This is a genomic window from Legionella sp. PC1000, from assembly GCF_014109805.1.
Classification (GTDB): Bacteria; Pseudomonadota; Gammaproteobacteria; order Legionellales; family Legionellaceae; genus Legionella; species Legionella resiliens.
Window position 1 is genome coordinate 2,586,855 of record NZ_CP059400.1, and the last position, 57,671, is coordinate 2,644,525.

Consider the following 57,671-nt stretch of genomic DNA (forward strand, 5'->3'; position numbering starts at 1 on the left):
AATCATTAGAAAACAAAGCGTACTCAGACATTGATAGTGCGCCCCATGGCGTTAAATTACGCCCTCCCTTCGAGAAACAACTTTATGTTAATGTAGAAAAAGGGGGCAAAATTATTGTTTTTGATGTGGATACCAAAACCATTGTCAAAAAAATTGAAGTGAGTCCCCATACACATAACTTGATTTTCTCCAAAGATGGAAAAACCTTATGGCTAATGGCCGGGAAAGACGGCGTCATTCGAATCGATCCTGATTCAGGAGTGATTACAGGAAGTTTAACATTACCCTCAGCGGTACGGGGTCTAAAATATACTCCAGATAATCGTTCTCTTATGGTGTCGGCTGTGAATCAGATCGTCTTTATTGATCCAGAGACACTCGCCATTAAAAAACAATGGAACAATTTAAATCTGGGTCCAATTCTTTACTCGGATATTACGCCAGACCAAAAATATGTATTAGCGCCAGCCCCCTTTGATCATCAAGTTGCAGTGATTGATGTTGGTTCGGGTCACGTTATAAAGCGATTAGTCACTGGCTTGAATCCCATTAATGTTCTGGTTAACCCAGATGGGCAATATGCTTATGTATCCAATGCAACAGACAAGCATCTGTCTAAAATAGATTTGCATACGTTTGAATTCACTTCTATTCCAACCCATGCTGGCCCTAATGGTTTAGCGTTTATTCCTGAATTTACTTCAAGCATACATAAAAAACTGCGCATGGGCGTCGCTTTACCATTGACTGGAAAAGAGGGTTCCAAAGGTCGTGAAATGCTTAGAGGCTATGAATATTGGAAAAGTACCGTCATCAAAGGCGGCGGTCTTTTGATTGGCAATCAAGTTTATGATCCCGACATTGTTTATCTGGACACTGAATCCAATCAGGATAAACTCAAAAGGTTGACGCATGAATTACTTACACAATATCGAGTGCAAGTACTGCTATCCACTTATGGCATGGATACTTACAACCTTGAAAAGGAAATTGCAGATGCCCAACATATCATTCTCACCCCCTCTCCCGGCGAGGAAATGGTTTGGAATCCTGATCATACCGCACGAGGTTATGATTATTTTGTGACCACAAACCTTTATGAAAAAGGCTATGTCTCCCAGTACAACTTCAAACCGTCTTCCTTGTCCGCTCTGGCTTCTGCCATTGGATTGAAATTCCAAAACGCGTGCCAAATAGCGAATACTTTGGATTATCAAACAATAACAACGTTGTTAAACGAGGGAGATTTTCACTTATTTTATCCCTAAATTTATAAATTGAACCGCTTAAATCAAGGAATTAAAAATTATGTTTTGTTACCCCAAAATACTCTTTATGTTATTGGCTTTATTCATAGTATGTACCAACGTACTGGCACAAGATACAGATTATGTCTTTAATCCCAATGATCCGCATCACAGTCTTTATATTCCTGATGCACCCACCAAATCTCCTGCTATTTTATTGTTACATGCCAGCACAGGTATTGAACAAGTTAATTACGATTGGGCTACTCGATTAAAAGAACATGGGTATGTGGTATTTATAATTGATAGCTTTAAACCCCGGGGTTGGGAAGATCGTCGTTCCGTAGGCTGGGAAAAAGCCACACAAGCACAACTTGATGATATCGTTCCAGCCTATGAATATCTTAGCCACCTTCAATTTGTTGATTCTGGACGCATAGGAATTTTAGGATTTTCCATGGGAGGTTTCGATGTACTGAAAGTCATGGAGTCAGTGCAACACGATCCCAAGCCTTATCAACAAATTCCCTTTAAGGCAGCAGCTTCTTTTTACGGTGTATGTCATAGGCTCGCGGAAGGAGCGCAACTCAGAGCGAACACAAAAATATTTATTGGCGACAATGATGATCGATCTACAACGCAAGATTGCATTCATTTAGTCAATCGAAGCACTGATAACAATCAAAATGTTTCCATCCAAATTTATTCAGACGCCTTGCATGGATTTGATAACTTTGAGTTTCCTGCTTCAAAAGAAGTGATTGATGAAAAAGGAGAACATTATCATATTGGTTTTAATGAGACAGCAAGAGTACAAGCATTAGAAGACTTACCGGAGTTTTTTGACCGCTATCTCAAGCCACATGCCTAAATGGATAAACTCCCAAATCGCAACGTTCATCTAAATCTCCTACTTCGGATACTGAAGTAGGAATAACCAACAAAGACCTATAAAAAAGCGATGGAGTAGATAACTTCATCAATCCAAACTCCTCCTTAAACTTTGCATGTTAGAGAACTTGGCTGATATGACTACTGGACAGCTCATCATTTTCGATAACCTCTCCTATTACGTTATCCACCTCATCATTTTCCACTTGCATAACTTTTTTAGGCATTGTCTTCAGTGTTGCCTCATATGCTAAAAGTTCATCAAAACTTTCAAAACGTCGCATCATAATGCTACTTTTGCCTTTTTCTTCAAGGATCATTTTATCCAAATAATCGATTTGTGGATTGAGCAATTCAATGGCTTGTGCCAGCCCTTCTCGGTGTTCGCTTAATTGATCACGCAAGGAAGTGATTTCCACAATTAATTGTTCTTTAAATGTCGATCTAGCCTGCTCATCTAATCGATCTATTTCTGTCTGCTGTAGTAGACCTAAATTTACTTTATATCGAGCAGCCTCCAACTCTTTCGCATTTTGTTTAATTTTAACCTTGACTTTTTCGGGGTCATCACTAGCCAAAGTGGAAAGAAAATTTATAATCCCCCCCTTTTCTTTTTTTCCTTTCGCTGTTTCAGCTTCTTCAAGTTGTATCCGTAATGCTGCTTCCGCCTGTTCTAACTTCTTTACTGCTTTTGTATTCTCATTGAAATTTTTGAAATATTCTGCAAAAACCCGCTTGGTTGTTTCGTCAGTACAGTTTTGTAAAGCTCCAGGGTAATTGTGTGCGGTCAAACCACTAACCAATGTACGATTACTAATATGTCTTCTTGCTTCAGCAGAAAACGATTCATCATCATTTAAAACACCCTCGCTATTTAATAAATTGATATGGGTATTAATTTTTGTTACGGTCTCATTAAATTGCACTGGCAATCCTTCCCCAACTGGAAGTACAGGTTGTTCCCCAGTAATGGGCCTCGAAATTTTTGTTTCAATGTAGTTGTGGAGTTGGGTATGTTTTTCTCGCAGGAGACGTGCTTCTTCTGTTTTGCTTTGATGCTGCGCTATAAAATTACCTAACTGAGTATTATAGTGAGTAAAACCTGTAAATACCGCTTCCTTACCCGCCCCCTCTACGACTAAGTCGAAGTATTCACTAAAGCCAGTATGTCCATGCTTAATTGAAACCTGTTTTACACTGTCAACATCTTGGAGTCCGGTTAAAGTTTTTTGCACTTGTTCCGCTTTATTTGATAGATAGCGACTGTTATCCATTAACTCAGGATATTGCTCACTCACCTCTTCTGATTTGGGAAGTAGCTTATAAATTAATTCTTGTAAGAATTTAAGAAGGGGTGAGCCATTATGTTGTAATATCCTTTTATGGCGAGCAAGACACTGATCGATCTCGGAAAATGCATACAAACTTTTATTATTCTGACGAATATCTTCTATTTCTACTTTAATTGCATTCCATTCCGCTCTCGCTTCTTTAGCTGTTTCCGTTTGGTCTTTTTCAGGATATTTCTGCTGTATTTTTTTGTCCGTTTCAGCAATAAGCGATGAATACTTCTCAAAATGTACGTCAAATAAAGCTTGTTCACGGCATTCAGCTCTAAACGTTGGAGGTAAATCCGCAACACGTGCCAAGTCATCAAAAGTCCTTAAGGTATTTTTAATGAGATCACGTGTATTTTTATGGCCGAAAGAAGGAATCCACAAATCCTCCAATTTGGCTTGGTGCTTTTGTAATAATCGATAGAGTTCTTTTATTCTTTCCTGTTTTTCCTCTGAGCCGGCATTAGTAAGTGCATTAGTAGCCTCCAGGACTTCTGCCACTGCTTTTTTAACAGCAGTCCGTTCTATAAAGTAGAAGAATCCTGTCTTCTCTTTCGCCCAAGAAAACATGTGATCCAAATCATTCGCAAGTTGATTCGCCACAGTATCAATATAATCAGTTTGCAATTGGTTCATTATTCTAGGTAGTGATTGTTCCTCAGCATCCTCTCTAGGTCCATCCACTTCATGATCCACTTCATGAGAAAAAAGACCCTTAACCTGATTATAAACAGCAAGAAACTCGACCACTACCGGCTGCATGCGATTTCGTTCACTTAAGGACCCTTGTGCTTTAAGATCCTGAAAAGCTGTAGCAAATTGAGTAAATATCTCTTCTAAGCGCTCATTACTTTCGGCTTTCTCCCCTTCCAATAAAGGAAGTCTGATTGTATCCTTTAAAGAGGTTCGTTCAGCCACATCATTGAAATTACTTGCAATTAACTTTAACTGCGTCCAAGCTGAACGTTGTTTCATCTCCTCGGGCACACCATCGGTTCCACCAAAGCGCAATACAGCAGCATCCGGATCCAAACCGGACTCTATACGTCTTAAGGCAAGTTCCTGTTCTTTGGCAGTGGCTTTTCTTTCCTCACGTGCATTAAATTTACTTAACTTTAATTGCTCAGAAAAATCAATCTGAAGCATATATTCTGCACGCAATTGTTCAACAGGTACATTGAGCTTATTCTCCGTTTTTCCGCTTAATTTAACTCGAGTCTCAGCCCAAATCCTTGCCGCATCCACTTCAAAACTTTTTAATGCTGCATTAAGATCTTGAGTGATCAATTTTCCTTTAGGATCTCGACGAATATAAGGATTAGGATATTCTTTCTTTGGATCAGACTCTTCAAGTCTCAACCTCCATTGTTCAGTGAGCTCTGTGATCAATCCCTCACGCATCAATAAGAGTGATTTTTTAAGCTCTTTACGCTCTGGTTCACTATGTAAATGATTCAGAAATCCTTGCCACTCATCAAATTGCTTCATGGCAACCTGTTGAATCATAGCAACTTCCTGGATAAAGTGTCGTTCAACAGCCGCTTCTTGATTCATTATTTTTTGAATTTTTTTCAGCGTTTTTGCCCGTTCAGCAGAAGACATTTTCATCAGCGAACCAAATTGTTGCCTATGGGGTATATCATTTTCATCATAGATAGCAACATATTGACCCACTTTTCCATTACGTGCTGCTCGACCAATGATTTGGCGCGTATTACGCTCTGTATCAAGATAAGCCTGGATAACAAATAAGCCATCGTCATGTTTTGGATCGATATCCGTCCCTCTACCAAGTAACGACGTGGAAATCGTAAAGACATTAGGTTGACCTGCTTTTTCAATCATCCGTTGACGTTCTTCTTCAGATTCCTCACCAGTAATTATTTGCAGTTCTTTTCCCTCAATTTGCCCTGCAGGAGAACCTAATTTGTTATATAAGTCACGAGCCTGGTTAATGTCTTTACAAATCATTAATACAGGTTGTGTTTGTTCACTATTTGTTTTTATAAGCGAATTATAGTGTTTCTTAATTTCATCTACTTGAGCCGTTCTTGATTTGGTGACACGGGTTTTTAATTCTTCGCGAAGATTTTTTTCATGAGGAGGAATACTGATCGCCTTTAAGCCATATTTAACCTGTTGCTCCATTAATTCATGAGGCACACCTACAGTACCTGAAATACCTATAATCCTGCCTCGCTCACGATGAGCATCAATGAAATCCTTGGCTGATTCACTAGCAACAAATAACATTTCTGGATCAATCGGGAATAGACGCCCTTTTGTATCTTCTTTTTGTAAACGAGCCTGGAGGAATTGTTGTTCACTATTAGAAAAAATAGCGCCAATCTGTGGTACTGTATTAATTAAGGGAACAACGGTATATACCTTTTTTTCTTCTCCATTTATATTTCGTTTTTCCTCTTGAATAATATAATGGGTACCAGGGATTCGGCGCTTAGCGACACAGGCTGCACTCAACCAGTTATCAAATTTTTTATCTTCTAAACTGGCTAATAACTTTTTGTTTTCCACAGTTCCTGCACGTTCATCCAAAAAGGTTTTAAGCTCTTTAATATCACGTAGCCTCGTCCATACATCTCCTTTATCTGGATTAAGATTTTGGAATTTTTCCTGATCGATAAATTCATTAATTAATGGATACACCCAGGCAAAAGGATTATCTTCTGTGTCACCACCACCCTCTACTCCCATTGCCAAATTAAAGAGTGTCTTATCTTCCAACGTGACATAATCTGACTCATCAAGAATTAAATGAGTTGCAATTTCGCGGCCATCAACCGTTGCAGTGAGTGATTCACCCTCCAGTTTGGCTCGTGAACGATATAAAGATAGATTAGCAACGTTCGAATAGTTAATACCGCCAACTTTATAAGTTCCAGCAGGTGAGTCAGAACGCACAATAGCCGAAGGAATCCCCATACAATCGAAAAAGTTTACCGCACCTTTTTGAGTGTAGTCTTGGTCAACCAAGCCCATATTGGCGGTACATACATTAACTGTATCACCTTTTGCTTTTGCCCATTGTAAGGCAGCAAGTAATGCTGTAGTGATGCTCTTTCCTTCACCGGTATTGATTTCCATTAATAAATTATCAGGATTATCCAGGGAGAGCAGCAAAGTAATCATTTGCGTTGTTCGCGGAAATTTTCCAGTACTGCGGAAATGCATTTCACGCATAACTGCCAGCAATTTTAAATTTATTGCGCGTTCTTCTTCTGGAGTATGGCCTGGAGTCCTTAATTGTTTGATTAACTCATCTGAAAGTTCACGCAGTTGTTCACGGCTTGCCTCGATTAATTTGGGGTAAGTTTTCTCCCCAACCTTAAGTTGGAAATCTTTTCCTATGGCGTTGATGTAAACAATTTGTTGAGTCAAATCATATTGTTGTTGCGGGGAGAGATTTTTATTTTCGAGAATACCTTTAATCCCCGTTATTACTGATTGAATACGGTTTGTCTCGAATTGATCATGAATGATTTCCTCAGTGGTTTTAACTTTACCTGTTTTTGGATCTACGGTAGGAGCACGGCCAGATTTCGGATCTTTATCAAAATTTGTTATAAATTGATCAAGTGCCTGTTCATTATCTGCTAGTGCAGTCAATAATTTATCTAATTTTGGGTAAGGTTGATAAGAAAATAAATTGGCAATTTTATCTAAAGAGAAAGTATGTTTTACTAAACCTGCTTGGAGTGACTTAATCTGCTCGAGTGTTATATCGTTTGCAGTAGCTGAACGAGTAATAATTTTAATCCATTTCGCTTGTGCTTGCGGATCTTCGGGTAAACTGTCAAGCAATTCTATATAGGTTTGCAATTCCAACTCATTGCAATGAGTACATTTTTTTAATAAAAGTGTGGTCAAAGGGACTATGGTCGGCGTGCTTACTACCTTACTCTCAATCGCCTTCGTTGTCGCGCTTATAAATTGGCTAATAACCACATCTGGCACTTGTGGAGGAATGCGTTCGATGACACTCACAAGGCGGTTAAATAATTCCTCGGATTGCTCTTCATCAATATTAGGAATGGACTTGAGCGCTATCATTTGTCGGAGTGGAAAAAGTTCTGGTTTCGTTAAATTGTGATTTAAAGAAGCTTTTAACAACGCTTTATAAGCTTCCACACCCAGTGATTCACTTGACTTCACTAGAAGTTTGACTTGTTCCAAAGATTTTTTAATTGTTTCTATGCTGGGTTTATGTGTCTCTAAAGCATTTAAAATAATATTGAGTTGCGATTCGATAGACACATTAGGTTGTTCCAACAAATAACTCATGATTTGAGTCATTTGTAACATCTTAGGTATTTGGAAATGAGGCAGATTAGCAGGAGAGTTAATTAATGCCAGTACTCTTCGATAGTCCGCTTCATTACGATTTCTAATCCGAATGAGTACATTGGTAAATCCATTAACTATGTCAAAACGATCACTGTATTCTTTTAATGCATTATCAATTGGTTTTCTATCATCGATCCCACCTAAGGCATCTGTTAGAAACTTATTAAATGGTTCATTAGCGGTTTGCAATACTTTGATTGAGCTATTTAGATTTTGCTTAAAACGCGCTTCAAGATTTTCTTTGAGTAAAACCATTAACGTTTTTCTCTCAAAGAACGCAGCCAGTTTATCTTGATGCTCTTCCCCAGCCAGGTTTAGAATTTTTCCTCGTACAAAAGGTAAGACTGGAATTTTGGCAAACTTATAATTAACAAGTTTCGCTGTTTCGTCGTCCAAATTTTTTAATTTTTGTAATGCCACTCCAAGGTCAACTGGTTCTATTGCTAAAGAATCTTTAAATTGATCGACTGCAGAACGAAATGCTTCAGTATCCTTTCTTAAGGTCTTTGTTGCTCTTTCTTGAAGTAACCCTGGAAGATTTGGTACTATATCTTCAACAATAGCCTTCTCAATAAGCTCATTGAAGTTCATGCCTTTAAAGAAATCTTGAAAAACACCAACTAATCCAACCAATGATTCATTAATTGGCTCTTTACCAATTTTGGTATCAGGAAGAACTTCTTGAACTAACTTTAAAATAGCCTCTCGATTATTATACTCTTGGGGATACTCTTTTATTGCGAGCAGGATCTCCGACAAATTATCACGAGAAGGTAAAGAAGTAGATCTGGAAATGTCTATATCATCTATTACAGAGAAGAATAGATCGCGTTGGCTTCTTGGTAAAAACCGTACCATTCCTGCTAAACCAAGTGCTTCAGTACTAAAATCTCCATCTGTAAGGTCATCACTAAGCAATGAAAGCATCGCTACAAAGCGTTGCATATCTTCTATGCCTTCAGGATTTGAATCAAATATACCTTTTATTTGCCTGGAATCATTCCCTATAAGTTTCTCTTCGAACTGTGGATGGGCTATAACATTGACCAAACGATGAAAAGACATGTGTGTTATCTGATTATTGCCTTGTACCTCCATGCTCTTTCGTTGCTTGATATTATCAAATATAAGATAAACTTTATCTCCATAAGTTTTTAGTAGGCTTAATGTTCCATTTAGCCTACTATTAAAATCAACTTCTAAATCCTCTCCGGATAAGAAATCTATAATTTTTTCTAATTCAGCGGGGGTTGGAGTAAATTTAGGATCAGAATTTTTTAAGCTGCCTAAATAACCCACCAACTGAACACGAGCACGAGGAGTACCTTTCAAACTTTCTTGATAACGTGCGATCCGATTAATAAGAGAATTTACTTCAGCAACAGGATCATTTATTTTCTTTAATGCATTAGGTCCCGTCGTCATAAATGCAATAAGGCTCAGCAATATCGCTTTATTTCCTTCTGGTGATTCTGATTCTTGAAAAAACTCCGTGTTCTCATTAACAAGTTGTACCATTTCTTTGTAAGTATCTAATGAAAATGCCCAATCTTGCTGACCAATAAAGCGATAAAAAAATTCTTCCGATATTTTATAATCAAATTCTTCATTATTATGAGTAAAATTTATTTTTGAAAAAAAATCTGCACGAGATCTAAATGAATAGCTTAACGGAGCACGTTCACTCTCTATTTTAATTCCCATTTCCTTGGAAACCAATTTGTAGCCATCATATTGGCTAGCATGATACGCACCATAAGGGCTATAATCCAAGCCTTCCAAGCAAGCTAATTGTTCCTCTCTGTCACTTGCATTACGAAGAATAGTTAATGCTCTATCTAACGCTGGCTTCATATGCCCAAAGTTCTTGATAGGACACGCAAGTGGGAGTTGTTTCAGTCCTAATTTCCCCATCTCCTCGAGAAAAAAACTGTATGCTTCGAACAATTCATTAAAATCGGTAGGAGCTCCTGCTTTTTGATGTTCGGTTACAAGGGATTCCCACCATGTCAATTGTGGTCCAGTGAGTTTGGCCATATTTTCCAGATTTTTCAGGCCACGCTCAGTCAGTAAGGTGTCATAATTAAAGTTGTTTTGCAGAAAAACTTTATCAAAAGTTGTAAATAACTCTTTATCTTGGAGAACAGACATTTGCTCGAAAAACTTTAATATCCCTCGATCACCATTATTTATTAGTACCCTGGCAAGTCCCTGGTACTGTTTATCGCTAAAGTTAAATGAACTCAGACGGCTTTTAATCATTTCCAAGCGTTGCGGATCATTGCCTACTAACTCAGCTAAGAAAAAGTTGAATGACCCCTTTATTTTTGATGGAGTATTGCCAGTTAATTCTGCGAAACGTTTTTTATAATCCTTCGCATTTGGGTATGCCTTATTAAACTCTTGATTTTTGCCATTTAATGCAGAATTTATGTACTCTGGTGAACGATCTTTTCCAGCAAGAAGTTGCAGAATGAACTGCTGATGTGAACCAATTGATTCAACAGGTTCAGCCAGTTTCAGCGTGAGGGGATTAGTAACATTTTGATATTGAGGTGCTGGGCTGTATCTTAATATTGTATTTTCGTCCTCTTTTTCTAGATAAAAGCCTGAAGGTAAATTGTCAAAGACCAACCCATATCTAAACTCATTATAATTGCGAATAATCGCTTCCATCGCTTCTTTTTCGACAGCTGCAATACGTTGTTTTTTATCAACTTTATAAGCATCTTTCCCTACTAGGTTATGCCATATTTCTCCCAAATCGATATTTTTACCGGGATGAATCTGATTAGCAAAATCTCTTAATTGCGCCTCAATGTTAAGTTCTGTTATCAATTCACCATGAGGATTTTCTTCACTTTGAGCTTTAACAACAAGCTCGAGATTCACGCGTTCTCTTTTTTCCCGCGCCTTCCGATTCGTAGTTTGTTGAACTGTTTGTTGTTGCTGTTGCTGCTGCTGTTGCTGTTGTTGTTGAATTTGTATGCCGCTCTCTTTTACCCCCCTGACTAAATCTATCTTGGCTTTACGAAGGCTTTTTTCAGCAGGCTCTTTCCCTTTTACTTGATCTTTTGGATCGGGGTGTTTTTGGCTGAATATCTTTCTTTTGGCAACTATATAGGCATCGGTAAGAAGTTTGTTTTGCTCAATCATTTGCGGAGTCAAAGCCTCATGCTCTTCTTTTTGCACGTTTATTTGAAAAGCAACTTTTTGTTTTTTAATAATAAATGCCAGTAACTGGGCAAATTCATCTTCTTTTAGCGCTTCAGTACAACGAACAGTTAAAGAGAGTAAGGGTTCTGATTCATCTTTATTTTCATACTCGTCTAAATACTCAAATACAGAATTTAAATTTTCAAATGAAGCATCATTTACAAAAATTGTCATACTTTCTACTCCATCATTCATTGATACTGGATAATATGGAAAATAATTGCCATTTGGTTTTTTATTTGCCCTATTGGCTATAATTATAGCAATCAATATATTAAGGAAAGCTGAACAAACTCAAAAAAGAAAATTTTGGGAAGAGAATCATAGACTTGGAAAAATGAAGTACAGATAATTCTGCATCTCGAATTTAAAGAGTAAAGTAATCTATACTTAAAGATGTAATCAACCGACATTGAGATGGATAACATGAAGCAAACAGGGATGGTGCTGCAAGGAGGCGGTGCGCTAGGAGCTTACGAGTTCGGCGCCTTAAAACGTCTTTATGAAAATCCTCAATTTTCACTCGATATTGTTTCAGGAGTTTCTATAGGGGCTATTAATGCTGTAGCCCTTGTCGGATCTAAAGATGATCCCATCGCGACTCTTGAAGCAATGTGGGAAGAGTTTACGATTTTTTCATCTCCTTTTCTAAATGATAAATTGAGTTCTTATTTGGCTTTATTTGGTAATCCATCCTTTTTTTATCCACGGACTGACTATTGGAATTTAACAGATTGGACTAGTTTTTATTTCACTAAACCGTTACAACAGTTATTAGAAAAGTATATTGACTTTAAAAAAGTAAATAATACCTCTACGCGTTTAATTCTTACTGCAACAGATATTGCAACGGGTAAGGTAAAAACGTTTACAAATCAAGGTAATAATCGAACAGAAATTACTCCTTTGCATGTTTTGGCAAGCGGCAGTTTGCCTCCTGGTTTTCCTATGACCCTGATAAAAAAAACCTATTATTGGGATGGAGGGTTATTTGAAAATACACCACTCTCCCCTGTTTTAGAATGTCTGGATCCTGATCCGGCGGTAGAAAAGCAAATTATTGTCATCAATCTTTTCCCCAGCCAAGGTAAAATCCCTGCTAATATGGCTGACGTTTTTGACAGAGTTTTTGAAATTCAGTTTTCCAATAAGATCCGATTTAATAAAGAATTAACGGAAAAAATTAATGAATACATCGAAGTAATCAATGAAATTGACAAAATTATACCTTCTAATAGCCCTATCAAACAGCTACCAGGATATCAACGGCTAATCAATTACAAATACATAGAAAATATCCTTTATATTGAAAGCAAGGATCCAGAAAATGTAAGCGCACCCTTTGATTTTTCCTCTAATACAATCAAAAAAAGAATCGCTGCGGGTTATCGAGACGCAAAGAAAATTTTAATAGCCCTTAATTCGTAAACAAGTTAGTTCGAAGCACCAGCCAAAGATTGCTGCTGAATCCTGAAAACAAATAACTAAAAAGATCAGACTTAGCCATTTCAAGTTAATTCAGCCTTTTCTCTAGTTGGTTATAGAAAATACAGTCAGTAAACCTGTATAATAATCAATCTATGACTATTTAAGTTTGTTTTTTGCGCCATAACACAAGTTCTGGAGCACTAAGCCCTTTTAGAAAAATTAAATTGTTCACCTTAGTGAGGTTTATGTAATGAAAATTTCCAAATTGAGCAGGTCAAGTGTTTTACTACTCGGGTTTACTGCTTTGTTCACTATGAGTGAGTCTGCTTTCTCACAGAATCAATGTCAGGGTGGCGGAATGTCGGTCAGCTTTGACCTATCAAAAACAAACAACACACATATTGAAAATAGAAACACATACATTGTAGTGTTAGGTATTGATCCAGCCACCAAAAAACATGCTTATGTAAAGTTTAATAATGGAAACCGTGTTGGTACCCTTGTTGATATTACTAATATAAATATGAATGGAAAAGACTATGGCATTTCATTGTCCGAGTTAATTCCTAATTCAGGAGGAATGGCACAAGCCTGCATACCTCATCTTACTTCTGGCAGAATTTATATTTCTTTTGGAAATACCCTGGATATGCCTACAGACAAGGATTCCCTAACCCCAAAACAACCCGATGTAAACAACCCTCAGACAACCACAAATGGAACACTTTTTGATAAGGTCGAGTTTAATTACAGTACCAGTGGCGAAACCGTTATTAACCCGACAGGAGTAGATTTTATTGCCATCCCTTATACAATCAAACAAGCAGGCCAGGAGTATGGGCATTTTGGCGGACTTGATGGTGTCATTAAAAATATGAAAACAATCATTTGCCGTGCCGCGGGTGAAACAATAGATTCTCCTGAATGTACTCAGCGGTGGAAGCATTCGGAATGGTCCAGTCTAGTTGTTTACAATTCAGCAAATGCCTTAATGCGAGTCGATGCCCCAGGCAGATTTGGCAATCGATTTAGTGGATATTTTACCAACTATATCAATGAACTGAGTAGGTACTATTCTTCTTCTGTAAATCGTTCCATTAAAATTGATTTAAATGAATTAAATAAAGGTATTTGGTCAGGAGCTTTTGAGCCCAACAGCCAAACATTAGTTTTTTCACGTGATGGCGAGCCAGGTTCTGCAACCTTTTCTTATAATCTGGGTTTACCACAAGCCAGTAATTCAATTTTAATGGGAGCACAAGTACCATTTAATAATAAAAATGCAGTGGATGCGACTATTGCACGAGATCTGACTTCTGCCATTGTTTCAGGTATGTTAATGCGTAAAGAATCAGCTTTTATTGGTAAAGATTTCTTTGATTCACAAGGTAATCCAGTTTTCAGAAATAAACAGCAAATGCAAGAGCTGTTAAAATACTACTTCAACAATGTTGACTATTCTGTAGACTATGTTGTAAATCAATGCGGCACTACTAGAGATGCCCCCTGTGTGAATGTTTACTCCGAGGCCATGCATGCATTGAGTTTTGATAAAAATATAGATCATCCACAAAACAGCTATTTAAATTCATACGCTTTTTCCTATGATGATTTTCTAGGTATGGATGGTACAAATACACAGACAGATGCACAACCTGCAACGGTAGTGATCGGCGATATGAAAAATCGAAAAATTCCACACGTAGATCCCTAAAAGTTAGTTAATTTTAATTTCATAGAAAGCAGCCCAAAGGAAGTAGCTGAAGGTTTCTAACAGGAACCCTTTGGGTAGTAGCAAAATGGCATGAGTCATTAGATACCCACTCCTTGTAATACGCCTCTAATACCCAAGCGGAATATTGAGGCGTAAATTCCAATTTACCGAAATTGAGCAGATCAAAATCAAGGTGGGCTGCAAATATTGCGACACTCATATACAATATAGTTTCATAATCTTAATAAAATCATAGTTAAATTTACCATATTGTTTTATTTTTGTTTGATGGAAGATGCAGAAATGGTTTTCCCGAGTGCAGCCAAGCCTGATAGCCAAAAACTAGCATTCTGAAGTTCCACAGATATAATGAATAACAAATATCGTATCTATAAAAAGAACGACTACTTTAATTAAGGGAGATGCTTGAATGGCAGATAAGGACAACAAACAAAAGTTCACAACAACAGATGCTGGGATACCAATACCAAGTGATGAGTACTCTCTAACTATTGGACCAAACGGACCTATACTTCTCCATGATCATTACTTGATCGAGCAAATGGCAAACTTCAATCGTGAAAAAATCCCAGAGCGCCAACCCCATGCAAAAGGTGGTGGGGCATTCGGACATTTTGAAGTAACCGAAGATGTAAGCAAATACACCAAAGCGGCTGTTTTTCAGCCAGGAACAAAAACTGATTTAGTTCTCCGCTTCTCAACTGTTGCAGGCGAGCGAGGAAGTCCTGATACCTGGCGCGATCCCCGTGGATTCGCTGTAAAATTCTATACCAGTGAAGGTAATTTCGATATGGTTGGGAACAACACTCCTGTTTTCTTTGTGCGTGATCCAATGAAATTCCAGCATTTTATACGCTCTCAAAAACGCCGTGCCAATAACAACCTGCGTGACCATGACATGCAGTGGGATTTTTGGACTCTTTCACCTGAATCTGCCCATCAAGTGACATGGCTGATGGGTGATCGCGGGATCCCAAAAAGCTGGCGCCACATGGACGGCTTTTCAAGCCATACTTACATGTGGGTAAATACCCAGGGTGACAAGTTCTGGGTAAAGTATCACTTCAAGACCGATCAGGGAATTGAATTTCTGACTCAGCAGGAAGCTGATCGCTTGGCAGGTACAGATGGCGATTACCATACCCGAGATCTGTATGAAGCTATAGAACGAGGTGAGTTTCCGAGTTGGACACTTCACATGCAGATTATGCCGTTCAAAGAAGCTGAAACCTATCGTTTTAACCCGTTTGATCTCACAAAGGTATGGCCACACGCAGACTATCCTCTTATCAAGGTCGGCAAATTGACCCTCAACCGCAACCCCATTGATTACCACACGGAAATCGAGCAAGCTGCCTTTGAGCCTAACAATATGGTGGCAGGAACAGGGATCAGCCCGGATAAAATGCTTCTTGCAAGGGTATTCTCCTATGCTGATGCGCACCGAGCAAGATTGGGCGTGAACTACAAGCAGATACCTGTTAATAAACCCCAGTGCCCTATTCACTCCTACAGCAAAGATGGTGCAATGCGTATTGAGAATGTCTTGGATCCTGTTTATGCACCAAACTCCAAAGGAGGCCCAAAGGCAGATAGCTCGAAAAATCCTGAGGTAGCGACATGGGAAGCACATGGAGAATTCGTACACGCAGCATATACCCTCCGCAAAGATGACAATAACTTCGGCCAGGCAAATACTCTCGTACGTAAAGTAATGGATGATGAAGCACGTAACAGGCTGGTGAGCAACGTCGTTGGTCACCTCAAAAATGGTGTCACTGAACCTGTGTTAAAAAGAGCATTTGAATACTGGAAAAACATCGATCAACAAATTGGTGAACGCATTGAACAAGGTGTGAGGAAAACTGAAAATTAACAAATAACCAAAATCAGGTGCTGCCCCTCGTGTAGTACCTGGTCCATTTGAAAAGATCGCGTTAATATGCTTACACTTAACTAGCTTCAAGAAACAATCAGTGTTACATTAAAAAGCAAAATCTTTACCTATTTAGCTATGCAAAAAATCCCTGGAATCCTCGCATTTTTGAATCCCTATTTGCGACAAAATAAACGCTACCTCTGGGTTTTTTTCATTACAGTGGTTGTTGCTGGATTTGAAAGCAGCTTTCAGGCTTATTTGATGAAGTGGGTAATCGATGTGGTCAGCTATACACCCAAAGAAACGCTTTTACCTCATATCCTCCTTCCCGCATGTCTTTATGTCAGTATGGATCTATACCATAATCTTACCATGCGTGCCTATTTATACGCCGCGATGAAAATGTATCCTGCTGTTAAAGCAAAAATCGTTGATGATCTCTTCCATTACATCAGCAAACACAGCATCCATTTTTTCCAAAGTAATTTGGCTGGTGATATTGCCAGTAAAATACAGGATGTAAGTAGTGGTACGGAGCCCTTAATTCGTAATTTTTTTGAAGGATTTATAGCAAGACTGGCGACACCAGTCATTGTAACCTTTTTCTTAGCCACTATATCTTGGAGCTTTTCCCTAATCTTTATTTTTTGGACGGTGTTATTTGTTTTTATTACATTAAGGCTCTCTCAATCCGTGGGAAAATCGGCTGAACTTTTCGCTCGCAATAAAAATCAGATGAGCGGAAGATTGATTGATGTGATTAGCAATATCATTACTGCAAAAATCTTTGGCCAAACCCAGTTTGAAAAAGAACACTTGGGCCTAAGCTTGGATTCATTACAAATTTCGGAACAACACGTTCAATGGGCTTTACTCAAACTTCATTTTTTCCAAGGGCTGATGACATTCACTTTACTGACAAGTTTTATGAGCCTTCTGATTTATGGACGTATTTATGCTGATGTCACACCAGGGGATTTTGCTTTTGTTCTTACTTTACTTATCACAAGCCTAAGTCATATTTATGTACTGGGACAAACCATTGGCGACAGCATTAAAGGTATTGGCGAATTTCGGCAAGCAATGAATGTATTGATGTTGCCCCATGATGTGGTCGATCTTCCTGATGCCAAACCCTTGGCACTCACAAGAGGGGTAATCGAGATGCAGCATATAGATTTTGGATACAATCCCGAAATTCTTTTGTTTAAGGATTTTAACCTACGTATTGAATCAGAAGAAAAAGTCGGGATTGTGGGAAGTTCAGGGGCTGGGAAGTCCACCTTAATTCATTTGCTCTTGCGTCTTTTCGAACCTTTTCGGGGTGAAATAACCATCGATGGACAAAACATAGAAACGATCACCATCCACAGTTTGCGACGTGCTATTACATTAGTCCCCCAACAAGTTGACTTATTTCACCGCTCCATATTGGATAATATCCGTTACGGCTATCTGGAAGCATCTGAAGAAGAGATCTATCATGCAGCACAATTGGCTGAATGCAATGCATTTATCCAACAACTACCCCAAGGGTACCACACTCTGGTGGGTGAGCGAGGAATGAAACTCTCTGGCGGCCAAAAACAGCGCATCGCTATTGCACGAGCTTATTTAAAACCAGCCAAAATTCTGATCATGGATGAGGCTACCTCAGCGCTTGATTCGATCACCGAAAGCTATATTCAAAGCGCCTTGACGCACATCATGCAAGGTAAAACCACGATCATTGTAGCTCATCGACTTGCCACATTAAAACAAATGGATAGAATCCTGGTATTGGAGAAAGGACAACTTGTAGAACAAGGTCAATTCCAAGATTTAATCCAAAGAGATGGGCCATTTAGTTGTATGTGGAAACAACAGGCATTTATATGATTGTAAACCCAACCATAAAATCAAATTGTTCTTTACTTAGCCTAAAAATATAATTTGTTTTCTAAGAATATTATAAAGGATTTAATATTTTTTCGTTTGTTAAATCAATGAGCTAGTTTATACTAATTTGAATTAAAGTCCCCCTGGCGTAGTCCAATATAAAAATAATTATCTTTAACTAAATTGGTTTTTAACAATGAAGCATTTTTTACTTAAGTTCGGGTTATTTGGTTCAGGAATAGGTGGTTCCGTGGGATTAGGTTTGGGGGCCTATTACGGTGGTGTTCTAGGTGCTACAGCAGGTGCTGCATGTGGTCTTGCTCTTGGCCCTGCCGCTTTATTGATCACATCTATGGCAATTGGTTTAGCTTGTTTAACTGCCGCAGCTGTCGTAGCAGTACCTTGCTTTCTTGGTTATCTATTAATGAGGGAAATTCTTTTGACATGCGCTGTGGGTACCCGAGAAACCCTAAGTTGCTGTCTTGGTTAAACAAATCTGAACTGTGCGAAATGATTAAGCTTTTTTTTCTTGATAATCTCCTAAAATGACACAGATCAACCCTATAGTTAGCATGGCAAGAGAGAGCAAAACACTGGGGGTTGGTTTTTCTCCAAGTAATAGTAACGAACAAACGACACCAATAATTGGCACACCAGTTAAAGATAAAGATGTGGTAACCGCAGGAAAACGTTTGCTCATTTCAACAGCCCCCCAAAAAGCCAAACCCGTAGCAATCGTTCCAATATAAAGATTCAATAATATCGAGAACGCAGTCCAGTGGATCACTGGATGTGGTTCAAAAATAAGAGCACTTATTGCAAGGATTATTGTACCCACTAATAAGTGCCACGGCATAAGTTGCAATATGGTCGATTGTGAGGGAACAAAGCGAACATGAAGAATAGCAATCGCCCATAAAAGCGCTGATAAGAATAATGCGGCGCTGCCGATTAGCGCATCGTGATTAGACCAATTAAAGTCAAATGGATTAAAAAGTACTATGATTCCTAAAATACCAACCACTAAACCAATAGCTTTGAGTAAATTCAAACACTCGTTGAAAAATATAATCGCTATGGGAGCCACCCAAAGTGGAGTGGAATAGACTAAAATAACCGCATGCCCTACCCCATTGTAAAAAAGACCAAAATTAACCAATACGGTGAAAAGACCAACTTGCAATACACCGACAGAAAACAAATGAGGAATATCCCCGCGTTTTGGAAACGTATATTTTTTCTGGATGATAACCAATAAAAAAAGAAATAGACTGCCTATGAGCATTCGTGTAAAACCAAACCATTGGGGAGGTATAAAGTTCATCGCCAATTTCATCAAGGGCCAATTCATCCCCCAAACTAATAAAACAAAAGCTAATAATAAAATATTCATAGTTATGCTCTACGCCCCAATTCTCCTTTGAACTATCCATCTTCTTGACATAAAAGATAGAGGTCCTGGCCTATGGAGTTGATACGTTAAAAAATATTGGTTTTTGATCTCTGCATTATGAATAAAATGAGTATAACTCACTTACAATCTAATTAGATGAGAAAAATGTACTTCTGAAGAGATAAAATTTATTAAATCTTTTCAAATAAATTATTTTACTCAACTATTTCCATGCTTCTTTTGTTATAATTGACCATTTATTTTGTATGCAGGAGCATTTTATGCCTTCGAATAATGAAAAAGCCCATCAGTTAATCAAGGAAATGCGTAAAGCGCACCAGATACCAGAAAGCTCAATTGACGAACCACAAGATTTTACTGATGTAAGGAATCATGTTTCTAAAACTATTCTAGAATACTTAAAGACATTAGAAGAAAACTTAGACCAAGATGATGAAGAAACCCTTTCTCAGAAATTAGGATCACTCAGAGTTTTAAGCCTGACTATCGCTGGTTATGAACTTCTCAATGGTGGATTGAAATTGATGCATAAGATCAATGAATTCTTTACTGGGAATGACAGGGCAGATTATAAATTGTTGGCAGATTTAGGTAAGGATGTAATAGAAACAGCAAAAAACTTTAATGCACTTCTAGATAATTCATCAAAAAATTTAGGGGAGAAGGTTTGGCTCACGATGAAAGCTTATGGAAAAGCGGTACTAAGTGGCGTTTTAGGATTGCTCGAGGGTATACCCCACGGATTTAATAAAGGAGAAGGACTAATCGATACGGTAAGCAGCATGGGCCAAACTTCAGTAGCCGAAGGTTGGGCTGGTTTTTATAAACGATTTTCAGAAGAGTTAGCTAAGGCAAGCACGAATTCAATGAAAGAATCTGTGAGTACTCTGAGAAATTCCTCATCCATGAAAACTTCAATCTCTGATGAACTGGTCACAAAGCAAGAACCTTTATTTCAATAACTCTATCTGCGGTAAATTAAGTATTTACTGCTGGGTGAAATAATATTGCCTTATCTCCAGCAGCTTTTAGACATCCAACTTACTTCATCCCATTTAAGGTATAAAATTAAAACTATACCTTTAAAGGGATAAAATTGAAATTATCCACTTTAGGGTATATAATTAGAAATATCCCCAATAAGGTATCAATTTTATTCAGGAACATTTATGCTGATTCACTCTTCTCTGGAGCTGGCGTTGTTGATAAAAAATCAACGAAAAAAACTGAAATTAAGCCAGGCAGAAGTTGCTGCTTTGGTAGGTTTAAAACAAAAAACCATTTCCGCAATCGAAAATAATCCAGAAAACATGAGATTAAGCACTTTATTTCGCATATTATCCGCGCTTGGTTTGGATTTAAAAATATCAGCAAAAAGTCAGTCTAATAGAGCAACTAATCAATGGAACGATGAATGGTAAAGAAAAATCAAATTCTTTATGTCCTAATGAATGGAATTTTGGTGGGAATGCTTGAGAAAACATCTCAGGGAGGATTGAGGTTTACTTATCATCAAGACTGGTTAAATCAAACAGGAGCCCGCCCCATTTCCTTATCATTACCGCTCGTTGAACAAACCTATGCTGGCGATGTAGTATATAATTTTTTTGATAATCTGCTCCCTGATAATCAACAAATCCGCGCACGAATACAAGCACGATTTCAAATAGCAACCAGCCAACCTTTTGATCTGCTGGCGGGTATCGGCAGGGATTGTGTAGGAGCCATTCAGCTCATTACAGGTCCATTGGCTGAATTTGAGAAAAAAATTAAATATAAGCCATTAACAGAGCAAAAAATCGCTTCAATTTTACGAAATTATCAAATAAATCCCCTAGGGATGAGTCTAGAAGAAAAGGACTTCCGAATTTCTATTGCGGGGGCTCAAGAAAAAACTGCTTTTTTATATCATGAAAACCAATGGTGCGAGCCGCTTCAAGAAACGCCAACCACACATATTTTTAAATTACCCATTGGCATTATCGCTCACCAACAGATGGATTTACGAGACAGTTGTGAGAACGAATGGCTGTGCTCTCTTCTTGCAAAAAGCTATGGATTACCGGCAGCCGACTGTGAGATTCTGCATTTTGAAGAGATAAAGGTTTTATCAGTAAAACGCTTTGATCGCAGGTTATCTCGGGATAAAAGTTGGATCATGCGTTTACCTCAAGAGGACCTATGTCAAGCATTAGGCGTTTCTTACAACATCAAATATCAATCGGATGGTGGCCCTGGTATTAAAGAAATTATGCAAGTATTGCTCGGTTCAGCACACCCGCTTTTAGACCGCGATATGTTTTATCGTGCTCAGGTTTTTTTCTGGCTCATTGCTGGGATTGATGGCCATGCTAAAAATTTCAGTCTTTTTATTGAGCCTGAAGGAAAGTACAGACTAACACCTCTATACGACATCATGTCTGCATATCCGCTGATAAAGAAAAGGCAACTACAAATTCAGAAAATTAAAATGGCAATGGCCTTAAAAGGTAAAAACAATCATTATCACTGGCATACCCTCCAACGACGGCATTTTATAGACACCGCAAAAGAAACAAGTTACTCTCCAGAAAGAGCTGAAATCATCCTTAATGAAATGCTGGAACAAACAGATTCTGTTATCCAGGAAGTCTCAAAAAAACTCCCTTCCTCCTTCCCTAACAGTATTTCTGAACCTATATTCGAAGGATTACGAAAAACAAAACAAAAATTAGAACAATAACAGTTTTCAATCCTATGTATTTCGAATAAAAAATCAATCAGTTTATCATTAAAAATATTCATAATAAATAAGAAATTATAAAAAAATTATACTTTTTTGAAAAATGTCTACTATAGTTATTTTTAAATAATAAAAATAAATTAGGGGATATCATGTTACTTCGATGGGCCGGTGTAACGTTTTTGTTTTGTCTACTTAATTCTCCATGTTTTGCTGAAGAAAAAGAAATTGCGATTACCATTGATGATTTACCCTTTGTTGGTTCTGGTTCCAGCACACCCGCAAGCCTGAAAAGAACTCAAGCTCGATTTATGGCCATAGTTAATGCTCTTGTTAATAATCAAGTCCCAGCTACTGGATTCGTCATTGGTGAAGCTGTTGCGAAAAATGAATGGGATCTTTTAGAAACATTCCGTAATCAAGGCTTTGCTCTAGGTAATCACACTTATACTCATAAAAGCTTGAATAACATGAGTGCCGATAAGTACATCGCGGACATCGATCGTGCTGATACTGCCTTAGCGCCTGTACTGACAGAACCTAAATATTTTCGTTATCCCTACCTGGCCGAAGGTACTGGTCAAAAAAAACAAAAAGTGTATGACTACCTGGCCGCACATCAATACACTATTGCCCCAGTAACGATCGACAGTAAAGATTATGAGTTTAACGCACGTTTCTACAGGATACCTTATAGAAAAAGAGCTCAAAATCTACCCGCATTTAAAAAACGTTATTTGGCTTATATTTGGCAACAAACATTAAGAGCTGAGAAAAATGCTAAAGGAAAAAATGTCAAACAAATTCTATTAATCCATGCAAATCTTCTTAACAGTTTATGTTTAGAAGACATCATTGAAATGTATCGAAAAAATGGATATAGATTTATTAGCTTAGCCGATGCTTTGAAAGACAATACAGCTCAATCATTGAATAATAATACAGAAGCATTAAATAGTGTGATTCCACCACTAAAAGAGTCAGGGCAAAAGCCCTATGTAAGTAAAACAAATGCTCATCAAATTTAATTAGACAGTCTTTCCCTATATCTCACTCGCTTGCGTGCTGTGCGCGGGATCCAGAAAATCACATAAAATCAATGGATCCCCCGCGAGTAAATTATCCAGAAATCAATTTATTTTTCTCAAGGCGAGATATTGCATGTTTAGGCAGAAGAATCCAGTAATGCCCCTGATTCTTCATATGACCTGCAATTAACGTGGCTCTTTCACCACCGCCCCAAAAAACATCTCCACGAACTTTGCCACGTATTGCACCACCAGTATCTTGAGCAATCATCAAACGCTGCATAGGTTTATTTTTATCAGGATTCTTGCTATCAGGACGCGTAGTACTGAGCCAAAGAGGAGCGCCCATAGGCACCCATTGCTTATCAATAGCCAGCGAATAACCAGGTGTTAAAGCAACACCTTGTGAACCTAAGGCGACTCCATCCGACATTTTACGGAAGAAAACAAAAGATTTATTTTGATTGATCACTTTATCCATCTGTTTGGGATGTGCTTCCAAATAACGTTTTATTGCCTGCATGGACGCATTATCTTTAGTCATAACCCCTTTTTTGATCAATACCCCTGCAATCGCAGTATAAGGTTTGCCATTTTGGGCATCATAACCAACATAAAGGTTATTACCATCTTCAAGTTCAATTACTCCTGAACCTTGAATTTCCAAAAACAAACGATCTATAGGACTATTAATCCATACTAAAACGCGAGCCTTACCCTTAAGTGCACCATGATTAATTTGTTCACGAGTGTAATAAGGGACGAATTTTTTTCCTTCTACCCGACCTACAATGCCACGACTTTTAAAATCATTAAAAAACATACCTAAATCAGCAGTTATAAGATCATCTGGAGTTTCATAAAGAGGAACATGGAACTCTTTGGATTTAGTATAGCTTCCTTTAATTGAAGGCACATAATAACCTGTAAATAAGCCAGGTTTTGCACCGGTGTCAGTAAACTCTACCGGAATAAACCATTTTTCAAAAAACTGTTTTGCTTCATTTTCAGCTTCGGGAGAAATTTTTAAAGCCGCTTTACACGCCGGTTGCCAATCTTTTACTTGTAAATTAATCTGATCCGTCCCGACAATCTGATCCGGGTTTTGCTTGATAAAAGCACGGCAGGAAGTCTGAAAAGTCAGTAAAGACTTTTTTAGATCCGCTGATTTCCAACCAGGTAACCGGTCAAAATCAGCTTGCCTGAACATGGTTGATGGTTGCTTTACTGGCCAAAACCACCACACGAAACTACTCAAGGCAATTAAGGCTAAAAAAATTGTAATAGAGATTATTTTCGTTTTCATAGGCGGACAATTTTTACACGTTATGGAATGTTTTGCAACAAACAAAGGCAAAATTTAAACATTAATCTCTTGTCAAAAACTATTAATGTGTAAAAGCTGCATTTAATAATAATCTGATTTTAATGAATTTTTTTGGAACGTACAAATAAAAGAACTGCAACAAGATGCCCTACAAAAAAAATTTAGTGAATGTGTAAAACCAATTGATTTAAAGCGTTTAGATAGGCTAAAAATCCTCTTAAATCGTCATCGGAAATTTGGAAAAATATTATTTTTTTATCCATTTCTGATAACAAATCTTGTAACTGATGGCTTAATTTCAGTCCATGTGCCGCATCGTGTTCTTCAAAAGCATTCCAAATCGCTTTTTCATAAGAAGATAATTCATATCCTAATAATTGGGCTGTTTTTTCAACTTTTTCTCGATCAATAGCTAATAAAATGTGGCTTATAGTTGCTTGTATTATTACTAAAGATTCAAAACGTTTTGTCAGCTCTGTTAGCAGATTCTGTTTTTTGGTGCTTAGCGGCTCATCAGCAAGCGACTCAAGCAATCCCCGGGAAGACCAAAACAAATTTGCCAAATCATGCAGTTTTATTTGGTTTGCTGAGGATAGGAGAATTTGCTTTAAATTTTGCCCCATATAAATATAGAGTTTATTAAGGTAACGATTTAGCATAGTCCAAACATCGGAGCGCCAAATAAGATTTGCCACAATAAAACTCGCAACAATTCCAATGATTATTCCACCCAAGCGCTGTAATGGAGGCGTTAAATAAACAGGAGGTCCTCCTTCTTGGGCAAGAGAAATAATCAAAGCGATATTGGCCTGTAACCCAACATAAGAATATTGGGGTAACTTGAACATAAAATAAGAAAATCCCCAAATTGAAAAAAAGAATATTAAAATGAAATCATAGAGTGTCATTTTAATGAGAAACAAAGAAAATAAAGCGATCCCTCCCCCCCAAATACAACCAAGTAAACGATGAATGCTCACACTTTTCATTTCAAAAAGATGTTTACGAATAGAAAGCACAAGACTACTGATAATTCCATTTAAACCACCAGACCAATTACTTACCATCCAAAAACCTAAAGCCAAAATAACCGAGAGCCCTGCTTTAATGCTGCGTTTAATTACATCGATATCCGTACGAATCCGTTCCTGTGTTTTTAAGACATGATGTTTTGCTGTCATGCCATGAGGAATGCGGCTCAATAAAGACTGCATCAAAAGAAGACTTTGATTCACTTGATGTAGGAAATGGATCAATGCATAGACAAAATTACTTTTAAAAATGAATTGTTGCCTTTCAATGCCACTATGTGCATCTGGAGTCAAAAAAGAGTACATATCCCCATTCCCTTGTTTCTGTTTCACATATTTTTCCAGTTCTGCAATTGCAGGTCCCGTTTTTAATTCTTTTGGAGCATCTAAGTGATTAGAAAAAGCCATCTGTAGTTGGGTCAAATCTGATTGAATCGCATTCAATACAGGCTTCATAGATAATGATTGTACAAAGGTTAAATCATGATGCCGTGGAGAAATAAGAATCAGGTACTGTAACTGTCGTGATAAATCATAAAAAGTATCCAATAAAGCACGCACCTGATCAACTCTGGCTTTAGTCACGCCCAACTCATGAATCATTGCCCCAATAAGCTCTACAGCTTTACGTACTTTTCTTTTTATCTTTAGGGTGCTTTGTGATAACAAGTCAAAATCGGGCTTACCCTCAACCAGCATAGTAAGTAATTGATCCAATTCGATTGAAAAATCAGTAAAAATACAATGAAGTTGTACGGTAATATTATCCTTTAAATGATTGGGAAAAATAAAATAGGCGCTGATGGCTGCTACCAAAACGCCAATCCCAATCTCAACAGGTCTCCAAATAGCCACGAAAAACGCATTTTGTGGATTCATCGCAATTTGCGAAACAATTATAAAAGCACAAAGCGCCCCTAATAAATAAGCATAACCATTAGCACTGAAGCTGTAATAATATGAACCCATGCACACGATTAAAAAGCAAGAAAGCAAATAGAGTAAAAAACTGTTGGCGACCAATCCTGCAATATAGAACCCCAAAAACGCTCCCGCAAGAGTACCAATAATACGCATTGAGGCTTTATCAATGATGTTGCCAGTATATAAATTGGAAACGATAACAACACTCATAGCTGACCAAAATGGTGTTTCCAGATGAAATTTAAATGAAATCAAAACGGCAATTAATGCAGCAAGTGCTGTTCTTATGGCAGCTCTGTTTTCAACAGTTTGAGGCCAGAAAAACACTGCTCACCTGTATGTAATGGTAGTTGCACTAGCACCGATACGCAGAGGATATTCATCAGATAAATCATCGATAGAAATTCGCACTGGAAAACGTTGCGCAATACGAATCCAATCTTCGGTTGCTGGTGAATAAATCAGCGTTGAAGGAACAACATTACCTCTTTGCACCCGATTAATCCCCCACCCAATGCTGTCTACGTGTCCATGGAAAACTTTTCCTGGATACATATCAATCATAATTTTTGCCTTATCCCCAGGCTGAATCAAACGAAGTGCTGTTTCTCTATAACGAGTAACGACCCACCACTGTTTGGTTTCGATAAGTGCAAATAGTCCTTCCCCTTTTTTAATATACTGACCTATGCGTAAATTAAAATTGGTGATGTACCCATCCTCAGGTGCTACAAGGATAGTATGATTTAGAAGATAATTTGCGTTATCTAATTCGAAATGGGCTCGCGCGATCGTAAGTTGTGCTTTAGCAACATCTGCCTTGTCCTTATCAAAATTCAATTGAGCACTATTTAACTTGGACTTAGCTTGTTGTACTGCATAAACATATGGAAGAGAATCAATTTCAATAAGTTTATCTCCTTTTTTCACCCTCTGGTTGTCCTTAACATAGATTCTCGTTACCGAGCCAGAAACCAAAGCGGCCATGTTGACTAAATGAGCTGAAACATAGGCATCATTAGAGCGCGTGTCATAATAGGCCAAATAACGGTAAGCAACATATCCTGCCAACAAAAAAGCAAGCACAGCCATTTGTGGCCAATACTTAAATTTAGAAATATTTTGTAGACGCACCGAAAAGCCTCTCTATTTATCATAGCTATTACAATACAACTAGGTTTGATACAGCTCAAGATAATATTAGAGTCTGTCTACATTTCTACTATCCTGGGTCCAAACTGACCTGATTTTCTGCGATTCGATGTATATACCTCTTGTATGCTGCACCTCGATACTCGGAACTCCAGTTATTTTGGCTCAAACTCACGAAATGTAAACAGACTCTCTATTTAATAAAATTTATTTATACAGAAGGCAAATATCGCCAGCTGCTCACTCCAAGAGGAGCAGCATGTTCCGTAGCAAGACAAGGGATCGCCCTTCCCGCGCTAATAAGCCTTATTTGCAGTAGAGATGCAGGAGACCCATCTTCAAAAGAAGCAACAGTCACACGTTGATGATGCGACGCTGATTTTCGCCCTTTATAACGAACAACCAAACACGGAAACTCCCCTAAATCCTCAATATAATATTTGTATTGAGCTAAACCACTTTTTAAGGAGCATCCTTTGTATTCAAGTAAATTATGTATCACTTGATTTGCAGAGTCTGAACGCATCAGACACTCTGAATTCAATACGGGTTGTTGTTGCAGCAATCGCAATGCCACACCCTCAAGTTGATAAAAATTCTGGTGCAATACTTCTTGTTTATTTATTGTCTTGTAGTACAGTAAAACATGCTGCATCGAAGTCAAAATAAGCAAACTAATCACACTGATAATAAGTAAAGTCACTAATAAAATAAATCCTTGATTTTTTCTAATGGATCTCTTCGGCAACCCGCTCCAGAGTGGGAAGTGCGAGGAGCCACGGAGCGCAGAACCGGAGTGTACACGCCAGTACATGAGGATTCGAGCACCGTAGCGACGAAGCAATTCTCCTCTGGAATAGAGTTTCTTACTTGCTCTCTTCGGAAACTCGCTCCAGGGAGAGAAGTGCAAGGAGCCACGGCGCGCAGAACCGGAGTGTACACGCCAGTACATGAGGATTCGAGCACCGTAGCGACGAAGCAATTCTCCTCCGGAGTAGAGTTTCTTACTTGCTCTCTTCGGAAACTCGCTCCAGGGAGAGAAGTGCAAGGAGCCACGGCGCGCAGAACCGGAGTGTACACGCCAGTACATGAGGATTCGAGCACCGTAGCGACGAAGCAATTCTCCTCTGGAGTAGAGTTTCCGAAGAGAGCTACTCATGAGCCACGCACCAGAACCCTTAGCTCATACATTTTGTTCTCATCCAACCCCATGATAATTTCAAGAAATTGCTTCTCTTTTATGTGTCGATTTCGAGTATGCATGAAATGAATTAAAGGCGTTAGTTCTTCCGTCTGTACCAACTGATAATGTAACGTATCCACATAATTTATGTTTTTCTTAATAAACCATTTTTCCTCAAGATACTCACCAATATATGCTGAGGGGCCATAAGAAAAAAATAGGGGTTTGTTCAAAGTAACAAGCGAATTTTTACTTTGTTGTTCCAAGTCAAATAGTTCGTGTATTTCAGCATGTTCGCAATCAGAGATGAGTATGGGACGCTTTTTATGGAGTATCACTGGATCCTGAGTCAGTATTTTTGTTGTACCTTGAATTTTGATTATTTTTGCAAAATGTTCACTCATACGATTTACTTGAATGAATTGATTCGGTTGATTTCCAGCTTGCAGTGCATGAATTCTGTTTTGATGATTTCTGCGATCAATTACTTGCAAGTGATCAATGCCCAAACACGGAGTAAAACCTGCACGTCGAATGCTATCGCTCAGTAAATCGCTCACCCATTGTAAATCAAAACCTGTTTCTAAAATTTTTTCTGTTTCAAGGTATTGACGCTTACTACCTAAATAAAGTTGGATTAATGGAGTCATAATCGCACTTGCCAGAAAAAGACTGATTAACACTTCTGTCAGACTGATTCCTCTTTGTTTTTTCATTCACCACTTCCGATAAGATTATGTTGACGGGTTATAGAGCCTACTTGTTCAAACCATACAAGATGGAGAAGTAATTGTTGATTCTTTAACTGTATATCCAAATGATACGGAGAGGGTGTTGGTGGAAGTTTTGAAGCTTTGGCCACAAGCGTTTCTTCGATTTGATCAAGAAATTGAGAACCTTGTACCCTAAAAATTAATTGATTTAACAATTGATTACTCTGCCCTTGTTGTTGTAGTAAAGCCAGAGTCAAGGTTGTTATCAATGATAAAGATACCAATACTTCAATAAGGGAAAATCCCTTTTGCCCATTCATATTCCATTTTCCTGTGGTTGGTTTGCCACACAAAGATTAGCGCCATGGAAATAAAAATTCAAGACCTACACGACTGGACACAAACACGAATAGATCAATTAAAACCCATGGTGAACTATAAACAACCCATTGAATTGTTATTAAACTTTAATGCGTTTAAAATTGCCCAAACAATAGAAACACCCACAAATAATTAGAAACTAAAGGGGAAAAAATGATGTATGCCTATTTCACTAAAGGTATGACTGTGGGTCATGTATTAACCCGTCTTGTTTTAAGAGAAATTACAAGTATTCCCGGGGTAATCCTAGACCTTATTTTAGCTATTTTTTGGATCCCCGATTACACCTCTTACTGGAATGAAAATAGCGCTTCCATAGAATATGCAGATGGCACGCGCCACACTGGAGTAATGCGCGGTGTTTTTGGTTGGATAGGAGAAGTTTTAGGTTTTGTGATTGGTGCCCCAATTGGAGCCATTATTGGCACTGCTTTATTTTTCCCTGATTTATTGCTTCGAGGCTTTATTTTTCTTAAAAAGAAATTATATGACTCTCTTGATGAATTTGCTGTTTTTATTGGCAATACAACTTTTTTCGAATCGCTTTTCTATGAAGCCCCAAGCAGTTATTCCCAAAAGGCATGGAATCTAGGAGCTGCTACTGTAGGCATCATACTCGCTGCCATCCCCTATATTGCTGCAAAAGCGCTTGAATTTTTCTTACCTTTTTTACCCTTATCAAAACTTATTGCTGAGGTTTGTTTAACAATAGGTGGACTGGCTGGCTGGACCCTTGGGGTACTTATCTATCCGCCCCTCTATATTCTGAACAAATGCACCGATTTCATTGAATTATGTAGGAATGCAGTACTTAATGGTATTGCGCTTGTTTATGCAAAATCAGGACAGGTTCCTGTTAGCTCTGCTCAGAACCAGGAGTGTTGTGTACCTCCTAATGCGGTTCACTCAGAGGAATTTCATAAACAAGTAGCTTATTATAGCCGGACTTCATGGGCGCAACTTATCTTTGGTCCATTGAAAGGACAAGCTTCAGATAGGGCCTCGGCATTAGATAAGAATCATCTCATAGACCCGATTACATTAGAGCCTTTAGGAGTCAATGGCACACCTACTCTCATTGATTCTCACGGCCATACATTTAATGATGATAAAGGAACTGCTGCGAAAGGAATTCGATTTTGGGTACAAACACAACATACATGTCCTATTGACTATCAATATTTAACAGAAGCAGATTTGATTCCCAATCGAGCTTTTAATGACTTAGTTGCAACAACTTTAAAAAAATAATCGCATACCGGGTGTTTTTGCTCTCACCCGGTAACAAATCAAATGATTTTTAATTCAAGGAGCTCGTGACAGAAAGCTAAAGCTTGGATAATATGAGAAAAAATTTTTAGTTAGGGAAAATTTATGGCAGTGAACTTTCAACAATTACCTCATCCAGGCATACAATCATTAGTCCCTTATAAACCAGGAAAATCTATAGAAGAACTAGCGCGTGAGAAAGGGATTACCGCCAATGACATTATTAAAATGGCGAGCAATGAAAATCCTTTAGGTTGCAGCCCTTTAGCCCAGGCCGCAATAAAAGAAATATCACCCCACGTCTTAGCTACTTATCCCTCACCAATGAATCATCCTTTAATGCCAAAACTTGCGAAAAAACTCGCAATCGATATGGATCAGCTTTTTTTAAGCAATGGTTCGGATTATATATATACTATTCTACTCAATTGCTTTGCATTGCATAATGACAAACACATCATCACGCACGAGTATGCATTTAGCACCTATGCGATTCAAGCCAATACCTTGAATATTCCTGTCCGCTCCATTGAAGTCAATCCAGATTGGCATGTTAATGTGGATAAATTGATTCAAGCATGCAATTCAAAAACTGGTATTATTTTTTTAGCAAATCCGAATAATCCTACTGGTATTCTGATTAGTCAAAAAGAAATAAAACGTCTGTTAGAAAATATTCCTGAAAGCACTCTATTGGTCGTCGATGAAGCTTATTATGAATATGCAGCATCCCAATTAAGTTGTAATAGTATTGAATGGTTAGCTCACCATCCTAATTTGGTGATTACGCGAACTTTTTCAAAAATATACGGGTTAGCAGGTGTTCGTTTAGGTTATGCAATAGCTCATCCCTCAATAGTTGATCTCATGCGACGTATCCAGTTACCGTTTACAGTAAATCAAGTCGCACTGACCGCTGCTCATGCAGCCCTGGATGATAATCAATTTATTCAATTAAGCCTGCAAACCAATGCAGAAGGAATGGTGCAAATGAAAGATGGATTTAATCAATTAAATATCGATTACTTACCTTCAGCATGCAATTTCCTTACCTTTGATTGTAAAGAGGACGGTGGGTTGCTCTATAACTATTTATTAGATAAAGGGATTATTGTGCGGCCTCTGCATCCATATAAGATGAACAATTACATACGAGTAACTGTAGGAACCAAGGAACAGAATGATCGATTTCTTAATCTGCTGGGTAATTACTAAGGTCTGTTGACAATTCGCAAGATTGAGCCAAAATGGTGTGATTCTAGAGCTTCGAAAAGCTCATAAAAGCGCAGTAGACTTTTCAACAGATCCTAAAGTAAGGAAATAAAATGACCAGTGATTTAAGCAGCAAACATTGTGAATCATGTGAAGGCATAGGTGCTGCATTAAATGCAGAACAAATAAAAAATTTAATGCCCCAGTTAAATAAAAAATGGGAGGTAAGCGCGGATAACCGAATCATTAAATGCAGTTTATCTTTTAAAAATTTTTATGAAACAATGGCTTTTGTTAATGCACTTGCCTGGATTGCAAATACTGAAAATCATCACCCGGATTTAGAAATAGGTTATAACTATTGCCACGTAAGCTTTATGACCCATGCCCTCAATGGATTGAGTCATAATGATTTTATTTGTGCAGCAAAAATGGATAAATTGCTAGCGGTTTAAAAATTTAAAATGTAGCCTGAGTGAAGGCGCAAGCCGTAAACCCGGAGTTTCTTCTTCGCTTCACCCAGGCTATTAATACTTCATAACAACTTGTTCATCCCCCAAAAGATTCATCAAGAGCCCAAGTAGTTCATCACTTGGAATTACTTGCCATTGCTGCGCCAAACTCAACTGTGCCCTGGCATACTCATTACTGTATGAAAGTTGCACGGAACAACGCCCAACATGAGCTTTTAATAATGCTTGTATAGAACTTAAAATCCCCTGATTCCCAGAGTGCAACCGTAGTTCCAGGCATCGAGCAAATTTAGTACGCGCTGTGGGTACATCATAGAGATGGTTCGCGGTCATTTTTACACCGCCATTATAATCATCATGAGCCACTTCACCTTCGATAATCAGCATGTCACCAGTTGCCAAACCAGAAGCAGAAGATTCAAAAAGCTCACCAAATACAACAACATCAAGCCGCGACGTAGAATCATCCATGCCAAGAATCACAAGTTTCTTACCACGCTTCGTCACAATCTTGCGAATCCCTACTATTTGTGCACAAATAATGGCTTTTTTATGCATGGATGGATTTAATTGACTGATTGAAACGATAAAGTCACCAAACTCTCGACGATATTGATCTGCAGGATGCCCGGTTAGATAAAAGCCTAATACTTCTCGCTCACCTTCTAGACGTTGCGCCTCGGACCAGGGTTTGCATTGCACATAGTCTTGCTGGTTCGTATCGTCTTCGAGTAATGAAAATAAATCAAATTGACCACTGGATTGATTTTGATGCTCTTTTTCTGCCACCTTTAGCGCTTTTTCCAAAGATGCAGTTAATATTGCCCGTTCCACATTCCAATCATCAAAAGCGCCACTTTTAATTAGCGCTTCTAATACGCGTCGGTTTACCTTGCGCAAATCCAGTCGTTGACAGAAACTAAATAAGTCGGTGTATTTTCCGCCTGCTTCACGCTCCTCAGTAATGCAATCAATAGCAGACTCTCCCACCCCTTTTATTGCACCAAGCCCATAAATAATAGTGGCATCATCAACTACCGTAAACGGATACATCGAGTGGTTGATTGATGAAGGTAAAATCTTCAATTTCATATGAGCACATTCATCAATAAAAGTAACCACTTTATCCGTATTATCCATATCTGAGGACATAACTGCGGCCATGAATGCCGCCGGATAGTGTGCTTTAAGCCAGGCAGTTTGATAAGCTACTAATGCATATGCAGCTGAATGCGATTTATTAAAACCATAACCCGCAAATTTTTCCATCAAGTCAAAAATATGAGTTGCAACCTTTTCATCAACTCCTCGAGCAGTCGCACCCTGGGTAAAAATTTCTCGCTGTTTTGCCATTTCCTCGGGCTTTTTCTTTCCCATCGCACGACGTAACAAATCAGCAGCACCCAAAGTATAGTTTGCTAAAACCTGCGCAATTTGCATGACTTGCTCTTGGTATAAGATAACACCGTAAGTGGGTTTTAAAATTGGCTCCAAATCCGGATGGGGGTAATCAACTACTGCACGCCCATGCTTACGATCAATAAAATCATCTACCATTCCAGATTGCAAAGGACCTGGTCTGAATAAAGCCACTAAAGCGATGATGTCCTCAAAACAATCAGGCTGTAAACGGCTAATTAACTCCTTCATACCACGGGATTCCAGCTGAAATACCGCCGTTGTTTTACATGCCTTTAACAAATCAAAAGTCGCAGCATCATCTGTTGGAATCTGACTAATATCAATTACAGCCAAACCCTCAGCAGCTCGTTTTTTATTTATCGTAGCCAATGCCCAATCGATAATTGTCAGGGTACGTAATCCCAAAAAGTCAAACTTGACCAAACCCGCCGCTTCAACATCATCTTTATCAAACTGACTCACAATTTGTGTCGATCCCTCTTCACAATAAATCGCAGTAAAATCTGTTAGCTGGGATGGCGCAATCACTACTCCCCCAGCATGTTTTCCTGCATTGCGGGTAATCCCTTCCAGTTTTAATGCCAGATCAATGAGTTCTTTTACTTCCTCTTCCTCTTCATAACGACGCCTTAGTTCTTCTTCCTGTTCCAAAGCCTTACTTAATGTAATACCTATCTCAAAAGGGATTAATTTTGCTAACTTATCAACAAAGCCATATGGATGACCTAATACACGTCCCACATCGCGTACAACTGCTTTTGCAGCCATAGTACCAAAGGTAATAATTTGTGAAACGCTTTGCCTGCCATATTTTTCGGCTACATAATCAATAACCCGATCACGACCTTCCATACAAAAATCGATATCAAAATCAGGCATGGATACCCGTTCTGGGTTCAAGAAACGCTCGAAAAGTAATTCATACTCTAAAGGATCCAAGTCGGTAATTTTTAATGCATAAGCAACCAAAGATCCAGCTCCTGAACCTCGTCCTGGACCAACTGGCACACCATTTTTTTTTGCCCACTGAATGAAGTCAGCCACAATTAGGAAATAACCGGCAAAACCCATGCTATTAATCACATTGAGTTCCACCTGCAAACGTTTGTCGTACTCTTCTCGAGATGCTTGCAATTCTTCAGGCGATTTGTTTTTAAATATTTGCAGTAAGCGCTCTTCTAAACCAACTTGTGATAAGTGAGATAAATATTTTTCAACAGTAGACCCATCAGGTATAGGAAAATTAGGTAAATAATTATTACCTAAATCCAGTTTTACCGTGCATCGTTTACTGATTTCAACAGTATTTTCTATTGCAGATGGCAAATCAGAAAATAAAGCAATCATTTCATCAGCCGATCGCAAGTACTGTTCTGCGCTGTATTTTTGCACTCGTCTCGGATCAGCCAATGTATACCCTTCATGAATGCAAACCCGCGCTTCATGTGCCTCAAAATCTTCTTGATCAAGAAAACGCACATCATTGGTTGCAACTAACGGCAATTGCAGTTCATCGGCTAAAGCAATCAACTTTTCATTATAGCGGGTTTCATCAGGTCGTCCTGTCCGTTGAATTTCTAAATAAAAGCGATTGGGGAAAAGTGTTTGCCAATACATCGCTCGACTTTTAGCTAAAGCATCGTCATTGGCTAATAAAGCTCGCCCAATATCACCGAATTTTCCACCAGATAATGCGATTAGTCCTGCTGAGTACTCTTCAATCCATTGGTTTTGTACTCTTGGTTGCCCTTGATATTGCCCTTCTTGATACGCTTTGGAAATAAGACAGGTTAAATTTTTATACCCTTGAGAATTAAGGCATAAAAGAACCATAGAAGAAACGCGCTCAGGCTGCTCAGGGTCATGACAAGGTAAATCACTTCCAATAATAGGCTTGATTCCCATATCAACAGCACTTTTATAATGCTTCACAGCCGCAAACAAATTGCAATAATCAGTCACTGCAACTGCACACATCCCTCGCGACGGTAAAACCTTCATTAAAGGCTTAACACGAGTCAAGCCATCAACCAAAGAAAACTCGGTGTGAACACGTAAATGAACAAAACGTTGTTGCATAAGGAAATTAACTCATTAAGCTTAATTGATGAACTTTAACCTAAATCAAGGATTTTGCCTACCAGCATTATCGCGATAAGCCAAGAACCTGAATCACATTTTTGTATAGCGCCACCCACTAATTCTATACATCGTTGCCAGCTCGTTCGGCTCAGTCATGTACTTGTGTACACTCCTTCACTTCACCTCACTTTACTTGCGCCTTGTCTAGAACTTAGTGGATGCGCTATATTTTAATTTCTATATCAAACTTGCGATTGATGGGGATCAAAAGCATCCCGGACCGCATCTGCAAATAAGTTAATCGCTAAAACCAGTAAAAACATAAAAATAAATGCAGCCAATATAGGCCACCAAATAACAGGATTACGTGCCAACTCAAAACGTGCACTATTAATCATATTTCCCCAACTAATGGTCATGGGTGAAACCCCTACTCCCACATAAGAAAGCAATGCCTCAGCCATAACCAGAAAACTAAAGTCCAAAACCAGAGTGATCACCACAATATGCATCACATTGGGCAATAAATGTTTGCGAATAATAGTAAACCAATTGGATCCTAAAGCACGCGCCGCTTGAACATAATCTACTTCACGTAGCTTCAAAGTTTCAGCACGCAAAAGCCGACATAAGCTAGTCCAACTCGTTACGCCAAGGATGAAACAAAGTGCCAATAAACGTGCATCTGCACTTTGAGCTAAAGTAGTAAATTGTTCAGGATGATTGGCTATGTAAACTTGCAAAGACAAAACTGAGGCAGTAATTAATAAAACACCAGGTATAGAGCTTAAAGTGGTATACGTATACTGAATCAAGTCATCTGCCAAACCTCCAAAATATCCTGCCACGACTCCCAAAAACAAAGCTAAGGGCAGCATAAATAAAGTAGTTAGAAGACCAATGACTAAGCCTGTACGTATGCTCTTAATTGTAAAGTAAAAAATGTCTTGGCCAATTTGTCCCGTACCAAACACATGAAACGTTCTTGAAAGCTCATAACCAAGCACAACAAAAAATGTAAGAACGCTTAGGGTAATTAAGGTGCTTAAACTCGTCGCACTTAAAGCAAAAAAAGGTCTTGAGTTTCGGCACAAACGAATAAAAATCAGAACTATTCCGATACAAAATGCCACGGACAAACCCCATTTGAATGCATGCCAAAAGGTACTTTTTATGATTTCGTTTCGTTCTACTTCTGTTTTTATCCATTTACCAGGATAAATCAGTAATGGATAAGATTGTTCAACAACACCATTCACAAAGGTAGTTTCACTAACAAATTGCCTTAAAGCCAATGGCGCTGAATAAGTTTTTTCTAAAATTTGATCTATAGGAGCCAAAATCTTATCCAACACAGTAGTTGCAGTTTCTGTTTCCTTATTTACCGATGTAATATGAATCGAATCCAAAATACCAACAATAAGAAAAAACAACAGGATGATGCCCGCACTCACAGCGATGGGTCTGTGCAAAATTATGGAAAAAGAGCGTCTTATATGATACTTGCGTAAACTCAGTAAAATAACCACTCCACTAAAGGCTAATAAGGTAAGAAAGCATTTATCAGTCCATAGAAAGTCTACCGTCATTTTATTCTTCTCAATTTAATCTCATCGTTCATTCTTATCCCCTACGTCCCGCGGCTTGTCCGCGGGATCCAAAAATATTTCACCCACACTGGATCCCGCGGACAAGCCGCGGGACGTAGGCAAAAAGTGTTATTCCTTAACTTAAAGGCCGTACAAAATACCTTAGATGCGAAGCAAAACCCGAATTTTTAGAGAGCATTGAATTCCTAACGTTTATATTTAATATTTCTAAGATAACCTCACTCGGGGATCGACCAGCATATAAGAAATATCTGTTAATACCAATCCTACAATATAGAGAATCGAACCCAAGAACACCATAGCCCTCACAATAGCAAAATCCTGTTGTTGAATTGCATCAATCGTATAGCTACCTAAGCCGGGCACTCCGAAAAAAGATTCCAATATCAAACTACCCATAAATAAGGAAGGAATAATCACTACAATTCCGGTTAATATAGGAAGCATTGCATTTTTCAATACATGTTTAAACATCACTCTTCGTTCTGACAGTCCTTTTGCTCTGGCAGTTTTAACATAATCTTTATGCATTTCTTCCAAGAATAAAGTGCGATACCAACGGCTTCCCGCCCCCAAACCGCTAAGTACTGCTACAGTAATCGGCAGAATAACGAACTTTAACGCATCAAAGCCGCTGTCATAACCTGAAATAGGTACGAGACGTAATAATTTACCAAAAAGATATTGGCCACCAATAATATAAAATAAGCTTGAAATCGACATTAAAATAATACAAAGCACCACACCAGTTAAATCAAGATAAGTCCCCCGAAAAAAAGCCATTGCCATAGCTACAATAATGTTAGCAATAACATCCAATAATAAAACGGGTAATGCGATTGAAAGACTTGGCCACATTCTGTAGGTAATGTCTTCACTAATATCTCGTCCAGAATCAGACACACCGAAATTAAAAGTAAAGAGCTTCATTGATTTTTGAAAAAACAAAGTCGACTGTATTTTTTCTATTCCAGTTTTTTGTTCATTATAAAATAAGGGCAAATTATAACCATGTGCCTCTTTCCAATCATCAATCACTTGTTGTTCCACATGTTTCTGCCCTAAATGCATGCGTGCAATATCATCCGGTGTATTAACCATAAAAAATAAAATAAAGGTAATCAGATTAATTCCAAAAAGAATGGGTATCGAATACGTGACTCGACGCAGTAAATACTTGATCATGGGATAAACGTCCTTTCTGCCGGTTTTCTTTCTTTTTTGTGATAAGCAATAACCAAAGGAAGAATTAGGATGAGAATAAGCAAACACAATAAACCCAATGGCCAAAAAACGGGTTGATTCCAAGCAAATCTCAATTTGTTTCGTTCGGGTACATCGATTGCGAGGTACTTTAGAGTTGCAGAAAACATTGTATTTGGCTTAACCCGAGAAACCCAACTCTGGGATAAAATAAACTCTTCAGGATGTATCCCCCAAATCCATGGGGCATCACTACGAACTATAGAGATCATCTCGTCAATAATCTGCTGTCTTTGTGTATCATTTTGTCGATTTTTCATTAAATTGAAAAGACGATCAAATTCAGGATTTTGATAATTGGCAGCATTTTCACCGCTAAACTTTACTTTGCCATTGGCACCATACAACTGAAACAAAAAGTTTTCAGGATCCGGATAATCTGCCACCCAGCCCCAACTAAATATTTGCGTATCACCCGTACGCATTTTTTCTTGAAAACGATTATACAAGGTTGCCCGAACATTCAAATCGATGCCTATCTGGGCAAATTGTTTACGCATCCAATCAAATAAGGATTTGTCCTGAGGACCACCAGTTGTAGTGACATCATAACTCAAAATTAAGTGATTTCCAGTAGCCGGATCAATTCCATCAGGGTATCCTGCCTCAGCCATAAGCTTCTTGGCATCACTAATGGGACGGCGCACTGCCTCATCATTTTTCCATTCATATACATAAGGATTAATTCCCTCTTTACCTTCTTTATAACCAAAAATACCAGGTGGAATCGGTCCTTGAGCTGCGATACCTCGACCATTATGAAAAATGGCTATATTTTCATCATAGTTTACTGCAATTGAAATCGCCCTTCTTAACTTGCGCGCGCGTTCACTCGTTCCCCCCACTACTTTATCAAGCATATTAAATCCCATGTAGTAAGTAGTAGGTTGTAATTCCACAGTGAGATACATATGTTTTTTTTGCATCTCTGGCGTTAGCTCAGCTTTGCCATGGCGATTCGTATGGATTGCCTGATCAAAACTGTCCGCCCCAATCACTGAGCTATCATAATAACCTTGCAAAAATTTATTCCAACGAGGAATAGATTCTTTTTCAAGAGTAAAAATTGCCTTTTCAATAAAAGGTATTCGTTTACCTGCATTATTCAAATAGCCCAATTTTTTATCTTCATCAGAACCGATACTTGGATAATATTCTTCGCGAAAATTAGGATTTTTTTGGAGTACCATATTTCGATTGGGATTATTTTTAACCAACATAAAAGGACCTGTTCCTACTGGGAACCAACTCAAAGTGATGTTATTGTCCAACATGCCTGGTTGAGAGTAAAAGAAATCAGCTTCCCAAGGAACTGGCGAAAAAAAGCTCATAGCCAACCAAAATAAAAACTGGGTGTATTTTCCTTTTAAAGTGATTTCAAAGGAGTAATCATCCAGTTTTTTTAGCCCTTTTAAAGGATAATGACGCAGATCAATGTATTGATTACCTTTAGGAAGTGTTTTTCCATATTCTGCAAAACCGACGATATAGTCACTCATTAAACCATAAATCGGTGAACTCAATGCAGGATTAGCCAATCGTTTTATTTGATAAATATAATCATCAACAATCAATTCCCGCGTACCTATATGCTTAAAATCAGATAATTGGTTAATGTCTTCTTCGTCTAAATATCCCGATGTAACATGATGATAAAAATAGGAGCCTTTTTTATCCTTAGAAAAAGCAGGGTGAGGCTGATAATAAATTCCTTTTTTAATGTTTATAGTATACACACTATAAGCGGGTGTTTCCTGGCTGTTTTCAGGGAGTAAATTACCTTGGGCATCCAGGTATCTTAATTGCGGCATTTGTGATGCGATTAATGGAACTAATTGATACGGCCTTTTCAAATAATCATACTGCAGCAAAGGCTCATATATTTGAGCAATAAAAAGAGACTCATTCGACGAATAAGAAAGTGCTGGATCCAGAGTTTTAGGTTGTTCAGCAAATGATGAGTAATAAATATTTTTGTTTGCTTGTGCGTGGGGATGTGGATTATTTAAAATCCAAGGCCATGCATAAGCAAAGCAGCTAACACTTTTAAAAAACAAAGCCACCAGAACGATTCGCTGTATACGATTCAAAAAAAATCCTTATCTAAATAAATTAGGTCTGTTTCCATTTCGCTAGCTTGAGCTAAAATGGCCTGATTTTCGAGCACCGAAGCGCAGTAAATCAGGACAGTTTAGCCAAGACAGTAAATGGAACTAAATCCTATAATATTTTAAAAAACTGTTCCTCATCCAAAACCGCAACACCCAGATCATTGGCTTTATCCAGTTTGGATCCTGCTTCACTTCCAGCAATAACATAATCTGTTTTTGCTGAGACGCTACCAGTCACTTTAGCCCCCACAGCCAATAATTTTGCTTTGGCCTCTTCACGTCCCATAGTACTTAAGGTTCCCGTTAGAACCACTGTTTTTCCGAATAAAGAATGCGCTTTATTGACTTTCTTTTTCTCAACTTTTGGCCAATGAATACCAAGGGTTAATAAACGTTCAATCACTTGACGATTATGTTCTTGTGCAAAAAAATGTACTACATTAAAAGCACCTACAGGCCCCATATCTGGCAAGCTCATTAACTCTTCTTCTGTTGCTTTGGAAATCGCGTCGATATCTCCGAAATGTTCTGCCAACATTCGGGCGCTGGATTCGCCAATTTCACGAATTCCCAGCGCATAAAGGAACCGAGTAAATGTTGTATTTTTACTTTGTTCTAAAGCGTTCAATAAATTTTTTGCCGACTTCTCCCCCATGCGTGGAAGATTTGCTAAAGTAGTAACATCAAGCGTATAAAGATCGGGTAAATGGCGCACTATTCCTTCATCGACTAGCTGCTCAATAAGCACAGATCCCAACCCCTCAATATACATCGCTTTACGTGAAGCAAAATGCCACATCATTCTTTTTAGTTGCGCTTTGCAAAATAAACCACCCACACAACGCGCAACCGCCTCCCCTTCTTCACGCACTACATCAGAACCGCAAACAGGACATTTATCAGGTAAATGAATCTCTTTGGTATTTGCGGGGCGTCGTTCAAGAACGACAGAAACTACTTCTGGAATAACATCGCCCGCACGACGAATAATAACCATATCACCGATACGAATATCTTTTCTGACAATTTCATCCATATTATGCAAAGTCGCATTACTTACAGTAACTCCTGCAACACTGACCGGAGCCAAACGAGCTACTGGAGTTAAAGCACCCGTTCTTCCTACCTGAAAATCAACGGCTAACAGTTCGGTCATCTCTTCAGTAGCAGGAAATTTATGGGCACAGGCAAATCGGGGAGCTCGCGAAATAAATCCAAGTTGTCGTTGTAAAGGGATGCTATCTACTTTATAAACAACCCCATCAATTTCAAAAGGAAGTTGATTACGCTTGGCTAACATATCGTGGTAATAACTCAGGCAACCTTTGATACCTACTTCCTGTTTGGTGTCTAAAGATACCCTAAAACCAAATTCTTTAAGTAATTGCAATTGCTCCCAATGGCTATCTGGTAAACTATATCCTTCGCAAGCTCCTATACCATAGCAATAAATGGCCAAAGGCCTATTTGCTGTCACTGCAGGATTTAATTGCCGTAAGCTTCCTGCAGCAGCATTACGGGGATTGGCAAAAACTTTTTCCCCAGATTCTTTGGCCTTTTTGTTGTACTCTTCAAAACCAGTTTTTGGCATGTATACCTCTCCACGAATTTCGATAAACCGTGGTGGTTTTGTTACTCTTAAAATTAAAGGAATTGCAGGGATTGTTTTAATGTTGGCAGTAATGTTTTCACCTGTACTTCCATCACCACGCGTTGCTGCAGAAATCAATGTTCCATTTTCGTAGCTAAGATTTACTGCAAGCCCATCCAGCTTAGGTTCACAGGTAAAAACCAATTGCTGAACTGGTTCATCCAGTTTTTCGGTGACACGCTTAATAAATGCTTGTAACTCTTCCTCAGTAAATACGTTTGATAGGGACAGCATGGGTTGCCTGTGAGATACTGGCATAAAGGCATCTGCGGGAGTACCGCCCACACGTTGGGTAGGCGAATCGGCTGTCACTAATTCAGGATATTTAGCTTCCAAATCCAGTAATGCACGAAAACACCGATCGTATTCAACATCAGGAACAAGTGGTTCATCCAGAACATAATAGTGATAATCATACTGCCTTATTTTATCTTTTAATTCAGCAACTTGTCCCTTTATTTCATCAATACTCATTCATTTTCCATCCATAATTCAAAACCTAAGGAGTCATTGCCATACATGAAGCCTGACATTCTACGTGCCACGCTTTATGCGCGGCATCCAGTAATCTTACTTTAAAAAAGACTTCAGCAATACCTCAGAATATCAATCTGGATACCGCGCATAAAGCGCGGTACGTAGGGAAACTACCACCTCTCAAATTTCGCTTCGTTTCACCCAAGCTACGAAAAAATTCGTACCCTTTATGATCCTAAAAACATTAGTTTATCATTAAAAAATATGCTATAGATACATATCGATTCAACAAGAACCGAGGCGTGATAAAAATGGATTTTAAACGTATCTTAATAACAGGGTTTTTACTTGTATCTTCCACATTAATGTATGCTCTTCCACAGTCGGATGGATATAGAAATTTAGGCATCGCATTTGTTCATGGAACAAATGATCACCGAGATGATGCGGAAGGAGGCTATTGGAAAACTGATTTTATTCAAGATATTGCTCAAGGGCTTCCGAATCCTGAAAACTACTATGTAGTTCATTGTGATTACAGTAAATACATGTGGGATGAAGAAGCTGCAGGATGTACTGCAAATCAGCTATTAGATTTTATAGATCGTAACAAAATTGACTCTCTAGTTCTTTATACCCATTCCAATGGCGCAAATGTAATGCGCTGGATCCTTTCGAATCCAACTTATGATAATCGATATATGCGATTAAAAAGCAAAATCAAAAACGTCGTTGCTTTAGCTCCTTCAAGTGGAGGTACACCCCTTGCTGATATGCTTTTCAATGGAGGTGTTTTCGAAGCCAGCCTGAGCTGGTTGTTAGGTTATACGGGAGATGCGGTGAAACAGCAACGTGTTGGTGACATGTATATTTACAACGAAGAGCTCTTATTCGGCACTAATAATCGCCCCTCCTTGCCCGTACCTTTTAATGCAGTCATAGGAACTGATGTTATTGCCTCCCCCCTCTCTTCAGCCAGTTACTGTAATGGTTATCTACTCAATAGCGGCTTAAGAATTGCCAAAATCTATCTGGATTATTGTGCCGATGGTTTTTTAAATTGTACGTCCCAAGCCGCTGCAGGTACGATTTGGTTTTATGACAAGGAACAAACGGATGATGAAACAACGCTTAGCCATAACCAAAGTCGACATTCATGTTTTGGACTGGATAAGAAACTGATTTCTATCCTAGATTCAGAAGGAACTGTAAAATGAGAACTCTACTTACTTTATTGCCTTTATTTTTTTGTTGCGCGCAAGTCAGCGCATTCACCCTGCCACAAAATCCAGTCAAATCTTATGATTGTGATATTTGCAGCACTTTACCTCATGAAAGCATGCAGGATCGCTGGAAAATTGGAGAATTTCCTTTAAATAAAAAAGAAAGCAACATCCAAAAAAGTTACAGTTATAATCAACAAGTGACTGCTGCCGAATTACAACAAGGCATTAACTTAGCGATTCACACACCAGAAGCAGTAATACGCATTCTCCCTTTGCAAAAAAATAAATCTATTCCTGCATTGGAGCTTAAAAGTGCTAAGTCCAGCAAATTCATAAGCTTAAAAGAAGCTTCCTCTTTGTACAGTCAGGATGAAGCAATTGATGAATCACTCAGGATAGGTTCACATCAGATCATGCTGCAAATCAAACCTGAATTGGGTATGAGTCATTTCATACTCAAAAGCAAATCCACAGATTCCTCAAATGCCGATTCCTATCTAATTCATGTGTTTGAAAAATACTCTTTAATTTATTTACAAATTGAACCTTCGGCATTGCAATATCAATACGGTGATCAATTTAATGCCCTTATTACGCTTAAAGATAATATAACCTCTTATCCTGTAGAGGATGTGAATGCCACATTGGTAGGTCCTGATAATCAAACAATCCCTCTCAAAATAAAAGAAATTAAACGCAACCAATTCCAAGCCAGCGCACTTTTATCTTCTGATGACAACACTCATGGGGGCAACTGGTATATCGAGGTCGATGTATTATGCACACTTGGTGAGAATAGTCCCTTACATCGTAGTGGACGGGCTGCTTTCTCCTATTCAATCCCTTCCGCAAGCCTAATGAGCATCAAAAAGATCTCCTCTAACCCTCTAACATTTGCCGCTACTGTAGAAGTTGCTACTGCAAGTCGGTATGCATTACAAAGTGTTTTATACACAAAAAATTCCAAAGGTGCGGATCTTCCCGTTGAAACAGCGCAAAGCGCACAATGGCTCGAACCCGGAAAACAAATAATTAAATTTAGTTTTGACAATTCAGCTCGTTTGGCAGAGGATCAGCTTTCCGTGGGTTATTTGCACCTTACTGATTACGGGCAATTAAAAACGATATATCAATATGACCCACCGATTAAACTCAGTCAACTTTTGGACTAATGAATGCAATTTTTATCTTCAATCACGTTACTTGAGGGCATCGCATATGCTTTAGCCCTCCAATTTATATTCCTAATTTGGCTTTTGATAAAACAAAGCCAGCAAAAAAAATTGAGCAGGCAGTTTAATGAAAAAGTTCTAGAGGCATTTACCTCCCAATTACATCAGGTACGCCTGGATGTAAGTGAGAAAATTGCCCAAGGACAATTGATGACCCAACAACTCATACATGATACCGTCCAAAAACAAATGACCGATGTTAGGGAGCAAATGAGTCATAGTTTCAAGCAACATGCAAGTTCACTGACCTCTCATTTGCAGTTGCTTACTGAAGAAATCCGCAATCATCTCCACAGCTTAACTCAACAAGTCAATCATAAATTAACCGAAGGTTTTGAAAAAACGTCCTCAACTTTTATTGACGTAGTAAAGCGGTTAACAATCATTGATGAAGCACAAAAGAAAATTACTGAACTATCCAATCATGTGGTTAGCTTGCAAGATGTATTAGTTGATAAAAAAGCGCGTGGAGCTTTTGGTGAAGTACAATTGGCGACACTCATCAGCAATATGATTCCACCTAATCATTTTGCAATGCAATATACACTAAGTAATCAAAAGCGCGCTGATTGTATTTTGTTCTTGCCCGAACCAACGGGTAATGTAGTTATTGATGCGAAGTTCCCTCTCGAAACCTATCAGCGACTTATCAGCACTGATACAGGTTCGGTTGAGAAAAAATCGTTACAACAACAATTTCGTCAAGACATTCAAAAGCATATTAAAGACATTGCAGAAAAATACATTATACCCAATGAAACCACCGATGGTGCTATGATGTTCATTCCTGCCGAATCCATCTTTGCAGAAATTCATGCAAATTATCCTGATTTAATTTCTCTTTCTCAAAGATTAAAAGTATGGCTTGTTTCTCCCAGTACTTTAATGGCCGTACTTACTACTGCTAAAGCGGTGCTTAAAGATGATGCCACTCGCAAACAAGTTCACATTATTCAAAAACATCTACAAGCTCTTGCTGATGATTTCCAACGTTTTGAAAAAAGAATGGATAAACTGTCTAAGCACATCAATTTGGCTCATCAAGATGTCAGTGAAGTGAATACATCCGCAAAAAAAATTACGTCGCGTTTTCAAAAAATTGAGTCCGTAGATGTTGAATTAGATGAGCTTGAACTCATTGAAACCGATACATCATTAAATGAAACCTAAGTTGTAGCACCTAATGTGTAGCCTGGGCGAAGGCAAGCCGTAATCCGGGATTAAACAATTATACTCTTGTTTAGAAACCCGGATTCCGCTACGCTTCGCCTGTTTCTACCCCCGCGGCTTGTCCGCGGGGTCCAGTGTTTTAGGGAGATCACCTGGATCCCGCGGACAAGCCGCGGAAAGTCGGAATAGGCCTGGTTACTCAGCGATGTGTAGAAGATTCAGACCCTTCACCCAGGCTACAAAGTGATTTCAAATTAGAGAAAAAGTATATGACACACCCCTTTAATGATCATACTTACCTTAATCAAACATTCACGCAATTAACTATTGAAAAAACACGAATCGAGCAAATCAATTTTGAAAGTTGCCGATTCAAACAATGTAAATTTATTGACGTTATTTTCAGGAATACACAATTCACTGATTGCGATTTTGAAGGCTGCGATCTAGCTCTTGCAAAATTTCCAAATTGTAAATTTTCAGAAATCTCATTTAAAAATTCAAAAATTATAGGTGTAAATTGGACCGAATTAAGTTGGCCCTTGGTCAAGCTTACAAGCCCCCTCTATTTTTACAGCAGCAACCTAAGCCACTCCAGTTTTTATGGATTGGAGCTTTCTGGTTTGATCATTGAGGAATGTAAAGCTCATGATATTGATTTCAGAGAAGCCAATTTAAGTCATGCCAGTTTTGTGGATTCCGACTTACTGAATAGCCTATTTCTCCATACAAATTTAAATTCTGCTGATTTCACAAATGCTATCAATTACACCATTGATCCAAATGAGAATAGAATAAAACAAGCACGTTTTTCCGTCCCGGAAGTCATCGCTTTATTAAATCATTTCGATATTAAAATTAATGATTGGCCCGAGAGTGCCTGATCTGTAGCTGTCAGTGCAGCACATTTTAAAAATTTAGTTTGAATTGTTCTGTTCGAAATAACAACCAATAAATTTTGAGTTCTGAATTTCCGTAATTAATATCGATTCGACCTATAAATTTAGATAGAGTATAATCGCTAATTTTTAAATCCGCTTGCCTAAGCTATGTCCATTAAAACCTTACTCTATAAGAAGCCAATACAATCTAAACAAATATGGGGACAACTCCACGGAAGCAGCTTAGCACTTGCATTGGCTGAATATTGTCAACAAACACCCGGAATCAAGCTATTGATTGCACAGGACAATCTCAGTGCGAATCAATTACAAGCGGAATTGAATTTCTTTCTCAATCCAGACTCACCCCAAGAGTTATTGTTTTTTCCTGATTGGGAAACACTCCCTTATGACCAATTTTCACCCCATCAAGACATCATCTCCGAGCGCTTATATACATTAAGTCGAATCCAACAAGTGACAAATGCGATTGTCATTACCGCAGCAAGCACATTAATGCATCGGCTGTGTCCACCTGAATTCTTGAATCAATATGCATTGATGCTTAAAGAAGGACAAAAGTTGGATTTAACAGCCTTTCGGAACCAGCTGCAACAATCCGGTTACCATTGTGTTAATAAAGTACTTGAGCATGGAGAGTTTGCTTTACGCGGTTCAATTATTGATGTCTATCCTATGGGTTCGGGTTTGCCATTTCGCATTGAACTTTTTGATGATGAAATTGAAAGCTTGAGAGAGTTTGATACTGAAACCCAACGTACAATAGAAAAAATTAAAGAAATCAATGTATTACCTGCTCGAGAATTTCCTTTAAACGAACAAAGTCAACTTCTATTTCGCCGTACATTTAGAGAACAATTTCCCGGAAATCCAAGCCAATGTCCTATTTATGAAGCGATCAGTGAGGGTCAATTCCCTTCAGGAATTGAATATTATCTGCCATTGTTTTTTGAAAAAACAGTTACATTTTTTGATTATTTACCCGAAAACGCCAAGGTTTGCTTAGTTGAAAACATTCAAAATAATGCGGAACAATTTTGGCAAGAGTTAAATGAACGCTTTGAACAAAGACGATACGATATCAGTAAGCCCATTCTATCACCCCCAGCATGTTTTATTAATCCAACTGAATTATTAACTAAGGCCAATACTTATGAACAACTTCGCTTGTTCCAAAATCCTTCTGATAGAAAAGGTGCCGTAGTTAATTTTGACATCGAACCAGGCCCACAACTACCTATAGATAGAAAAACTCAGGAACCTTTAAGCCAACTTCGTCACTATTGTGCGGATTCCTCACGCCGCTATTTAATTGTGGTCGAAAGTGCCGGACGTCGTGAAGTGTTACTTGATCTGCTTAAACCGAGTGGTATTTCCCCCAAAGTTCATTCTTCATGGCACGACTTTATTAATGATACTACTCGGATCAACATCAGCACTGGGGCTCTTATTTATGGATGTGAATTAAAACAAAGTCATATTGTAATCATCGTGGAGTCTCAACTATTTGGAGAGCAAAGTACCCCTCAAAGGCGAGGAGTACAAAAAGCGGTTGACCCTGATTTAATTATTCGTGATATGGCTGAACTCCGCGTGGGCGCTCCTGTAGTTCATTTGCAGTTTGGCGTAGGACGTTATCAAGGATTACAACATATAGAATCTAATGGGTTTGCTAGTGAGTTTTTAGTTCTTACTTATGCAGGCGAGGATAAAATTTATGTCCCTGTCACCTCACTCCACCTCATTAGTCGATATACAGGGGTTGATAGTGAACATGCCCCTTTGCATAAACTGGGTTCTGATCAATGGCAAAAAGAAAAGAAAAAAGCTGCCGAAAAAATTCATGATGTAGCAATTGAACTGCTGGATCTTTATGCAAAAAGAGAAGCACAACCTGGATACCAGTATAAAGTAGAGCACGATGAGTATGTTAAATTTGCCAGTGCTTTTCCTTTTACAGAAACTCCGGATCAATTACAAGCCATTGAACAAATAATAAAAGATATGGAATCCCCAAGACCTATGGATCGTTTAATTTGCGGGGATGTAGGGTTTGGAAAAACTGAAGTAGCCATGCGTGCCGCTTTTGTTGCAGTACAAAGCAACAAGCAAGTCTGTATCCTGGTACCAACAACCCTCCTCGCTGGGCAACATTTTGAATCATTCCGGGACCGATTTGCCGATTTTCCCATCAACATTGAATTGCTTTCACGTTTTCGTTCAGGCAAAGAAACTGAAGCGGTGCTCACTGCTTTGAAATCAGGAACTGTTGATATCGTCATAGGAACCCATAAATTATTCCAAAGTAACATTGCCTTTAAAAATTTAGGACTTCTCATTATTGATGAAGAGCATCGTTTTGGAGTGAAACAAAAAGAACACATCAAAGGCTTACGGACTCATGTTGATATTTTATCGATGACAGCTACTCCAATTCCTAGAACACTGAATATGGCTATGGCGGGTATAAGGGATATTTCTCTAATGACTACACCCCCAGCCAAACGTCTCGCGATTAAAACATTCTGGCAAGAGAAAAAAGATGCCACTGTGCGTGAAGCCATACTGAGGGAGATTCTTAGAGGGGGGCAAGTTTTTTTCTTGCATAATAATGTAGAAACAATTGAACAAGTGTGCCAAGATTTGCAAACCCTGGTTCCAGAGGCGAAAATACGCAGTGCGCACGGACAAATGCGTGAGCGCGAGTTGGAACGGGTAATGTCTGACTTTTACCATCACCGCTTCAATGTACTGGTCTGCACCACGATCATTGAAACCGGTATTGATATTCCCACAGCCAATACAATTATTATTGATCGTGCGGATAAATTTGGTTTAGCACAACTGCATCAGTTACGTGGGCGTGTGGGCCGTTCTCATCATCAAGCATATGCTTACTTGCTGACCCCTAATGAAAAATTATTAACTGCTGATGCCGTCAAACGGCTGGAAGCAATTGTTTCATTAGAGGATCTCGGTGCAGGATTCACTCTGGCAACACATGATCTGGAAATTCGCGGAGCAGGTGAACTACTAGGTGCTGAACAAAGTGGAAACATGCAGGCAGTCGGATTCAATTTATTTATGGAAATGCTTGATAAAGCGGTACATGATTTAAAAGCAGGAAGAACACCCGAGTTATCTGCTCCTATGCATCAAGGACCTGAGATAGATTTACGGATCAGTGCCATTATTCCTGAAGAATACATCCCTGATATTCATAATCGACTGATCATGTACAAACGAATCGCCAATGCAAAAAGTAAAGAACAATTACATGATTTACAAATTGAGTTGATTGACCGGTTTGGTTTGCTTCCACAACAAGTGAAGCACTTATTCTTGATTACTGAATTAAAATTAAAAGCAGAAAAAATGGGCATTCAAAAAATCAGTGCCGGTGCACAACAAGGCAAACTGGAATTCAATGAAAATCCTTCGATTGATCCAGGAGTGTTGATTCATTTAATTCAAGTACATGCCAAAAGATACCAAATGGACGGCCCCCAACGCTTACGTTTTACCCTAGATAATACTGCATCAGAAGAGCGCATTTTTGAAATCAGCTCTTTGCTTAACCGATTAAATGACGAGAAAAGTGCGTAGAATAAATAGAGAGCAAAAGTAATCCAGGATTTATAGCGCATGATTATCCGAAACCGTGGAGAAGTTTGCTATTTAACTTTCATAGTAGTAGCATGCTTCGGCAAAATACCACTATGAAATGTATTGTTATTACCATAATTTAGTGCCATGGATTAGGCGTCCCCTGTATTATTTTAGACTGACTTATTCCAGTGTTCACTAATTTAAAAATTAGCTCACCAAATAATATTACAAGGAGACTAAGAGAATATGAGATTCAAGGCAATTGCTATAGCAGCACTGTGTATTGGATTTAATAGTTTAGCCATTGCTGGTGTGATGGGGAGTGTTGCTCCTTCTGCACCAAGATTTTATATTGGTGCTGAAGGCGGAGCTTCTATTTCTTTAAACACGCATTTTGCACCCGATCTCGGTGGTAGCGAGCCTCTTCGTGTCGTTGCACCAAGCAACTCCGATTGGAATAACGACTTCGGGATTGGCGGTTTTGGAGGTGCATTCATCGGCTATCAATATAACCCCAACTTTGCCATCCAGTTTACTTGGGATTACCGAAGTGGCTATGATTATTTTCTTCATGCGAGCTATGCAGTCATTCCTACTGATCCTAATTTTTATCTGGAAGATCATTTTGAGGCAGATGACATTGACGTCCAAACGTTCCTGTTTGATCTGATTTTAAAGCCCACTGTAAATTGGGGTGGCTTTGTACCTTATGTTAAAGGCGGGATTGGTTTTGCTTATAACCAAATGGGTAATCTAAGAAACGTACAGCATGTGTTCGGCGGTAATCCAGTAACTTATGATATTCGCATTCATGGAGATTCAGTGACTAGCTTTGCTTGGGATGCTGGTGTCGGTGCTGATTACTTTTTTAACGATAAAGTCAGCATTGGGCTTGGCTATCGTTTTGTTGATGCGGGTACTTTGCGCACTGAAAATTCATTCTTCGATGTCGTTACTGTTGCTACAGGGGTACTCACACCTTTCGAAACGAAGCATCTTTTCTTAAACGAATTTGTTGCCTCAGTTGCTTACCATTTTGATTTTGCGTAAATCATAGTGTTAACCACTAAGCTTTAGACAAGGTGCAAGTGAATGAGGGTGGAGGAGTGTATAAAATAATACATAACTGAAGCCGAGTAAGCTTGCACCACTAAAAATTTTCGTTGACAGTCTATTTTTATTCATTAACAATCTAATTCGCTTATATAATTAAATTTCTTTATTTCAATTAATATAGAAGGACCTATTATAATGAAAAATATTTTTTTAAGCTCATTATTGATGCTTTCCGGCTCCATTGTACTACCTGAAATGGCAATGGCAGACCCTATTGGATATGAAGTCAATGTTTTTTGTCCTATGACTCAAGGCGGTCCAAATGCTGTCACTAATTTTGGAAGCTATATTGGTGGCTATGGTATGGAAGATATATTGTCTCAACCACTCCAAGTATATTTTCGTTCGACTGGGTCAGTACAAGATGTTCCTGCTAACTTAATCAACTATTTTAATGATTCTGTTACGTATAACAGTGCGACTGGAAATATAATTTGTAGTTATCAAAGCAATAATCCGGCCGATCCAAGATTTACTGTAACTTATACTATTACTAATGGATTAGGAGGTACTGTACAAGCTCAATCTAACAATTCCATCAGCGTTAGAATTCCTGTTGGTTTAAAGGGTTAAATGCAGTAATCCAAAACATGAGTAAGAACATCAAATGTAGCCTCAGTAAAGCAAAGTAAAGCTCAGGCTACATTGTAATGTTTTATTCTTTAACTTGTCCCACCCACGGTTAAAGCATCTATTTTCAAAGTAGGCTGCCCTACTCCAACCGGAACTGATTGCCCCTCTTTTCCACAAACACCGATTCCTCGATCCAATCCCAGGTCATTTCCAATCATACTGATTTTTTTCATTACATCGGGCCCATTACCAATGAGTGTTGCTCCTTTGACTGGCGCAGTAATTTTTCCATTTTCAATAAGATAAGCTTCGCTGGCTGAGAATACAAATTGACCTGAAGTGATATCTACCTGTCCACCCCCAAAATTGACTGCATACAAACCGCGTTGTACTGAACGAATAATTTCTTCAGGATCATGTTGTCCAGCCAACATGTATGTATTAGTCATCCTGGGCATAGGTACATGCGCATAAGATTCGCGGCGACAATTACCTGTAGATTGCATGCCCATCAATTTGGCATTCAGTTTATCTTGCATGTAATTCACCAAAACTCCGTTATCAATCAACGTAGTGCATTGTGAGGGTGTCCCTTCATCATCAATTGTTAAGGAACCACGCCTGTCTTTCAAAGTACCATCATCAACTACTGTAACCCCGGTTGCTGCAACTTGTTGGCCAATACGCCCAGAAAAAGCAGATAAACCCTTGCGATTAAAATCCCCTTCCAAACCATGCCCTACCGCTTCATGCAATAGAACACCGGGCCAGCCTGGTCCAAGAACAACGGGCATCGTCCCTGCTGGAGCAGGTTGGGCCTCCAGATTAATCAATGCTTCACGTACTGCTTCACGAGCATAACTTAAGGCATTTTCCTTTTCGTAAAAATAAGAATAAGGCACCCGGCCGCCGCCACCAGAACGAGCGGACTCCCTTCTTCCATTTTTATCTTCTACGATCACACTGACATTGATGCTCACCAAAGGTCTAACATCAGCAATCATCTGCCCATTCATCCCAGCTACCATTACAACCTCATAACAGCCACTTAAGGACGCATTAACTTGGGTCACTCGAGGATCAATACTGCGCGCTTCTTTATCAATTGCTTCTAATAAAGCAATTTTTTCTTGCTTACTCATCCCTTCAATAGGGTTTAAACTTTGATAACGACTTACCGCCGCACCTTTTACCTGGATAGATTGAATTGGCTTCGATCCAGTAAGTGCAATAGAACGAGCTGCGTCAGCTGCCCGTAACATTGAGGGCAGTAAAATATCATCACAATAGGCAAAACCTGTTTTATCGCCACTGACAGCTCGAATACCTACACCTCTATCTAAAGAATAGCTACCGCTTTTCACTACTGAATCTTCCAAATACCATGATTCATAACTGCAACTTTGAAAATAAAGATCTGCATCGTCAATATGACGATTCATAATGGTTTTAAATAATTTTTCTATCCCCGTTTCGTCCAGCGCAGCAGGAGCTAATAAAATTTTTTTTGCTGTAGTAAGAACCTCTGTCATTTAATTACCTTTTAAATAAATAAAATAATATCTGTTAGTTTGATGTATTAAAAAAGTAGTATTCTACTTATAAGTTTAATACATGATGTTCCAAACAGGGGAAACTTCGGCGTAATTCTTGCTGACCTTGTAAATCAATTTCTGCTATTACCACTCCAGTACCCGTTTCTTTTTGTGTCAGTACTTTTCCCCAAGGGTCAACAATCATGCTATGACCAAAAGTAGTACGTCCATTTTCATGCTGCCCCCCCTGATTTGCCGCCAAAACATAACATAGATTTTCAATAGCTCTCGCTCGCAATAATACTTCCCAATGAGCTAAGCCTGTTACAGCCGTAAATGCTGAAGGGACGGTAAACAACTGAGCCCCTTGCAACATGAGTTGTTGATAAAGTTCTGAGAAACGTAAATCATAACAAACTGTTAATCCTACTTTTCCAACGGGGGTATCTACAAGAGCCAGATCATGCCCACACTCAATGGACATCGATTCTTGATATGCTTCTTTTGAGGAAACATACACATCAAACAAATGAATCTTATCATAACGCGCCGCACACTTACCTTGGGCATCATAAACCAGACAACTGGCGCGTACCTTGGAACCTGTGCTTTTAAGAGGAATAGTTCCGGCGATTACCCATAAGCCTAATTTTTTTGCCAATTGACTAATTTTTTGTTGTATTGGACCTACACCATATACTTCCCCAATCTGTAATTTATCTGTTTCCCTAAGTCCCATAAACGCAAAATTTTCAGGTAAAAGCACAAGATCTGCTTGCTCTTCACGGGCTTGGAGCATTAATTTTTCAACTTGATGTAAGTTATCAGCAACTTCTGCTGAAGAAACCATTTGTATCAAAGCTGCGCGTGCCATAATAAATCCTGCAATTTTATGACATCAAAAATGTCGAAATTTTTTGCGTTATCCTGAATGCCAGGTCACTACGGACTCTATTCTAGAATTATTTATATACTACTATAGTACTATAGAACCTCAAAACAAAAATAATTCCTTTTAAACTTGAAATATAGGAAACTAACCCATAGATATGCTAGACTGAGAATATAAACATAGAGGAGCTCTAAACAATGAACCGAAATGATGTCACTATACTTACGCGACGTAATGAGTCAGTGCTTGCCAGCAATAAGGTACTGCGTAATACCTATCTATTACTGAGCATGACATTTTTGTTCAGTGCATTTATGGCAGTTTTTTCTCTTACGAGCGGTGCGCGTCCCATGAACCCTCTTCTTATGATAGTTGGCGTTTATGGCTTAATGTTTTTGACTCAAGCACTCCGAAACAGTGTCTGGGGATTAGTAAGTGTTTTTGCCTTCACCGGATTCCTGGGTTATACCTTAGGTCCAGTGCTTAACTTCTACATCAGTCACTTTACTAACGGTCCGCAATTAATTGCAACTGCGTTAGGCGGTACTGGTATTATTTTCTTTGCATTATCCGGCTATGCGTTAACAACTAAAAAAGATTTCAGCTTCCTGGGTGGATTTCTTTTTGTCGGTATGATGGTTGCTTTATTAGCGATGATAGCAGGAATTTTTGTTCATATACCTGCACTGCAATTAGCTATTTCAGCTGCGTTTATTCTTATTTCTTCAGGACTAATTCTCATGCAGACAAGTGCAATTATCCATGAAGGTGAAACGAATTACATCTCGGCTACCGTAGGTCTATTTGTATCAATTTACAACTTGTTCGTCAGCTTGCTTAACATATTAAGTGCGTTTTCAGGGCGCGACTAGTATCATTCTCCTCTACCTAAATCCCGGTTCATTTTTGCCGGGATTTTTTTTTGATAAGCGCATCCTGTATCACCGGGAAAGTCAGCTTTTTCGTTCAAGATGAGCCAAATATGGCTTTCCATCAAAATTAGCAAAAATGGTCAAAACATTCTTCCATAAATTCGATAACATGATTTGTGTAAATAAGTTGATGACCTTAAATTGAGAAAAGCATGAATTATAAGTACCAATTAGAAAAAGTAATTGAGTTTATCGGCAAACATCTTGATGAAAAGCTTGATTTAACTCAATTAAGTCATATTGCCTGCTTTTCAAAATACCATTTCCATCGTTTATTTACCGCTTATACAGGGCTATCGTTACAACAATATATTCGTTGGCTTCGTTTAAAACGAGCAGCCCATCAATTAATTGTTGATAAAGATAAAACCATTATCGAAATTGCAATAAATGCGGGATTTGAATCTCATGAGGCCTTTACACGTGTATTTAAACAAGCTTGTGGTATGAATCCAAGTGAATTTAGAGTGCACTCAAATTGGAGTTTTTGGGAAAACTCACCGTATTATTTGCCAAAACAAGGTAACATCATCATGAATGTATTGATCAGAGAGATACCAGCCAGACGTTTGGCGGTACTAGAACATCGAGGCGCACCTGAAAAAGTGGGTGAAAGTGTCAATAAGTTAATTCATTGGGCAAAATCTCAATCGATGAACTTAAAACCTAAAGCAGGAGAAGCTTTTGGCTTTGCTTATGACGATCCAAAGACAACTGACCCCGCTGATTTTCGGTTTGACTTAGGGATTACCGTCCCAGAGCAAATAAAACTTGAAGGTAATATCATTGAAAAACACCTACCTGCAGGGCGTTATGCTGTAGCAGTTCATAAAGGCTCACGCGATACCATTGGGGACGCAGTCTATTGTTTATATCGTGATTGGTTGCCTAATTCAGGCGAACAGTTGGGTGATTTACCCTGTATTTTTTGCTATTACAACTTTGACCATGAAGTAGCTGAGACCGAACTGCTTACAGAGTGTTGGTTATTATTAAAATAACCTTGCATAATATTGGTTTAAAAAAGCTACATGTAGCCTGGGGGGAGGCGCAAGCCCTAACC

General features: G+C 38.6%; 41 protein-coding genes (1 of these 41 only partly in view). 25 read left to right on the plus strand and 16 right to left on the minus strand.

What is annotated here, in order from left to right; all coding sequences use genetic code 11:
* On the plus strand, positions 1 to 1,268 hold the 3' portion of the coding sequence (locus FOLKNPGA_RS11375; RefSeq protein ID WP_182350018.1) for a hypothetical protein. The gene continues 325 nt to the left of window position 1, outside the view; only the last 1,268 of its 1,593 coding nucleotides appear in the window; the start codon falls outside the window, past its left edge; the stop codon is at positions 1,266 to 1,268.
* A gap of 40 nt (positions 1,269 to 1,308) precedes the next feature.
* Positions 1,309 to 2,118, plus strand: a complete 810-nt coding sequence (locus FOLKNPGA_RS11380) for a dienelactone hydrolase family protein (protein WP_182350019.1) — start codon at positions 1,309 to 1,311, stop codon at positions 2,116 to 2,118.
* A 139-nt stretch (positions 2,119 to 2,257) separates the two neighbouring features.
* On the opposite strand, the gene FOLKNPGA_RS11385 is transcribed toward FOLKNPGA_RS11380, so the two are convergent.
* The gene (locus FOLKNPGA_RS11385) at positions 2,258 to 11,230 is read right to left on the minus strand and encodes a hypothetical protein (RefSeq protein WP_182350020.1); all 8,973 of its coding nucleotides are present in this window, start codon (positions 11,228 to 11,230) and stop codon (positions 2,258 to 2,260) included.
* A gap of 252 nt (positions 11,231 to 11,482) precedes the next feature.
* Here FOLKNPGA_RS11385 and FOLKNPGA_RS11390 point away from each other — a divergent pair, with 252 nt between their 5' ends.
* The 5 genes from FOLKNPGA_RS11390 to FOLKNPGA_RS11410 all read left to right on the plus strand — a co-directional run bounded on the left by FOLKNPGA_RS11390 (position 11,483) and on the right by FOLKNPGA_RS11410 (position 18,466).
* Entirely contained in the window at positions 11,483 to 12,484 is a 1,002-nt protein-coding gene (locus FOLKNPGA_RS11390; protein WP_182350021.1) for a patatin-like phospholipase family protein, read from the plus strand.
* A gap of 250 nt (positions 12,485 to 12,734) precedes the next feature.
* Entirely contained in the window at positions 12,735 to 14,198 is a 1,464-nt protein-coding gene (locus tag FOLKNPGA_RS11395; RefSeq protein ID WP_182350022.1) for a beta-1,3-glucanase family protein, read from the plus strand.
* Between the two features lie 430 nt (positions 14,199 to 14,628).
* Positions 14,629 to 16,095: a catalase gene (locus FOLKNPGA_RS11400; protein ID WP_182350023.1), complete on the plus strand. Its 1,467-nt coding sequence runs from the start codon at positions 14,629 to 14,631 to the stop codon at positions 16,093 to 16,095.
* Between the two features lie 168 nt (positions 16,096 to 16,263).
* The gene (locus tag FOLKNPGA_RS11405) at positions 16,264 to 17,976 is read left to right on the plus strand and encodes an ABC transporter ATP-binding protein (protein ID WP_182350024.1); all 1,713 of its coding nucleotides are present in this window, start codon (positions 16,264 to 16,266) and stop codon (positions 17,974 to 17,976) included.
* Between the two features lie 196 nt (positions 17,977 to 18,172).
* Positions 18,173 to 18,466: a hypothetical protein gene (locus FOLKNPGA_RS11410; protein ID WP_182350025.1), complete on the plus strand. Its 294-nt coding sequence runs from the start codon at positions 18,173 to 18,175 to the stop codon at positions 18,464 to 18,466.
* A gap of 24 nt (positions 18,467 to 18,490) precedes the next feature.
* Here FOLKNPGA_RS11410 and FOLKNPGA_RS11415 read toward each other — a convergent pair whose 3' ends face one another.
* Entirely contained in the window at positions 18,491 to 19,369 is an 879-nt protein-coding gene (locus FOLKNPGA_RS11415) for a DMT family transporter (protein WP_182350026.1), read from the minus strand.
* Positions 19,370 to 19,650: 281 nt separating this feature from the next.
* Here FOLKNPGA_RS11415 and FOLKNPGA_RS11420 point away from each other — a divergent pair, with 281 nt between their 5' ends.
* The 4 genes from FOLKNPGA_RS11420 (at position 19,651) to FOLKNPGA_RS11435 (ending at position 23,140) form a co-directional block, all read left to right on the plus strand.
* The gene (locus FOLKNPGA_RS11420) at positions 19,651 to 20,352 is read left to right on the plus strand and encodes a hypothetical protein (protein ID WP_182350027.1); all 702 of its coding nucleotides are present in this window, start codon (positions 19,651 to 19,653) and stop codon (positions 20,350 to 20,352) included.
* A gap of 207 nt (positions 20,353 to 20,559) precedes the next feature.
* Complete coding sequence (locus FOLKNPGA_RS11425) at positions 20,560 to 20,811, plus strand: helix-turn-helix domain-containing protein (protein ID WP_182350028.1); 252 nt, start codon at positions 20,560 to 20,562, stop codon at positions 20,809 to 20,811.
* A complete protein-coding gene (locus FOLKNPGA_RS11430; RefSeq protein ID WP_182350029.1) occupies positions 20,805 to 22,112 on the plus strand; it encodes a type II toxin-antitoxin system HipA family toxin in 1,308 nt (435 codons plus the stop codon). The genes FOLKNPGA_RS11425 and FOLKNPGA_RS11430 overlap by 7 nt, the downstream gene beginning before the upstream one ends.
* A gap of 152 nt (positions 22,113 to 22,264) precedes the next feature.
* Positions 22,265 to 23,140 carry a polysaccharide deacetylase family protein gene (locus tag FOLKNPGA_RS11435; protein WP_182350030.1) on the plus strand — a complete coding sequence of 292 codons (876 nt, stop codon included), beginning with the start codon at positions 22,265 to 22,267 and terminating at the stop codon, positions 23,138 to 23,140.
* Positions 23,141 to 23,231: 91 nt separating this feature from the next.
* Here FOLKNPGA_RS11435 and FOLKNPGA_RS11440 read toward each other — a convergent pair whose 3' ends face one another.
* The 6 genes from FOLKNPGA_RS11440 to FOLKNPGA_RS11465 all read right to left on the minus strand — a co-directional run bounded on the left by FOLKNPGA_RS11440 (position 23,232) and on the right by FOLKNPGA_RS11465 (position 29,790).
* Positions 23,232 to 24,446 carry a murein transglycosylase A gene (locus tag FOLKNPGA_RS11440; protein WP_182350031.1) on the minus strand — a complete coding sequence of 405 codons (1,215 nt, stop codon included), beginning with the start codon at positions 24,444 to 24,446 and terminating at the stop codon, positions 23,232 to 23,234.
* Positions 24,447 to 24,628: 182 nt separating this feature from the next.
* A complete protein-coding gene (locus FOLKNPGA_RS11445) occupies positions 24,629 to 26,749 on the minus strand; it encodes an FUSC family protein (protein WP_182350032.1) in 2,121 nt (706 codons plus the stop codon).
* Positions 26,750 to 26,752: 3 nt separating this feature from the next.
* Complete coding sequence (locus tag FOLKNPGA_RS11450) at positions 26,753 to 27,556, minus strand: efflux RND transporter periplasmic adaptor subunit (protein ID WP_232891152.1); 804 nt, start codon at positions 27,554 to 27,556, stop codon at positions 26,753 to 26,755.
* A 229-nt stretch (positions 27,557 to 27,785) separates the two neighbouring features.
* Positions 27,786 to 28,733 (minus strand): hypothetical protein, encoded by a 948-nt coding sequence (locus tag FOLKNPGA_RS18990; RefSeq protein WP_255465966.1) that lies wholly within the window; start codon positions 28,731 to 28,733, stop codon positions 27,786 to 27,788.
* Entirely contained in the window at positions 28,730 to 29,473 is a 744-nt protein-coding gene (locus tag FOLKNPGA_RS11460; RefSeq protein ID WP_182350033.1) for a PilW family protein, read from the minus strand. Before FOLKNPGA_RS11460 ends, FOLKNPGA_RS18990 begins: the two co-directional genes overlap by 4 nt.
* Complete coding sequence (locus tag FOLKNPGA_RS11465) at positions 29,470 to 29,790, minus strand: prepilin-type N-terminal cleavage/methylation domain-containing protein (RefSeq protein WP_182350034.1); 321 nt, start codon at positions 29,788 to 29,790, stop codon at positions 29,470 to 29,472. Before FOLKNPGA_RS11465 ends, FOLKNPGA_RS11460 begins: the two co-directional genes overlap by 4 nt.
* Before the next feature lie 44 nt (positions 29,791 to 29,834).
* Here FOLKNPGA_RS11465 and FOLKNPGA_RS11470 point away from each other — a divergent pair, with 44 nt between their 5' ends.
* The 4 genes from FOLKNPGA_RS11470 (at position 29,835) to FOLKNPGA_RS11485 (ending at position 32,787) form a co-directional block, all read left to right on the plus strand.
* The gene (locus tag FOLKNPGA_RS11470; RefSeq protein ID WP_182350035.1) at positions 29,835 to 29,987 is read left to right on the plus strand and encodes a hypothetical protein; all 153 of its coding nucleotides are present in this window, start codon (positions 29,835 to 29,837) and stop codon (positions 29,985 to 29,987) included.
* Between the two features lie 17 nt (positions 29,988 to 30,004).
* Positions 30,005 to 31,102, plus strand: coding sequence for a hypothetical protein (locus tag FOLKNPGA_RS11475; RefSeq protein WP_232891156.1), 1,098 nt, complete (start codon positions 30,005 to 30,007; stop codon positions 31,100 to 31,102).
* Positions 31,103 to 31,225: 123 nt separating this feature from the next.
* Entirely contained in the window at positions 31,226 to 32,335 is a 1,110-nt protein-coding gene (gene hisC, locus FOLKNPGA_RS11480) for a histidinol-phosphate transaminase (protein WP_182350036.1), read from the plus strand.
* 110 nt (positions 32,336 to 32,445) lie between these two features.
* Complete coding sequence (locus tag FOLKNPGA_RS11485) at positions 32,446 to 32,787, plus strand: 4a-hydroxytetrahydrobiopterin dehydratase (protein ID WP_182350037.1); 342 nt, start codon at positions 32,446 to 32,448, stop codon at positions 32,785 to 32,787.
* Positions 32,788 to 32,859: 72 nt separating this feature from the next.
* Here the strand turns inward: FOLKNPGA_RS11485 and dnaE are convergent, their stop codons facing one another.
* From dnaE to FOLKNPGA_RS19210, 3 genes are all read right to left on the minus strand, one after another.
* The gene (dnaE, locus tag FOLKNPGA_RS11490) at positions 32,860 to 36,306 is read right to left on the minus strand and encodes a DNA polymerase III subunit alpha (protein WP_182350038.1); all 3,447 of its coding nucleotides are present in this window, start codon (positions 36,304 to 36,306) and stop codon (positions 32,860 to 32,862) included.
* Positions 36,307 to 36,551: 245 nt separating this feature from the next.
* Positions 36,552 to 37,898, minus strand: coding sequence for an ABC transporter permease (locus FOLKNPGA_RS11495; RefSeq protein ID WP_182350039.1), 1,347 nt, complete (start codon positions 37,896 to 37,898; stop codon positions 36,552 to 36,554).
* A gap of 21 nt (positions 37,899 to 37,919) precedes the next feature.
* A complete protein-coding gene (locus FOLKNPGA_RS19210) occupies positions 37,920 to 37,985 on the minus strand; it encodes a hypothetical protein (RefSeq protein ID WP_370529203.1) in 66 nt (21 codons plus the stop codon).
* On the opposite strand from FOLKNPGA_RS19210, the gene FOLKNPGA_RS19215 reads away from it, so the two are divergent.
* A complete protein-coding gene (locus FOLKNPGA_RS19215; RefSeq protein ID WP_370529204.1) occupies positions 37,975 to 38,043 on the plus strand; it encodes a hypothetical protein in 69 nt (22 codons plus the stop codon). The two genes, FOLKNPGA_RS19210 and FOLKNPGA_RS19215, sit on opposite strands and share 11 nt — an antisense overlap.
* 83 nt (positions 38,044 to 38,126) lie before the next feature.
* On the opposite strand, the gene FOLKNPGA_RS11505 is transcribed toward FOLKNPGA_RS19215, so the two are convergent.
* The 3 genes from FOLKNPGA_RS11505 to ligA form a co-directional block, all read right to left on the minus strand.
* Entirely contained in the window at positions 38,127 to 39,104 is a 978-nt protein-coding gene (locus FOLKNPGA_RS11505; protein ID WP_182350041.1) for an ABC transporter permease, read from the minus strand.
* Positions 39,101 to 41,272 carry an ABC transporter substrate-binding protein gene (locus tag FOLKNPGA_RS11510; RefSeq protein WP_370529167.1) on the minus strand — a complete coding sequence of 724 codons (2,172 nt, stop codon included), beginning with the start codon at positions 41,270 to 41,272 and terminating at the stop codon, positions 39,101 to 39,103. The genes FOLKNPGA_RS11505 and FOLKNPGA_RS11510 overlap by 4 nt, the downstream gene beginning before the upstream one ends.
* 130 nt (positions 41,273 to 41,402) lie before the next feature.
* Positions 41,403 to 43,418 carry an NAD-dependent DNA ligase LigA gene (gene ligA, locus FOLKNPGA_RS11515; RefSeq protein WP_182350042.1) on the minus strand — a complete coding sequence of 672 codons (2,016 nt, stop codon included), beginning with the start codon at positions 43,416 to 43,418 and terminating at the stop codon, positions 41,403 to 41,405.
* Between the two features lie 314 nt (positions 43,419 to 43,732).
* Between ligA and FOLKNPGA_RS11520 the strand changes: the two genes are divergently transcribed.
* The 7 genes from FOLKNPGA_RS11520 to FOLKNPGA_RS11550 all read left to right on the plus strand — a co-directional run bounded on the left by FOLKNPGA_RS11520 (position 43,733) and on the right by FOLKNPGA_RS11550 (position 53,249).
* A complete protein-coding gene (locus FOLKNPGA_RS11520) occupies positions 43,733 to 44,638 on the plus strand; it encodes a hypothetical protein (RefSeq protein WP_182350043.1) in 906 nt (301 codons plus the stop codon).
* Complete coding sequence (locus FOLKNPGA_RS11525; protein WP_182350044.1) at positions 44,635 to 45,819, plus strand: DUF4785 domain-containing protein; 1,185 nt, start codon at positions 44,635 to 44,637, stop codon at positions 45,817 to 45,819. The genes FOLKNPGA_RS11520 and FOLKNPGA_RS11525 overlap by 4 nt, the downstream gene beginning before the upstream one ends.
* 3 nt (positions 45,820 to 45,822) lie before the next feature.
* Positions 45,823 to 47,049 carry a DNA recombination protein RmuC gene (locus FOLKNPGA_RS11530; RefSeq protein ID WP_182350045.1) on the plus strand — a complete coding sequence of 409 codons (1,227 nt, stop codon included), beginning with the start codon at positions 45,823 to 45,825 and terminating at the stop codon, positions 47,047 to 47,049.
* A gap of 269 nt (positions 47,050 to 47,318) precedes the next feature.
* On the plus strand, positions 47,319 to 47,933 hold the full coding sequence (locus tag FOLKNPGA_RS11535; protein WP_182350046.1) for a pentapeptide repeat-containing protein: 615 nt from the start codon (positions 47,319 to 47,321) through the stop codon (positions 47,931 to 47,933).
* Positions 47,934 to 48,098: 165 nt separating this feature from the next.
* Positions 48,099 to 51,557 carry a transcription-repair coupling factor gene (mfd, locus tag FOLKNPGA_RS11540; protein ID WP_182350047.1) on the plus strand — a complete coding sequence of 1,153 codons (3,459 nt, stop codon included), beginning with the start codon at positions 48,099 to 48,101 and terminating at the stop codon, positions 51,555 to 51,557.
* Positions 51,558 to 51,806: 249 nt separating this feature from the next.
* The gene (locus tag FOLKNPGA_RS11545) at positions 51,807 to 52,610 is read left to right on the plus strand and encodes an outer membrane protein (protein WP_182350048.1); all 804 of its coding nucleotides are present in this window, start codon (positions 51,807 to 51,809) and stop codon (positions 52,608 to 52,610) included.
* Positions 52,611 to 52,811: 201 nt separating this feature from the next.
* On the plus strand, positions 52,812 to 53,249 hold the full coding sequence (locus FOLKNPGA_RS11550) for a hypothetical protein (protein WP_255465967.1): 438 nt from the start codon (positions 52,812 to 52,814) through the stop codon (positions 53,247 to 53,249).
* A gap of 89 nt (positions 53,250 to 53,338) precedes the next feature.
* Here the strand turns inward: FOLKNPGA_RS11550 and tldD are convergent, their stop codons facing one another.
* A complete protein-coding gene (gene tldD, locus FOLKNPGA_RS11555) occupies positions 53,339 to 54,781 on the minus strand; it encodes a metalloprotease TldD (protein ID WP_182350049.1) in 1,443 nt (480 codons plus the stop codon).
* Between the two features lie 67 nt (positions 54,782 to 54,848).
* On the minus strand, positions 54,849 to 55,658 hold the full coding sequence (locus tag FOLKNPGA_RS11560; protein ID WP_182350050.1) for a carbon-nitrogen hydrolase family protein: 810 nt from the start codon (positions 55,656 to 55,658) through the stop codon (positions 54,849 to 54,851).
* A 215-nt stretch (positions 55,659 to 55,873) separates the two neighbouring features.
* Between FOLKNPGA_RS11560 and FOLKNPGA_RS11565 the strand changes: the two genes are divergently transcribed.
* The gene (locus FOLKNPGA_RS11565; protein ID WP_182350051.1) at positions 55,874 to 56,548 is read left to right on the plus strand and encodes a Bax inhibitor-1/YccA family protein; all 675 of its coding nucleotides are present in this window, start codon (positions 55,874 to 55,876) and stop codon (positions 56,546 to 56,548) included.
* Between the two features lie 212 nt (positions 56,549 to 56,760).
* On the plus strand, positions 56,761 to 57,609 hold the full coding sequence (locus tag FOLKNPGA_RS11570) for a GyrI-like domain-containing protein (RefSeq protein WP_182350052.1): 849 nt from the start codon (positions 56,761 to 56,763) through the stop codon (positions 57,607 to 57,609).
* Positions 57,610 to 57,671: the final 62 nt, after the last annotated feature.

What these genes read in the sequence shown, in the direction of transcription:
- hisC (WP_182350036.1), top strand. Translation starts at nt 31,226, where the DNA reads ATGGCAGTGAACTTTCAACAATTACCTCATCCAGGCATACAATCATTA.
- FOLKNPGA_RS11400 (WP_182350023.1), top strand. Translation starts at nt 14,629, where the DNA reads ATGGCAGATAAGGACAACAAACAAAAGTTCACAACAACAGATGCTGGG.
- FOLKNPGA_RS11565 (WP_182350051.1), top strand. Translation starts at nt 55,874, where the DNA reads ATGAACCGAAATGATGTCACTATACTTACGCGACGTAATGAGTCAGTG.
- tldD (WP_182350049.1), bottom strand. Translation starts at nt 54,781, where the DNA reads ATGACAGAGGTTCTTACTACAGCAAAAAAAATTTTATTAGCTCCTGCT.
- FOLKNPGA_RS11535 (WP_182350046.1), top strand. Translation starts at nt 47,319, where the DNA reads ATGACACACCCCTTTAATGATCATACTTACCTTAATCAAACATTCACG.
- FOLKNPGA_RS11420 (WP_182350027.1), top strand. Translation starts at nt 19,651, where the DNA reads ATGCCTTCGAATAATGAAAAAGCCCATCAGTTAATCAAGGAAATGCGT.
- mfd (WP_182350047.1), top strand. Translation starts at nt 48,099, where the DNA reads ATGTCCATTAAAACCTTACTCTATAAGAAGCCAATACAATCTAAACAA.
- FOLKNPGA_RS11390 (WP_182350021.1), top strand. Translation starts at nt 11,483, where the DNA reads ATGAAGCAAACAGGGATGGTGCTGCAAGGAGGCGGTGCGCTAGGAGCT.
- FOLKNPGA_RS11525 (WP_182350044.1), top strand. Translation starts at nt 44,635, where the DNA reads ATGAGAACTCTACTTACTTTATTGCCTTTATTTTTTTGTTGCGCGCAA.
- FOLKNPGA_RS11545 (WP_182350048.1), top strand. Translation starts at nt 51,807, where the DNA reads ATGAGATTCAAGGCAATTGCTATAGCAGCACTGTGTATTGGATTTAAT.
- FOLKNPGA_RS11460 (WP_182350033.1), bottom strand. Translation starts at nt 29,473, where the DNA reads ATGAAAAAACAAAGAGGAATCAGTCTGACAGAAGTGTTAATCAGTCTT.
- FOLKNPGA_RS11465 (WP_182350034.1), bottom strand. Translation starts at nt 29,790, where the DNA reads ATGAATGGGCAAAAGGGATTTTCCCTTATTGAAGTATTGGTATCTTTA.
- FOLKNPGA_RS11560 (WP_182350050.1), bottom strand. Translation starts at nt 55,658, where the DNA reads ATGGCACGCGCAGCTTTGATACAAATGGTTTCTTCAGCAGAAGTTGCT.
- FOLKNPGA_RS11415 (WP_182350026.1), bottom strand. Translation starts at nt 19,369, where the DNA reads ATGAATATTTTATTATTAGCTTTTGTTTTATTAGTTTGGGGGATGAAT.
- dnaE (WP_182350038.1), bottom strand. Translation starts at nt 36,306, where the DNA reads ATGCAACAACGTTTTGTTCATTTACGTGTTCACACCGAGTTTTCTTTG.
- FOLKNPGA_RS11380 (WP_182350019.1), top strand. Translation starts at nt 1,309, where the DNA reads ATGTTTTGTTACCCCAAAATACTCTTTATGTTATTGGCTTTATTCATA.
- FOLKNPGA_RS11425 (WP_182350028.1), top strand. Translation starts at nt 20,560, where the DNA reads ATGCTGATTCACTCTTCTCTGGAGCTGGCGTTGTTGATAAAAAATCAA.
- FOLKNPGA_RS18990 (WP_255465966.1), bottom strand. Translation starts at nt 28,733, where the DNA reads ATGAGTAGCTCTCTTCGGAAACTCTACTCCAGAGGAGAATTGCTTCGT.
- FOLKNPGA_RS11495 (WP_182350039.1), bottom strand. Translation starts at nt 37,898, where the DNA reads ATGACGGTAGACTTTCTATGGACTGATAAATGCTTTCTTACCTTATTA.
- FOLKNPGA_RS11505 (WP_182350041.1), bottom strand. Translation starts at nt 39,104, where the DNA reads ATGATCAAGTATTTACTGCGTCGAGTCACGTATTCGATACCCATTCTT.
- FOLKNPGA_RS11520 (WP_182350043.1), top strand. Translation starts at nt 43,733, where the DNA reads ATGGATTTTAAACGTATCTTAATAACAGGGTTTTTACTTGTATCTTCC.
- FOLKNPGA_RS11440 (WP_182350031.1), bottom strand. Translation starts at nt 24,446, where the DNA reads ATGAAAACGAAAATAATCTCTATTACAATTTTTTTAGCCTTAATTGCC.
- FOLKNPGA_RS11385 (WP_182350020.1), bottom strand. Translation starts at nt 11,230, where the DNA reads ATGACAATTTTTGTAAATGATGCTTCATTTGAAAATTTAAATTCTGTA.
- FOLKNPGA_RS11570 (WP_182350052.1), top strand. Translation starts at nt 56,761, where the DNA reads ATGAATTATAAGTACCAATTAGAAAAAGTAATTGAGTTTATCGGCAAA.
- FOLKNPGA_RS11485 (WP_182350037.1), top strand. Translation starts at nt 32,446, where the DNA reads ATGACCAGTGATTTAAGCAGCAAACATTGTGAATCATGTGAAGGCATA.
- FOLKNPGA_RS11410 (WP_182350025.1), top strand. Translation starts at nt 18,173, where the DNA reads ATGAAGCATTTTTTACTTAAGTTCGGGTTATTTGGTTCAGGAATAGGT.
- FOLKNPGA_RS11395 (WP_182350022.1), top strand. Translation starts at nt 12,735, where the DNA reads ATGAAAATTTCCAAATTGAGCAGGTCAAGTGTTTTACTACTCGGGTTT.
- ligA (WP_182350042.1), bottom strand. Translation starts at nt 43,418, where the DNA reads ATGAGTATTGATGAAATAAAGGGACAAGTTGCTGAATTAAAAGATAAA.
- FOLKNPGA_RS11475 (WP_232891156.1), top strand. Translation starts at nt 30,005, where the DNA reads ATGATGTATGCCTATTTCACTAAAGGTATGACTGTGGGTCATGTATTA.
- FOLKNPGA_RS11430 (WP_182350029.1), top strand. Translation starts at nt 20,805, where the DNA reads ATGGTAAAGAAAAATCAAATTCTTTATGTCCTAATGAATGGAATTTTG.
- FOLKNPGA_RS11530 (WP_182350045.1), top strand. Translation starts at nt 45,823, where the DNA reads ATGCAATTTTTATCTTCAATCACGTTACTTGAGGGCATCGCATATGCT.
- FOLKNPGA_RS11550 (WP_255465967.1), top strand. Translation starts at nt 52,812, where the DNA reads ATGAAAAATATTTTTTTAAGCTCATTATTGATGCTTTCCGGCTCCATT.
- FOLKNPGA_RS11435 (WP_182350030.1), top strand. Translation starts at nt 22,265, where the DNA reads ATGTTACTTCGATGGGCCGGTGTAACGTTTTTGTTTTGTCTACTTAAT.
- FOLKNPGA_RS11470 (WP_182350035.1), top strand. Translation starts at nt 29,835, where the DNA reads ATGGAAATAAAAATTCAAGACCTACACGACTGGACACAAACACGAATA.